This is a genomic window from Asticcacaulis sp. AC466 (assembly GCF_000495815.1).
In the GTDB taxonomy this organism is placed as follows: domain Bacteria; phylum Pseudomonadota; class Alphaproteobacteria; order Caulobacterales; family Caulobacteraceae; genus Asticcacaulis.
In genome coordinates this window covers 1-50,846 of the sequence record NZ_AWGE01000026.1, presented here as the reverse complement: position 1 = coordinate 50,846, position 50,846 = coordinate 1, and the positions used below count along the sequence as shown (strand labels likewise).

General features: G+C 59.3%; 61 protein-coding genes and 2 tRNA genes. 36 read left to right on the top strand and 27 right to left on the bottom strand.

All coding sequences use genetic code 11. The features are described 5' to 3' along the window. On the bottom strand, nucleotides 1-874 hold an 874-nt coding region (locus tag AEAC466_RS42550; RefSeq protein WP_023460121.1), incomplete at its 3' end, for an outer membrane protein. A gap of 407 nt (nucleotides 875-1,281) precedes the next feature. Between AEAC466_RS42550 and AEAC466_RS42545 the strand changes: the two genes are divergently transcribed. Further along, nucleotides 1,282-1,371 (top strand) — tRNA-Ser (locus tag AEAC466_RS42545). Nucleotides 1,372-1,619: 248 nt separating this feature from the next. Here the strand turns inward: AEAC466_RS42545 and AEAC466_RS42540 are convergent. The 3 genes from AEAC466_RS42540 to AEAC466_RS42530 are packed head-to-tail and all read right to left on the bottom strand — an operon-like array spanning nucleotide 1,620 to nucleotide 5,906. Continuing rightward, entirely contained in the window at nucleotides 1,620-2,855 is a 1,236-nt protein-coding gene (locus tag AEAC466_RS42540) for a hypothetical protein (RefSeq protein ID WP_200863999.1), read from the bottom strand. A 39-nt stretch (nucleotides 2,856-2,894) separates the two neighbouring features. Further along, complete coding sequence (locus AEAC466_RS42535) at nucleotides 2,895-5,267, bottom strand: bifunctional diguanylate cyclase/phosphodiesterase (RefSeq protein ID WP_023460119.1); 2,373 nt, start codon at nucleotides 5,265-5,267, stop codon at nucleotides 2,895-2,897. 21 nt (nucleotides 5,268-5,288) lie between these two features. Continuing rightward, nucleotides 5,289-5,906 carry a hypothetical protein gene (locus AEAC466_RS42530; protein ID WP_023460118.1) on the bottom strand — a complete coding sequence of 206 codons (618 nt, stop codon included), beginning with the start codon at nucleotides 5,904-5,906 and terminating at the stop codon, nucleotides 5,289-5,291. Between the two features lie 165 nt (nucleotides 5,907-6,071). On the opposite strand from AEAC466_RS42530, the gene AEAC466_RS42525 reads away from it, so the two are divergent. Genes AEAC466_RS42525 through ybaK form a run of 3 tightly spaced genes read left to right on the top strand, consistent with a single transcriptional unit; the run spans nucleotide 6,072 to nucleotide 7,923 of the window. After that, nucleotides 6,072-6,374, top strand: coding sequence for an antibiotic biosynthesis monooxygenase family protein (locus tag AEAC466_RS42525; protein WP_023460117.1), 303 nt, complete (start codon nucleotides 6,072-6,074; stop codon nucleotides 6,372-6,374). Nucleotides 6,375-6,433: 59 nt separating this feature from the next. After that, nucleotides 6,434-7,450: a threonine aldolase family protein gene (locus AEAC466_RS42520; protein ID WP_023460116.1), complete on the top strand. Its 1,017-nt coding sequence runs from the start codon at nucleotides 6,434-6,436 to the stop codon at nucleotides 7,448-7,450. Continuing rightward, nucleotides 7,450-7,923 (top strand): Cys-tRNA(Pro) deacylase, encoded by a 474-nt coding sequence (gene ybaK / locus AEAC466_RS42515; RefSeq protein ID WP_023460115.1) that lies wholly within the window; start codon nucleotides 7,450-7,452, stop codon nucleotides 7,921-7,923. Before AEAC466_RS42520 ends, ybaK begins: the two co-directional genes overlap by 1 nt. Nucleotides 7,924-8,019: 96 nt before the next feature. Here ybaK and AEAC466_RS42510 read toward each other — a convergent pair whose 3' ends face one another. Together AEAC466_RS42510 and AEAC466_RS42505 are read right to left on the bottom strand one after the other, a co-directional pair. Next, the gene (locus tag AEAC466_RS42510) at nucleotides 8,020-8,784 is read right to left on the bottom strand and encodes a molybdopterin-dependent oxidoreductase (protein WP_023460114.1); all 765 of its coding nucleotides are present in this window, start codon (nucleotides 8,782-8,784) and stop codon (nucleotides 8,020-8,022) included. A 1-nt stretch (nucleotide 8,785) separates the two neighbouring features. Continuing rightward, nucleotides 8,786-9,409 carry a cytochrome b/b6 domain-containing protein gene (locus tag AEAC466_RS42505; RefSeq protein ID WP_023460113.1) on the bottom strand — a complete coding sequence of 208 codons (624 nt, stop codon included), beginning with the start codon at nucleotides 9,407-9,409 and terminating at the stop codon, nucleotides 8,786-8,788. Between the two features lie 127 nt (nucleotides 9,410-9,536). Between AEAC466_RS42505 and AEAC466_RS42500 the strand changes: the two genes are divergently transcribed. Next, nucleotides 9,537-9,989, top strand: a complete 453-nt coding sequence (locus tag AEAC466_RS42500; RefSeq protein WP_023460112.1) for a DUF4442 domain-containing protein — start codon at nucleotides 9,537-9,539, stop codon at nucleotides 9,987-9,989. On the opposite strand, the gene AEAC466_RS45155 is transcribed toward AEAC466_RS42500, so the two are convergent. From AEAC466_RS45155 to AEAC466_RS42490, 3 genes are read right to left on the bottom strand one after another with little or no spacing between them, the layout of a single operon-like run. After that, complete coding sequence (locus AEAC466_RS45155; protein ID WP_023460111.1) at nucleotides 9,986-10,117, bottom strand: hypothetical protein; 132 nt, start codon at nucleotides 10,115-10,117, stop codon at nucleotides 9,986-9,988. The two genes, AEAC466_RS42500 and AEAC466_RS45155, sit on opposite strands and share 4 nt — an antisense overlap. Nucleotides 10,118-10,135: 18 nt before the next feature. Continuing rightward, a complete protein-coding gene (locus tag AEAC466_RS42495; protein WP_023460110.1) occupies nucleotides 10,136-10,765 on the bottom strand; it encodes a glutathione S-transferase N-terminal domain-containing protein in 630 nt (209 codons plus the stop codon). Between the two features lie 59 nt (nucleotides 10,766-10,824). Further along, entirely contained in the window at nucleotides 10,825-11,289 is a 465-nt protein-coding gene (locus tag AEAC466_RS42490; protein ID WP_023460109.1) for a DUF2269 family protein, read from the bottom strand. Between the two features lie 35 nt (nucleotides 11,290-11,324). On the opposite strand from AEAC466_RS42490, the gene AEAC466_RS42485 reads away from it, so the two are divergent. Genes AEAC466_RS42485 through AEAC466_RS42475 form a run of 3 tightly spaced genes read left to right on the top strand, consistent with a single transcriptional unit; the run spans nucleotide 11,325 to nucleotide 13,475 of the window. After that, nucleotides 11,325-11,735 (top strand): DCC1-like thiol-disulfide oxidoreductase family protein, encoded by a 411-nt coding sequence (locus AEAC466_RS42485; protein ID WP_023460108.1) that lies wholly within the window; start codon nucleotides 11,325-11,327, stop codon nucleotides 11,733-11,735. Then, nucleotides 11,732-12,394 carry a DUF4166 domain-containing protein gene (locus tag AEAC466_RS42480; RefSeq protein ID WP_023460107.1) on the top strand — a complete coding sequence of 221 codons (663 nt, stop codon included), beginning with the start codon at nucleotides 11,732-11,734 and terminating at the stop codon, nucleotides 12,392-12,394. The genes AEAC466_RS42485 and AEAC466_RS42480 overlap by 4 nt, the downstream gene beginning before the upstream one ends. Further along, the gene (locus AEAC466_RS42475) at nucleotides 12,387-13,475 is read left to right on the top strand and encodes a saccharopine dehydrogenase family protein (protein WP_023460106.1); all 1,089 of its coding nucleotides are present in this window, start codon (nucleotides 12,387-12,389) and stop codon (nucleotides 13,473-13,475) included. Before AEAC466_RS42480 ends, AEAC466_RS42475 begins: the two co-directional genes overlap by 8 nt. Here the strand turns inward: AEAC466_RS42475 and AEAC466_RS42470 are convergent. Continuing rightward, the gene (locus AEAC466_RS42470; protein WP_023460105.1) at nucleotides 13,460-13,981 is read right to left on the bottom strand and encodes a DUF1993 domain-containing protein; all 522 of its coding nucleotides are present in this window, start codon (nucleotides 13,979-13,981) and stop codon (nucleotides 13,460-13,462) included. The genes AEAC466_RS42475 and AEAC466_RS42470 overlap by 16 nt on opposite strands. Nucleotides 13,982-14,029: 48 nt before the next feature. Continuing rightward, entirely contained in the window at nucleotides 14,030-14,830 is an 801-nt protein-coding gene (locus tag AEAC466_RS42465; protein ID WP_023460104.1) for a hypothetical protein, read from the bottom strand. A 200-nt stretch (nucleotides 14,831-15,030) separates the two neighbouring features. Between AEAC466_RS42465 and AEAC466_RS42460 the strand changes: the two genes are divergently transcribed. The 8 genes from AEAC466_RS42460 to AEAC466_RS42425 all read left to right on the top strand — a co-directional run bounded on the left by AEAC466_RS42460 (nucleotide 15,031) and on the right by AEAC466_RS42425 (nucleotide 22,041). Next, nucleotides 15,031-15,612: a YceI family protein gene (locus tag AEAC466_RS42460; protein ID WP_023460103.1), complete on the top strand. Its 582-nt coding sequence runs from the start codon at nucleotides 15,031-15,033 to the stop codon at nucleotides 15,610-15,612. A gap of 20 nt (nucleotides 15,613-15,632) precedes the next feature. Continuing rightward, nucleotides 15,633-16,193, top strand: coding sequence for a YceI family protein (locus AEAC466_RS42455; RefSeq protein ID WP_023460102.1), 561 nt, complete (start codon nucleotides 15,633-15,635; stop codon nucleotides 16,191-16,193). Nucleotides 16,194-16,383: 190 nt separating this feature from the next. After that, nucleotides 16,384-17,190, top strand: coding sequence for a DODA-type extradiol aromatic ring-opening family dioxygenase (locus AEAC466_RS42450; RefSeq protein ID WP_023460101.1), 807 nt, complete (start codon nucleotides 16,384-16,386; stop codon nucleotides 17,188-17,190). 140 nt (nucleotides 17,191-17,330) lie between these two features. After that, nucleotides 17,331-18,017, top strand: coding sequence for a glutathione S-transferase family protein (locus AEAC466_RS42445; RefSeq protein ID WP_023460100.1), 687 nt, complete (start codon nucleotides 17,331-17,333; stop codon nucleotides 18,015-18,017). A 219-nt stretch (nucleotides 18,018-18,236) separates the two neighbouring features. Beyond that, complete coding sequence (locus AEAC466_RS42440) at nucleotides 18,237-19,451, top strand: multidrug effflux MFS transporter (protein WP_023460099.1); 1,215 nt, start codon at nucleotides 18,237-18,239, stop codon at nucleotides 19,449-19,451. A 78-nt stretch (nucleotides 19,452-19,529) separates the two neighbouring features. After that, nucleotides 19,530-19,886, top strand: coding sequence for a PadR family transcriptional regulator (locus AEAC466_RS42435; RefSeq protein WP_023460098.1), 357 nt, complete (start codon nucleotides 19,530-19,532; stop codon nucleotides 19,884-19,886). Further along, complete coding sequence (locus tag AEAC466_RS42430; protein ID WP_023460097.1) at nucleotides 19,886-20,458, top strand: HAAS signaling domain-containing protein; 573 nt, start codon at nucleotides 19,886-19,888, stop codon at nucleotides 20,456-20,458. The genes AEAC466_RS42435 and AEAC466_RS42430 overlap by 1 nt, the downstream gene beginning before the upstream one ends. A 197-nt stretch (nucleotides 20,459-20,655) precedes the next feature. Continuing rightward, complete coding sequence (locus AEAC466_RS42425; RefSeq protein ID WP_031239578.1) at nucleotides 20,656-22,041, top strand: alpha/beta hydrolase family protein; 1,386 nt, start codon at nucleotides 20,656-20,658, stop codon at nucleotides 22,039-22,041. Nucleotides 22,042-22,047: 6 nt separating this feature from the next. Here AEAC466_RS42425 and AEAC466_RS42420 read toward each other — a convergent pair whose 3' ends face one another. From AEAC466_RS42420 to AEAC466_RS42400, 6 genes are all read right to left on the bottom strand, one after another. Next, nucleotides 22,048-22,524 carry a metallopeptidase family protein gene (locus tag AEAC466_RS42420; RefSeq protein WP_052025205.1) on the bottom strand — a complete coding sequence of 159 codons (477 nt, stop codon included), beginning with the start codon at nucleotides 22,522-22,524 and terminating at the stop codon, nucleotides 22,048-22,050. Next, entirely contained in the window at nucleotides 22,478-23,293 is an 816-nt protein-coding gene (locus AEAC466_RS42415) for an enoyl-ACP reductase FabI (protein ID WP_023460094.1), read from the bottom strand. The genes AEAC466_RS42420 and AEAC466_RS42415 overlap by 47 nt, the downstream gene beginning before the upstream one ends. Nucleotides 23,294-23,352: 59 nt before the next feature. Beyond that, nucleotides 23,353-24,576 carry a beta-ketoacyl-ACP synthase I gene (fabB, locus tag AEAC466_RS42410; protein WP_031239577.1) on the bottom strand — a complete coding sequence of 408 codons (1,224 nt, stop codon included), beginning with the start codon at nucleotides 24,574-24,576 and terminating at the stop codon, nucleotides 23,353-23,355. A 60-nt stretch (nucleotides 24,577-24,636) separates the two neighbouring features. Continuing rightward, a complete protein-coding gene (gene fabA / locus AEAC466_RS42405) occupies nucleotides 24,637-25,155 on the bottom strand; it encodes a 3-hydroxyacyl-[acyl-carrier-protein] dehydratase FabA (protein WP_031239575.1) in 519 nt (172 codons plus the stop codon). A 141-nt stretch (nucleotides 25,156-25,296) separates the two neighbouring features. After that, on the bottom strand, nucleotides 25,297-25,440 hold the full coding sequence (locus AEAC466_RS44680; protein WP_023460091.1) for a hypothetical protein: 144 nt from the start codon (nucleotides 25,438-25,440) through the stop codon (nucleotides 25,297-25,299). A 134-nt stretch (nucleotides 25,441-25,574) separates the two neighbouring features. Then, entirely contained in the window at nucleotides 25,575-26,132 is a 558-nt protein-coding gene (locus AEAC466_RS42400) for an SH3 domain-containing protein (RefSeq protein WP_235074368.1), read from the bottom strand. A gap of 302 nt (nucleotides 26,133-26,434) precedes the next feature. Here AEAC466_RS42400 and AEAC466_RS42395 point away from each other — a divergent pair, with 302 nt between their 5' ends. From AEAC466_RS42395 to AEAC466_RS44015, 3 genes are all read left to right on the top strand, one after another. Continuing rightward, nucleotides 26,435-27,421, top strand: coding sequence for a 2-hydroxyacid dehydrogenase (locus tag AEAC466_RS42395; RefSeq protein WP_023460089.1), 987 nt, complete (start codon nucleotides 26,435-26,437; stop codon nucleotides 27,419-27,421). A gap of 123 nt (nucleotides 27,422-27,544) precedes the next feature. Beyond that, a tRNA-Gly gene (locus tag AEAC466_RS42390) sits at nucleotides 27,545-27,619 on the top strand. Nucleotides 27,620-27,891: 272 nt separating this feature from the next. Continuing rightward, the gene (locus tag AEAC466_RS44015; protein ID WP_023460088.1) at nucleotides 27,892-28,737 is read left to right on the top strand and encodes a MerR family transcriptional regulator; all 846 of its coding nucleotides are present in this window, start codon (nucleotides 27,892-27,894) and stop codon (nucleotides 28,735-28,737) included. A 166-nt stretch (nucleotides 28,738-28,903) separates the two neighbouring features. On the opposite strand, the gene AEAC466_RS42385 is transcribed toward AEAC466_RS44015, so the two are convergent. Then, nucleotides 28,904-30,493 carry a methyl-accepting chemotaxis protein gene (locus AEAC466_RS42385; protein WP_162148981.1) on the bottom strand — a complete coding sequence of 530 codons (1,590 nt, stop codon included), beginning with the start codon at nucleotides 30,491-30,493 and terminating at the stop codon, nucleotides 28,904-28,906. A 516-nt stretch (nucleotides 30,494-31,009) separates the two neighbouring features. On the opposite strand from AEAC466_RS42385, the gene AEAC466_RS42380 reads away from it, so the two are divergent. Together AEAC466_RS42380 and AEAC466_RS42375 are read left to right on the top strand one after the other, a co-directional pair. Beyond that, nucleotides 31,010-32,065, top strand: a complete 1,056-nt coding sequence (locus AEAC466_RS42380; RefSeq protein ID WP_023460086.1) for a serine hydrolase domain-containing protein — start codon at nucleotides 31,010-31,012, stop codon at nucleotides 32,063-32,065. Nucleotides 32,066-32,279: 214 nt separating this feature from the next. Continuing rightward, nucleotides 32,280-34,901: a PAS domain S-box protein gene (locus AEAC466_RS42375; protein ID WP_023460085.1), complete on the top strand. Its 2,622-nt coding sequence runs from the start codon at nucleotides 32,280-32,282 to the stop codon at nucleotides 34,899-34,901. 22 nt (nucleotides 34,902-34,923) lie between these two features. On the opposite strand, the gene AEAC466_RS42370 is transcribed toward AEAC466_RS42375, so the two are convergent. Continuing rightward, nucleotides 34,924-35,130 carry a hypothetical protein gene (locus AEAC466_RS42370; protein WP_023460084.1) on the bottom strand — a complete coding sequence of 69 codons (207 nt, stop codon included), beginning with the start codon at nucleotides 35,128-35,130 and terminating at the stop codon, nucleotides 34,924-34,926. Nucleotides 35,131-35,284: 154 nt separating this feature from the next. Here AEAC466_RS42370 and AEAC466_RS42365 point away from each other — a divergent pair, with 154 nt between their 5' ends. Then, entirely contained in the window at nucleotides 35,285-35,869 is a 585-nt protein-coding gene (locus tag AEAC466_RS42365) for a Smr/MutS family protein (protein WP_023460083.1), read from the top strand. 29 nt (nucleotides 35,870-35,898) lie between these two features. Here the strand turns inward: AEAC466_RS42365 and AEAC466_RS42360 are convergent, their stop codons facing one another. Beyond that, on the bottom strand, nucleotides 35,899-36,894 hold the full coding sequence (locus AEAC466_RS42360; RefSeq protein ID WP_023460082.1) for an adenosine kinase: 996 nt from the start codon (nucleotides 36,892-36,894) through the stop codon (nucleotides 35,899-35,901). A gap of 63 nt (nucleotides 36,895-36,957) precedes the next feature. Here AEAC466_RS42360 and AEAC466_RS42355 point away from each other — a divergent pair, with 63 nt between their 5' ends. From AEAC466_RS42355 to AEAC466_RS42345, 3 genes are all read left to right on the top strand, one after another. Further along, nucleotides 36,958-37,899 (top strand): ATP-grasp domain-containing protein, encoded by a 942-nt coding sequence (locus AEAC466_RS42355; RefSeq protein ID WP_031239567.1) that lies wholly within the window; start codon nucleotides 36,958-36,960, stop codon nucleotides 37,897-37,899. Continuing rightward, complete coding sequence (locus AEAC466_RS42350; RefSeq protein ID WP_023460080.1) at nucleotides 37,868-38,401, top strand: GNAT family N-acetyltransferase; 534 nt, start codon at nucleotides 37,868-37,870, stop codon at nucleotides 38,399-38,401. Before AEAC466_RS42355 ends, AEAC466_RS42350 begins: the two co-directional genes overlap by 32 nt. Nucleotides 38,402-38,483: 82 nt before the next feature. After that, nucleotides 38,484-39,461: an acyl-CoA desaturase gene (locus AEAC466_RS42345; protein ID WP_052025204.1), complete on the top strand. Its 978-nt coding sequence runs from the start codon at nucleotides 38,484-38,486 to the stop codon at nucleotides 39,459-39,461. Nucleotides 39,462-39,463: 2 nt separating this feature from the next. On the opposite strand, the gene nth is transcribed toward AEAC466_RS42345, so the two are convergent. Further along, complete coding sequence (gene nth / locus AEAC466_RS42340) at nucleotides 39,464-40,117, bottom strand: endonuclease III (protein WP_023460078.1); 654 nt, start codon at nucleotides 40,115-40,117, stop codon at nucleotides 39,464-39,466. Next, on the bottom strand, nucleotides 40,110-40,451 hold the full coding sequence (locus AEAC466_RS42335) for a hypothetical protein (protein ID WP_023460077.1): 342 nt from the start codon (nucleotides 40,449-40,451) through the stop codon (nucleotides 40,110-40,112). The genes nth and AEAC466_RS42335 overlap by 8 nt, the downstream gene beginning before the upstream one ends. A 111-nt stretch (nucleotides 40,452-40,562) precedes the next feature. On the opposite strand from AEAC466_RS42335, the gene AEAC466_RS42330 reads away from it, so the two are divergent. From AEAC466_RS42330 to AEAC466_RS42310, 5 genes are all read left to right on the top strand, one after another. Further along, nucleotides 40,563-41,024, top strand: coding sequence for a low molecular weight protein-tyrosine-phosphatase (locus tag AEAC466_RS42330; RefSeq protein ID WP_023460076.1), 462 nt, complete (start codon nucleotides 40,563-40,565; stop codon nucleotides 41,022-41,024). A 70-nt stretch (nucleotides 41,025-41,094) separates the two neighbouring features. Continuing rightward, nucleotides 41,095-41,406, top strand: coding sequence for a DUF3144 domain-containing protein (locus AEAC466_RS42325; RefSeq protein ID WP_023460075.1), 312 nt, complete (start codon nucleotides 41,095-41,097; stop codon nucleotides 41,404-41,406). Between the two features lie 60 nt (nucleotides 41,407-41,466). Next, nucleotides 41,467-41,766, top strand: a complete 300-nt coding sequence (locus AEAC466_RS42320; protein ID WP_023460074.1) for a DUF3144 domain-containing protein — start codon at nucleotides 41,467-41,469, stop codon at nucleotides 41,764-41,766. Nucleotides 41,767-41,769: 3 nt separating this feature from the next. Then, nucleotides 41,770-42,045: a DUF3144 domain-containing protein gene (locus tag AEAC466_RS42315; RefSeq protein ID WP_023460073.1), complete on the top strand. Its 276-nt coding sequence runs from the start codon at nucleotides 41,770-41,772 to the stop codon at nucleotides 42,043-42,045. Nucleotides 42,046-42,049: 4 nt separating this feature from the next. Beyond that, entirely contained in the window at nucleotides 42,050-42,328 is a 279-nt protein-coding gene (locus AEAC466_RS42310; RefSeq protein ID WP_023460072.1) for a DUF3144 domain-containing protein, read from the top strand. Nucleotides 42,329-42,374: 46 nt separating this feature from the next. Here the strand turns inward: AEAC466_RS42310 and hslU are convergent, their stop codons facing one another. Genes hslU through hslV form a run of 3 tightly spaced genes read right to left on the bottom strand, consistent with a single transcriptional unit; the run spans nucleotide 42,375 to nucleotide 44,799 of the window. Then, a complete protein-coding gene (gene hslU, locus AEAC466_RS42305) occupies nucleotides 42,375-43,688 on the bottom strand; it encodes an ATP-dependent protease ATPase subunit HslU (RefSeq protein ID WP_023460071.1) in 1,314 nt (437 codons plus the stop codon). Further along, nucleotides 43,689-44,198, bottom strand: coding sequence for a GNAT family N-acetyltransferase (locus AEAC466_RS42300; protein WP_023460070.1), 510 nt, complete (start codon nucleotides 44,196-44,198; stop codon nucleotides 43,689-43,691). Nucleotides 44,199-44,247: 49 nt separating this feature from the next. Further along, on the bottom strand, nucleotides 44,248-44,799 hold the full coding sequence (gene hslV / locus AEAC466_RS42295; RefSeq protein ID WP_023460069.1) for an ATP-dependent protease subunit HslV: 552 nt from the start codon (nucleotides 44,797-44,799) through the stop codon (nucleotides 44,248-44,250). Between the two features lie 61 nt (nucleotides 44,800-44,860). On the opposite strand from hslV, the gene AEAC466_RS42290 reads away from it, so the two are divergent. Together AEAC466_RS42290 and AEAC466_RS42285 are read left to right on the top strand one after the other, a co-directional pair. Continuing rightward, the gene (locus AEAC466_RS42290) at nucleotides 44,861-45,595 is read left to right on the top strand and encodes a HesA/MoeB/ThiF family protein (RefSeq protein ID WP_023460068.1); all 735 of its coding nucleotides are present in this window, start codon (nucleotides 44,861-44,863) and stop codon (nucleotides 45,593-45,595) included. Between the two features lie 105 nt (nucleotides 45,596-45,700). Next, entirely contained in the window at nucleotides 45,701-46,369 is a 669-nt protein-coding gene (locus AEAC466_RS42285; protein ID WP_023460067.1) for a YitT family protein, read from the top strand. Between the two features lie 5 nt (nucleotides 46,370-46,374). On the opposite strand, the gene AEAC466_RS42280 is transcribed toward AEAC466_RS42285, so the two are convergent. Together AEAC466_RS42280 and AEAC466_RS42275 are read right to left on the bottom strand one after the other, a co-directional pair. Further along, the gene (locus tag AEAC466_RS42280) at nucleotides 46,375-46,650 is read right to left on the bottom strand and encodes a DUF3175 domain-containing protein (RefSeq protein ID WP_023460066.1); all 276 of its coding nucleotides are present in this window, start codon (nucleotides 46,648-46,650) and stop codon (nucleotides 46,375-46,377) included. 105 nt (nucleotides 46,651-46,755) lie between these two features. Next, a complete protein-coding gene (locus tag AEAC466_RS42275; protein WP_023460065.1) occupies nucleotides 46,756-47,223 on the bottom strand; it encodes a hypothetical protein in 468 nt (155 codons plus the stop codon). Between the two features lie 127 nt (nucleotides 47,224-47,350). On the opposite strand from AEAC466_RS42275, the gene rlmN reads away from it, so the two are divergent. The 4 genes from rlmN to AEAC466_RS42255 all read left to right on the top strand — a co-directional run bounded on the left by rlmN (nucleotide 47,351) and on the right by AEAC466_RS42255 (nucleotide 50,767). Next, nucleotides 47,351-48,589, top strand: coding sequence for a 23S rRNA (adenine(2503)-C(2))-methyltransferase RlmN (gene rlmN, locus AEAC466_RS42270; protein WP_023460064.1), 1,239 nt, complete (start codon nucleotides 47,351-47,353; stop codon nucleotides 48,587-48,589). A gap of 145 nt (nucleotides 48,590-48,734) precedes the next feature. Continuing rightward, nucleotides 48,735-49,193 (top strand): DUF350 domain-containing protein, encoded by a 459-nt coding sequence (locus tag AEAC466_RS42265; RefSeq protein ID WP_023460063.1) that lies wholly within the window; start codon nucleotides 48,735-48,737, stop codon nucleotides 49,191-49,193. 81 nt (nucleotides 49,194-49,274) lie between these two features. After that, complete coding sequence (locus AEAC466_RS42260) at nucleotides 49,275-50,096, top strand: hypothetical protein (protein ID WP_023460062.1); 822 nt, start codon at nucleotides 49,275-49,277, stop codon at nucleotides 50,094-50,096. Nucleotides 50,097-50,131: 35 nt separating this feature from the next. After that, nucleotides 50,132-50,767, top strand: a complete 636-nt coding sequence (locus AEAC466_RS42255; protein WP_023460061.1) for a DNA-3-methyladenine glycosylase family protein — start codon at nucleotides 50,132-50,134, stop codon at nucleotides 50,765-50,767. Nucleotides 50,768-50,846: the final 79 nt, after the last annotated feature.

Here is a 50,846-nt window from a genome sequence, read left to right as displayed (position 1 = left end):
GAGGCGGAGGCGCCACAACCGGCGGCGGGGGAGGCGGCGGCGGCGGCGGGGGAGGCGGCGGCGGAGCCGCTTCTTCGCCGAACGACCAACGCAGGCCAACGGTCAGGGTTTGATCGCTGAACTTACCCGAGAAGGTGCCAGGCTGTTGCCAGCCAGCGGTCGTCGCAGCAGCCGAAAGCGGCGCGATGCCACCGTTGAAGGTCGCCTTGCCAGCGTCCAGATAACGGTAGGTGACGTCGAGGCTCAGACGATCCGACAGTTCCCAGGCCATACCGGCCAGCAGTTGGTAAGCCGGGACCGTGTCCTTGCCAACCATGCTCAGATCGGCAACGCCATCACGAGGGCTGGTCGACAGTTGGCCGAGCATCTTCGCCTTCACGCTGTCGAGACCGACGCCCGCACCGATGAACGGATGGAAGGTCGATTCCGGCAGGATGTCATAGTACAGGTTGACCATGAGCGTCGTTTGTTCGAACGAACCCTTGGGGGAGCCGCAAGCATCGCCAGCGGCGCGGATTACGCCGGTGGTGCAGATGCCGCTGTCGACCAGAGCGGTCGAACCCGGATAGGTGCGCGGGAAGCCGCGAGCGCTGCTGATGTCACCCGGGCGGTAGCCGCCTTCGAGTTCCACACGCCAGTTCGGGCTGTAACGGTAGCCGAGACGGGCAAAACCAGCCCAGTCGTCATCCGTGGAGACATTGTAAACGTAAGGACCGCCGTCCGGCATGTTGCCTGACGAACGTGCCTTGTAATCCGACTTCCAGTTATAACCGAGGTCAAGCGCCCCGTACCAACCCGTAGGTTGTTCTGCAGCAGCGGCACCCGCTACCGCCATCGCGGCGAGAGCAGCGCCCGCCAACAATTTGAGTTTCATGTTATTGCCCTCTCATGGCCATCCAACGAACAGCCGATCATCTCGGCTGAAACCTTAGTACTCAGCTTCATAACTTTCCGAACTCGTTTTGCATAGCACCCAAATGCGTATTTGAGCGAATTATGCGCTTTTATAGCGCCTTTCAGGATAACTGACACCTGAAAGACACGCTTAGCCGGAATAAAGCCGTACCTGCCGTATATAGGTCAAACATCACCGTTAAAAAGCTATAGCACCAGGGGGGTGCATTATAAAAATTCCATAAACGTCGGAAAAACACTTGCGGTTTGCCTTCGCTTTCAGTAGAGACACGCCCTCTGATCGACCCCGGCGGCGTAAGCTGTCCAGAATCAGTCACAAAAATTCTTTATAAAATAAGGACTTTGTGCGGTTCCCCCTTTGAATACGGAGAGGTGGCAGAGTGGTCGAATGTACCGCACTCGAAATGCGGCGTGGGTGCAAGCCCACCGTGGGTTCGAATCCCACCCTCTCCGCCATTCATCTTGAATCTTTGATAAGTTAGCAAACTTTTCAAAGATTTGCGGCGTTTTAATCTGCGCAACATCACATAACGCCGCGTTTTAAAAAATAAGCATATAATACCACTTTTGTTGCGTTCGCAATGCGCCGCAATATGCGTGGTAGGCCTCGTATCGTGGTCGCCTCAAAATAGCTGCCCTGTAATCAGATTTCGCCAAAAATCGCATCTGCGACATGTGCGCGCTAATATCGACCTTTGACGGCGCTACAGATGTAGCTTAAGGGCCAACTGAACTTGGGTCTGCGCTTGCTTCGACAGCAAATCGTGCGTCATCCGCGCCGGACGGTCGCTTACGACATGCAAGGCCTCAAGGCCGCAATCCATATGGTCGCTCAACGGTCTCATCCAGGCAAACGTGGCGCTATAGCCGGTTTCACTATTGTCATCGACCGCGCGCCGGGAATAATCCCTTACGCCGAACCAATCGAAGCGTGCGCTTAATCGGCCGCCGCTTGTCAGTCGTCGCGACCACAACATATAGGCCGACTCGAAGTCCACATCGACCACGTGGCGCCCCTGCCCGACTGGCCAGCCCGTCGCGGTATGGCCGGCCATGTATTGCGTCAGAAGTTCATCTTGCGCATTAAGCCGGTAAGCTGCCCCAACGTTATAAAAGCGCGTCGCCCATCCCCATTGACGGTTGCGCAGGGCCATGGGATCGCCTTGATTGTCATAGACCTCGATGTTGATGGCGAAGGGCGCCGGCGGGCGCCAATCGATGCGCGCATAATAGCCAAGACGCCCGTCAACCTCGACCATCGGCCGGCTTTGCGCGGCCTGATTCGTCTTGAACAATTGATACCAGCCCTGCTTTTGGCCATCCGGCAGGGGCAGGCCCGTATTGTCGGCGGACGATATGTCGTGAAGGCTCCAGCCACGCCAGCTGAGAATCGTCCCCGCCGTATCGTCGCGTGTAAAGCCACCAAGCGTCAGCCCCACACCCTGTCCCCAGATATTGGCCTGGCCACTGATTTCGACGCCGCGCACCAGCACTTCCTCGCCGATCCAGCTGTTGATAGCTGAGGGCGTCAGGGTGCGCGGGACGGTCCAGCCTGTGCCGTCATGCTCCATGGATATCGGCGGAAACATTTGGCCGGCACGCAGGCTGTAGCGAAAATCCGAGCGTGGAACCGGCCGCCACTGGACATAGGCTTCTTCCACGCCAACCGGCACAGCCGCATCCGAAACGCCTTGAAGCAGGGCGTAGCCCGACACGGTGTCGGTCAGTTGCGGCTTCCACAAAACAGCCACCTGAGCAATGTCCGCCGCAGCTTCCCCACCATGACGTAGCTTGCCAAATCCACCATCGAGCCAGCCTCTCTCTCCGTCGGCATATGCCAGACGCAGGTCGGCCCATGCCGTATAGGTTGCCGGATCGAACAGCTGCGTCTCAGCCCGGGCCGACGCCGACGCGGCCACCATGCCCACCAGAAGGAGCACCAGTCCGCCTCGCCTATATCCCGGCCATGCCGCCATTTTTCAGGAAGCGGCCTTTCGATTGCGATAGGTTGGCATCTTTGTCTTGGCCTCGCCGACACCTATGAAGTCGTTGAGGAACAGCACCAGTTCGCCGAAGGGCATGGGCTTGGCGATTCCATAGCCCTGCGCGATATCGCAGCCCATGGATTGCAGCAGGGTGAACGACGCAGCGGTTTCCACGCCTTCTGCCGTCACCTTCATACCCAGACCGTGAGCCAGATCGATTGTGGAACGTACCAGCAAGGCATCCCGCTGACCGCTCTCGATTTCCATAATGAACGACCGGTCGATCTTCAACTCATTGGCCGGAATCTGCTTGAGATAGGCCAGCGACGACAGGCCCGTGCCGAAATCGTCAATCGATATTTCCAGCCCGCGGCTACGGAAGGTATTGATGGCTTCCAGGCCGATCTTCGGATCTTCGATAACCGCCGTTTCGGTGATTTCCAGGCAGATCTGGCCGACCGCCTGATCGCACAGGCTGAGCGCCATGGCGTTATAGGCTTCGTCCGACAGCAGTCGGCCGGAATAGTTAATGCTGATATCGAGATCGAACCCGGCCGACTTCAGCCGTCCCTGGTCCGCCAGACAGGTTTGCAGCACCTGTGTGGTCAGGTCGCGGATGGCACCGGTTTCCTCGGCAATGGCGACAAAGCGTTGCGGCGAAACGAACCCTCGCTCCGGGTGGTTCCACCGCACCAGGGCCTCGACGGCGGTAACGCGACCTTCGCGATAGCTGAATTTCGGCTGGTACCAGACCTGCAACGCCTTGCTCGCCAGGGCGGCATACAACTGGTCGGTCAACAGCAGCGTGTCAGCCAGTTCGGAATATGTGCGCGGATCAAAAAGGGCGATCTTGGCCTTGCCCGCACGCGCCTGATCCAGCGCGATCAGGGCGCGCTCGATCATTTCATCCGGCGCCGGACGGGAATTGACGATATGGTAGACACCCAGAGATACCATGACGTCCAGGCTCTGATCGTCCGTCACCTTGATACGTTTATCGAGACGCGCGGCGATGGCACGAGCCAGGGGCAGGGCCTGGGCGGCTTCGCATGGGGACAGGCACAGGCCCAGCGTATCGGCCGACAGACGAGCAATATAGGCATTGGAGAAGATGCGGGCCAGAATATCCTGAAGGCGCGACACCAGGGTATGGGCATAGGACACGCCCCACACGGCGCGGATGTGCGTATAGCGGTCGATCCCGATACAGACCACAACGACGCCGTTTTCCGTGCCCTTGTCGCGCACATTGGCGATATGGTCCTCGAACGCGGAGCGATTGGGCAGGTCGGTCGCCACGTCTGTTTTGGCCAGTCGCGTAATGTCGCGCTCACGATCTTCGATCGACACGGCCATGTCGTTGAACGCAGAGGCCAGGTCGGCCATTTCATCATGCGTGGTGATCTTGACCTGGCCCGGACGGCCATCGCGCAAGGCGAACGCCGCATCTTTCAAAGCCAGGATCGGCCGCGTCAAACTCCGCGCCAGATATAGCGAGCACATCACCACGCACATCAAACCGAACAGACCGATGCCCAGGAGCACGGTCAGCAGGGGCTGATAGGATTTCAAGGCGGCGTTCAACGGATAACTCAGCAACAGAACGCTTTTCTGATGGCCGTCGAGATTGGGCAATGAGGTCGCCACAGCAATCATGGTGCCGTGGCCACTCTTGATCATGCTGGCCGCGTTGGTGTGAAGGCTCTGGTCGATGAAGAAGCTCAGGGTAGAGGGCTTATAATCATTGACCTGCTCCTGCGGCCCAAGCCAAAGGCCGCCACGTGCCTGCGTCAGGATTGATGCCTTGATCGGGATGGACGACAGGCCCTGCAGATTCTGCATTTCTGCGTCATCCAGCCGTTGCGCGAAGACAACCCAGCCCTGACGGTCGGGCGCCATGACCGGCGCGGCCACGGCCTGATAAGGGTGGCTATCGACAGCGACGATGCCGTTGATGGCGTTGAATTCATTCTTGGCCGCCAAAGCACCAGCCAGCGCCCGCCCCAGGTCGCCTTTTTCGCCCACAACAGGCTGGCCGTCAGGCCCGATAATCAAACCCGTTTCAATATTCAGGCGCGATTGCAGATTGGTGAATGCCGATTCGACCGTTGCCGTGTCCTTGGTCGCCAGGGCGGATTTGAAGCCGAAATCCCGCGACAGCAACACCGCGTTGGTCTGGAGCGAGTCCGACTTCAGCGTCCAGATACGGTTGAACACGCTGGCCGATGCCTGAAGCTCCTTCTGGACGGAACTGCGGGCATAGGATACCACCGCCATGTAGCAGGCAAGCGCGATCATCAGCAGGGCTACCGAGAAAAGCCCGCCGAACATCACAGATAACTTGGTGCTCAGGCGTTTGAAGATCATGACGGTTCCAGTGACGCTTCCTCAGTACTGACCGGCGGTTGGCGCCGGAAGATGCACCTTGACGCTAAAGGCCTGGCTGCCCGACGTCTTGGCTATAGATCGTGCGATCTGATGGTCGGGCGCGTCCATATTGGGGTGCCAGACGGCCAGGCTTCCGGCTGTGTCTGGTAGTTTCAGCATGACGCGGCCAGCGCCATCGGTCGTGGCATAATAAGGGGTGGAGACGACACGAATATAGGCCGCCATCGAATCGTGGATATTGCAGCCGAGCGCCACCGTGCCTGGCTGCGTAAAGGTCATGGAGCGGCTCTTACCCTTGCCGTAGAGCGGAAACTGAAACTTGGCGATCGGCGAAAATGAATAGACGTGATGGTTCACACGGTCTTCGTTCGGAAACGCCACGGTGGTGCCCGCCGGCACCGCCAGAACATAGGGCACGAACTGGACATTCTTCTGCGCCATGACGAACGCCTTGCTCTTTTCCGCCGCCGGCATTGAGGCACCGCTATCGGGTGTAAAGGTCACCACCGCATTTGGCACCGGCTTTCCTGCCGTATCGGTCACAATGGTCGCCAGATCGCCAGCAGCCGCAGAAGTCGCGGTGAGAAGAAGTGAAAAGATGAGCAGCGATGGTTTCATACGCTCTGCATATCACAACAGTTATAAAACTCAGTTAAACCGAAAATTCGCGCATTTTATTTCTGAAATACATCCTTAAGAGCGCATTCAATCGTTAAGAACAGCTTATCCTGACACAGTTTGGCCAAGGTCATGCCAGTATCGCCGCAAAGGAGATGGCCCCCGATGAGCATATTGAGAGTAAATGAATTCAAAGCCCTGCCTGGCAGGTTCGAGGATTTGGTGAAAGCCTTCGAGGCGGTCGTGCGTCAAATTCGCACAGTAGACGGCTGCGAACGCTGCGAATTACTTCTGAAGATCGCCGATGGGCTGGATGCTGATGACACGCTGATCGTTCTGGAGGTGTGGACCAGCATCTCGGCACATAAACAGGCGGCTTCGGCGGTCGATCCCAACGACTTCAATCGCATCATGGCATTGTTAAGCACCCGCCCGGTCGGCCAGTATTACGAGGCCGTCGCCGAATAGGCTTTTCAGCCGGGACCATGGCCCTTATAGGAAGGCTGTTCCGACCTTGAGAGACTTCCATGGCCAATTTCGCCAGCGACAACACCGCCCCCGTTCACCCGAAGGTTTTGCAGGCGCTGAACGATGTCAATGCCGGTAACGCGCCCGCCTATGGCAATGACGTGGTTACAGAACAGCTGCAACAGACCTTTCGGACTGTGTTCAAGGCGCCCGACGCCCGCGTATTTCCGGTCTTCAATGGATCGGCCTGCAATGGACTGGCTCTGGCGCGGATGATCCGTCCCTACGAATCCATCCTGTGTCACCAGCAGGCGCACATCAATAACGACGAATGCGGCCTGCCTGAATTTTTCACGGGCGGCAAGATCGTGGGACTGTCAGGTGATCACGCCAAGCTCAGTGTCGCCAGCATCGGCAGCCTGGTCGAACAAACGCTGGAACACGCGCCGCACACCTCCCGCCCCCGGGTCATCAGCCTGACGCAATCCACCGAACTGGGCACCGTCTATTCACTCAGTGAACTTGCCGACCTCTCGGCCTTCGCGCGGGCACATGGCCTCTACATCCATATGGACGGGGCACGAATTGCCAACGCCGTAGCGTCGCTGAATTGCGATCCGGCCAAGGTGGTGGCGGGGGTGGACATCCTGTCCTTTGGCGGCACCAAGAATGGCGCCATGCTGGCCGAAGCCGCCGTCATCCTCAATCCGGCGCTGGCCGAAGATTTTGCCTATGTCCATAAGCGCGCCGGTCAGTTGCCGTCCAAGGCACGCTATGTTTCGGCACAGTTGCAGGCCCTGCTCGACGACGATTTGTGGATCACGCTCGGCCGCCACGCCAATGCCATGGCCATGGCATTGCGGGACGGACTGATCGACCGCGCGGGGGTTGGCCTGCTGCATCCGGTCGAAGCCAATGAACTGTTCGTCACCCTGCCCAAGGTCACCGCCGATCGGCTGTTCGCCCGAGGTCACCGCTTCTATCCCTGGCCGAACGCCGGGGCGGACGCCTATCGCCTGGTTACCAGCTTCGCCACCACCGACGATGAGGTGGCGGCTTTTCTCGCGGATTGCTGATGTCCAAAACCACACCCGGCACATTGCTGCTGTCCAAGGCGGGTATCGCCTTCGACCTTCATCCCTATGATTACGATCCGGACGCGCCGCGCGTCGGCTTGCAGGCGGCCGAGGCCCTGGGCATCGATGCGTCGCAAACCTTAAAGACCTTGATGGCGGAAGTCGATGGCAAGCCGGTCTGTGTCGTCGTGCCGTCGGATTGCGAGGTCAGCATGAAGAAGATGGCCGCGGCCTTTCACGGAAAGTCCGGCCAGATGATGAAGGTGCCCGACGCCGAACGCCTGACCGGTTACAAGGTCGGCGGCATTTCGCCCTTCGGCCAGCGCAAATCCACGCCCACGGTGATTGACGAAACGGCCCAGCTTTACGATGTCGTCTATATCAATGCCGGACAACGCGGGCTTTTGCTCAGCATTGCGCCGGACGACGCGGCCCGGTTTCTCAGCGCACCGTTCGCGGACCTGACAGCCTAGAGCATTCGTCGGCTCAGTTGAGCCGCCTCATGGCTGTCATTTTTTGTAACGCCTCATGTTTTCCGAAAAATGGGGTCCACTTTTCGGCATGAGGCTCTAGCTGCCGCCGAACCAGTTGTAACCGAGATCTTCCCAGTATCCGCCGGGATAGACATTGGTGACGAAGATTTCGACGATGTGCTTGGGGTTCTTATAGCCCAGCTTCGTCGGCATGCGCAGCTTCATGGGAAAGCCATATTTCGCCGGCAGTAACTGACCGTCGAAAGTGAAGGCCAGAAGCGTCTGGCTATGCAGGGCGGTCGGCATGTCGATCGATGTGAAATAACCGTCTGCGCATTTGAAGCCGACATATTTGCAGGTCGTATCGGCCCCTACCCGCTTGAGGAACTCGGAAAACACCACCCCGCCCCAGCGGCCAATGGCGCTCCAGCCCTCGACGCAAATGTGACGAGTGATCTGCTCGGTATAGGGCAAGGCGTGAAGATGTTGCAGGTCCCACGGCCGGCGGTCGGCAATCTTTCCCGACAGCTCCAGCCGGAATTTTTCACCATCGACGACCGGGGCCTTGTCGACGCTGTAAAAGGCGTTGAACGGAAACGGATGCTTGATATCGGCCTCGGTATAGGTCGGCGCCAGGGCGTTGGGGTTGAAGATCACCCTTTGCGCGCCATCGTTGAACCGCGACAGGGCCTTGAGGATTTCGTTGACCGATCCGTAGTGGTTGAGCGCTATGCCGGTCGCCAGCGACAGACCGCCCAGGGTCAGGACATTGCCGAGCAGGCGCCGCTTGGCCGGGTCCTTCAGCAGGTGGTTGGCTTCCTTGAGGATCGCCTCTTCGTCGTTCTTGATATCTGGCGTCATGTCAGCGGCCCCACAGCATGGCTTTGATCGTCTTCGGCACCAGTACGGCCATGACGACATGGATGACAATAAAGGCGACAATGCCGCACATGGCGTAGAAATGGATATAGCGGGCCGCTTCGTAACCGCCCAGCAGGACCCGCAGCCAGCCGAACTGCACCGACTTCCACAGCACAAGGCCCGACGCGATAAGCACCACCAGGTCGATCATGGCGAACAGATAGGCCAGCTTCTGAATGGTATTGTATTGGCGAATATCGGCGTGGCTAAGCCGGCCCCTGAGGAAGGCCTTGATGTCCGCCAACAGGCCCGATGGCGTCACCGGCAGGAACTGCTTTCCACGCCGGGTGAGCAGAAACAAAAGGATATAGAATACGGCGCTGGCGAACAGGACCCATATGGCGGCGAAATGCCATTGGATCGCGCCGCCCAGCCAGCCGCCGATCGTCCATTTGTTGGGGAACAGGGCTTCGCCGGTAAACGGTACACGCAGATGCATGAACCGCGTGGCGTTATAGATGCGCCAGCCACTTAGGATCAACACGATCACGGCCGCCGCATTCGCCCAGTGAATCAGCCGCAGCCACAAGGGGTGGATACTGCTTTTGTCCCCATTTTCACTCATGCCTTGCCTCCGTCTGTCGACCTTAACATCAATACGCTCCGAAACCCAGTTTGGTGACATAGCTGCGGAAATATTGACTTTCGCCTGCGCCCATGTTGACGTTGACGGAAAGAAAAGGAGCGTATGCATGGCCGATCCCAATCGTTTCAAGATGATCAACTGGTATCCGCCGATGATTGGCGCCGGCATCCGGGTCATAGACACCACCGCCGACTTTACGTCGATCACCGTCGAAATGAAGCTGCGCTGGTGGAACCGCAATATCGTGGGCACGCAATTCGGCGGTTCGCTCTACATGATGTGCGACCCGTTCTTTATGGCGATTTTGATGATGAATCTGGGCAAGGACTACATTGTCTGGGACAAGGCCGCGTCGATCCAGTTCCTTAAGCCCGGCCGCCGGCATGTCCGCGCCGTGTTTCACATTCCCCAGGATGAGATAGCCCGCATCAAGGCTCAGGCCGACAACAACGGCAAGTGCGAACCGGAGTTTGATGTCGATGTCCTTGACACCGAAGGCACCCGCATCGCGCGGGTGCATAAGGTTCTTTACGTCCGCAGGAAGCCAGACAAGGCCTAAGCCTTGGCTGCGGCTTCCGCCTGCTTCTTCTTGGCCGCCAGCATTTTGTCGACCTGCGCCTGGGCGAGCGCCTTGCGTTGCTCGGCCAGTTCGTTCGGCGTCAGCAGGCGATGTTTGGCTTTGTTCATTTCGGTATCTTTCTTAAATTAAGGCAGAAGCATACCACGCTGCACCGCCTCACGGCGACCGACTTCTTCCAGCCAGCTCTTAATAAAGGGCCGTGCCTGGATTAGAGGCTCTATATGATCCTTAACGCGCACACGATATTGCGCAAGCCAGGGATAGATGGCCATGTCGGCGATGGAATAGGCGTCTCCGCCGACATGCGGCGATTCGGACAGACGCTTTTCCAGCACATTGAATAGACGCTCCGTTTCCTTGAGGTAGCGCTCAACACCCAATGGCGTTGGTTCCGGCGCCGACAAGGCCCACCAGCCCAGTTGCCCCATCATCGGCCCCAAGCCGCCCATCTGCCACATCAGCCATTGAATGACGGTATAGCGTTCATGGGGAATAGTGGGCAGGAAGCGGCCGAAGCGTTCGGCCAGATAGATCAGTATGGCGCCTGATTCGAACAGGCTGAGCGGACCGCCATCGGCACCTTCATCAACAATGGCCGGTATCTTGTTATTGGGCGCTATTGCCAGAAATTCCGGCGCGAACTGCGCGTTCTTGCTGATATCCACCGGATGCAGAACGTAGGGCACGCCCAGTTCCTCCAGCATGATGGAAATCTTGCGGCCGTTGGGCGTGCCCCATGTGTGCAGGTGAATCATGGCGTGTCCTCTCATGTGATCGCTTGACCCTAGATAGGCCTTACCCGTCGCCATGCAAGTCAGGACGGCGTGAAGACCATCAGCCAGAAGATCACCACGACGGCGGGAAAGGCCAATGACCCCAGGATAAGCCACCAGCGATTCAGCACCCAGTAGATTTTCGGCAGGGGCGCGCCACTGGCCAAGGCTTCGGCAGCCAGGCGCTTCATGCGGATCTGCATCCACACGACCGGCACCCAGCAAGCGCCGGCAAACACATAGAGCCCCATTGCCGCCACAAGCCACGGCGCGGTTAGCGGATATCCGGCCATATGAACCAGGGCCAGGCCGGTCAGGGGCTGGATAATCACCGCCGGCGTCGTAAAGCACCAGTCGGCCATCACCACCGTTCGCGTGGCGAAGACGATGGCGCGCAGGTCGCGGGAAAAATTGGCCATCAGCATGAAAAAGGCTGTGCCTACACCCGTGCCGAACAGGACGGTCGATGACAGAATATGCAGCCATTTGACGCACAGATACAGCATGTCCGGCCGCCCCTTTCGTGATACCCTTTGCCCCAATGGACACTATAGACGCCACGCCTTCACCGCAACCGCAACGCAACATCTGGCTCGTCTATGATGGAGATTGTCCCTTTTGTTCCGCCGCGGCGAATGTCGTCCAGGTCAGGCGCGCCGTCGGCGACCTGCATATCTTAAATGCCCGCGACGCATTCGGACAGCCTTTGATGGCGGAGATCGCCGCCGCCAAGCTGGACTTGAATCAAGGCGTCGTGGTGAAATTCGAGAACCGGCTTTATCACGGGCCCGACGCGATCCACCTGCTGGCCATGATCGGTTCCGGCAATGACTGGCTGAACCGGCTGAACGTCAGTCTGTTTCGCAACAGGACGACGGCCGTCCTGGCCTACCCTGTCCTGAAATCGCTCCGCAACCTGGCTCTGGCCTTAGGCGGGAAGCGGCCCATATGACCGATGCCAACCCGACATTCGCCGCCGTCTTCGCCGACCAATGGGACAGATTGCCGCCGGCTATGAAGCTGCACTACGCCAACCGTCCGTTCTCGAACGATCGTGTCACGGTGGCGGGGACACTGACGATAGAAATGGGGGCGATGATGCGCCTCTTGGCCCCGCTGATGGCTGCGCTGGGACTTTTCACGCCACGGGACGGCAAGGATATTCCGTGCACGGTGCATTTTCTCAGCGAGCCCGGATCGAACGCCTTCATCTTCGAACGCTGGTTTCACTTCCCCGGCCGAGCGCCCTACAAATTCCGCTCCCGGCTGGTGCCGCAGGAAAACCGTGAGGTTATCGAATATATGGCGAGCGGCGTCGGATGGCGCTGCGTCTATGAATATGACGCGGATACAGTGCGCCTACTGCACCGCGGCTATGTCTGGCGTTTGTTCGGCCGCGATATTCCCCTGTCCGGACTGGGTACATTTTTGATGGGGCGTGGCGACGCCCTTGAGCAGGCAACCGGAGCGGCCAGCTTCCGTATGCGCATGACATTGTCCGGCGGGCTGTTCGGCCGGGCCATGGCTTACAGCTATGCGGGCGACTTCACTGTTAGCGAAATGGCCCTAATCGACACGGCCCTGAACGACATGGTTCTGACCGATGCGTGACATCCTTATTCTCGGCGGATATGGCAATTTCGGCAAGCGCATCGCCACAGCCCTTGACCGTCACGGCCTGCCCGTCCTGATCGCCGGCCGCGACCGGCATAAGGCCGAAGCCCTGTGCCGTGAGCTGCCCCATGCGCGTCCGCTCGCCGTCGATATCGACGAAAACCTGGTGGAGGTTCTGGCCGCTGAACGGCCTTCGGTTGTCATCCACACCTGCGGTCCGTTTCAAGGCGCCGACTACGGCGTGGCGCGCGCCTGCATCGCCGCCGGGGCGCACTATATCGATCTGGCCGACGGCCGCGATTTCGTCCGCGATTTCGGCCAGTTGGATGCCGAGGCCCGTGCCGCGGGCATAACGGCGATAAGCGGCGCCAGCACCGTGCCCGGTTTGTCGTCGGCTGTGCTCGATCATTTCAGGCAGCAATTCGCCCGCATCGATGAGATGGATTTCGGCATATCCCCCGGTCAGAAGGCGGAACGCGGCCTGGCGACCACCCGCGCCATACTGAGCTATGTCGGCAAACCCTTGCGTCCCTTCGCCGGCCACCCGCGCGCCTATGGCTGGCAGGACGCGCACCGCCAAACCTATCCCGTCATGGGCCGGCGTTGGCTCAGCACCTGTGATATTCCCGATCTCGATCTGTTGCCACCGGTCTACGGCCTGAAATCGATCCGCTTCGGCGCGGGCCTGGAACTGGGCTTTATGCATCTAGGCCTGGGGCTGATGTCCGTCCTGGTGCGCGCAGGCCTTCCGATCGATCTGCCGCGTTTCGCCAAGCCCCTGCTGGCGGTGAGCGACGCGTTCAATATCATGGGCAGCGACATCGGCGGCATGCATGTCATCCTCAGGGGCGTAGGCCTGGACGGCGCACCGCTGACGCGCCGCTGGTTCATTGTCGCCAAATCGGGAGACGGTCCGCAAATCCCGTGCGTACCCGCAATTCTTCTGGCCCGGCGTTTATACGAAAACGGCCCCGGCATATCTGCCGGAGCCTTTCCGTGCGTCGGTCTGATCACGCTTGAAGACTACCTAAACGAACTCAGGCGCTTCGATATCAGCGTGCATCAGCCGCCGAGATAATCTGGCTTGCCAAGCGGAACGCCGGAATGGCGCAGGATGGCGTAGGCCGTGGTGTAGTGGAAAAAGAAATTGGGCAGACCGAAACCGGTCAGGTAGGCCAGGCCGGTAAATTCCATGGTCCGTTGCGGGAACTTCAGCACCAGTTCACGCGTCTCCGACCCCGAGAAACCGGCTTCCGGAACCGATTTGACGAAATCGATGGTCTTTTGCAGGCGTTCATGCAATTCCGCGAAGGTCTTTTCGTCGTCGGCATAGCTCGGGTTTTCGACATTGCCGAGGCGCGCAGCGATACCCTTGGCATTGTCGCTGACCAACTGGATCTGCTTCGAGAAGGGCAGCATATCGAGCGCCAGGCGGGCATTGAGCACCGTTTCTTCCTTGACGTTCTTTTCGCCGGCCCAGGCCTCGGCCTTGCCCAGGATGGTCTTCAGATTGGTCAGCGCGCGCAGCACGATAGGCACGCTGGCCTGATACATGTTGATGGCCTCATTCGCGGTTTCGGGCATCAGATCCTCTTTCGGTTAGGTGAGACCCCGCATATGGGGAGCGGCCCGCTACTTGGAAGACCTGTTCTGCCTGATATATTCCAGCTCGCCTTCGGCGATCTCATTGCCCGGTTCCGCAACCAGCGAGTCGCTGTAGGCTTTTTCCGCTTCGTCCCAGCGATGCAGTTCGACCAGCACATAACCACGTTTGCGCAGCGCGCCAGCCTTCAACACATCCGGCAGGTCAGCGTTACGCGCCATGTAGGCGTCGAGTTGCGTCAGCGCCTCTTCGCTACGCCCAAGTTCGGCCAGGGTCAGGGTGTCTTCCATGATCAGGGCGTGATTGTCCGGATCGTTTTTCAGGCCCTTGACATAGACCTCATGCGCCGCCGCGAAATCTTGGTTTTCATAATCGGTCCAGCCTATGATGAAGGCCAGAAGAGGGTACGGCAATGGCGGCCGCTGCTCGACCTTGCTGCCTTTCAATGGCGACTGCGGTGACATCAGGTAGGCGGACAGGGCCAGGAACTTCGTGACATCCTCGGTATAGACAACGACCGTATCGCCGCATTTTTCCGTCGCCGCCGGCACGTCCGGCGCATGAGCCAGTGCCGCCTTCAGGGCTGGCATCATCTCATTGAGCTTTGCGATATCGTGTGCCTCGATCAGGTCGAGGGCTTTGGACGCCAACGCCTGATCGGCGTTTTCCTGCGCCGCATCGTGCGTACGGCAGTCGACGATATGAAATCCGCCTAACAGATCGGCTGGCGCGGCCTGAGCCGTCCCACCGCTCCCTATGCCCGGGACCGCAACGGCCAACGCCCCGAACAATGCCCCCAACACCGGCACGAAAACGTGTTTCGAAATCATAGTCATCCCCCTGTAATATTCCGCCGCCTTAGTATAGGCCGATATAGACCACAGTTTCGCACCCTCGGCAATCGGCGCGGGATGCCGTGCCAAAGGCACACAAGCCCGGAGAAAATTGTAACGCCCCTCTTGAAAGGGCAAACAGTAACTATTATTGTTACGCTTCCAATTTACGACTCACTCTAACGGGAGACCTCCCCATGTTGTTCAAGTCCTTCGTATCCGCTTCGGCGGTCGCTCTGGCGCTGTTCGCCTCGGCACCGTCCTTCGCCGCCGATGTTTACAAGCTGGAGCCCACCCATACGTCGGTGACGTTCCAATGGACGCACTTCGGCTTCTCGCATCCGTCCGGCAAGTTCATGAACGCCGTCGGTCAGGTCACGCTTGACGAAGCCAACCCGGCCAAGAGCTCGGTCGAGGTTTCCTTCGCCATCGATGGCATGAACACCGGCGTCCCGGCGCTCGACACCCACCTGAAGGGTCCGGAATTCTTCGACGCCGCGAAGTATCCGACCGCCACCTTCAAGTCGACCAAGGTCGAACCGACCGGCGCCGATACCGCCAAGGTGACCGGCGACCTGACCATCCATGGCGTGACCAAGCCCGTCACCCTGACCGTCAAGCTCAACAAGAAGGCGCCGCATCCGATGATGAAAAAGGATGACGCGGGCTTCAGCGCCACCGGCCAGATCAAGCGTTCCGATTTTGGCATCGGCGCCTATGTTCCGAACGTCTCCGACGAAATCGACCTCTTCATCGAAGCCGAATCGATCAAGCAATAAGACGCTGAATGGGGGTTCGAATGCTCAGATACGCCGCTCTGTTACTCTGCCTGTTGGCCACGCCGGCGATGGCGGGCGGCCCGCTGACATTCGAACCCGACCATACGTCGGTCACTTTTCAATATCCCCATTTCGGCCTGTCGCATCCGTCGGGTAAGATCATGGGGGCCAGCGGCACCTTGGCGCTCGATGAAAACGATCTGACAAAAAGCGCGGTTGACATCACCCTGGATATGGCAACCCTGACAACCGCCCTGCCCCCGTTCGACCAGATGCTTAAAGGCGACGACTATTTCGATGTCGTCAAATTTCCAAAGGCCAGCTTCAAAAGCACGAAGGTTGAACCCACCGGCCCGACCACTGCCAATATGACCGGCGACCTGACCATACATGGCGTGACCCAAGCGGTCGTGCTGGCCGTGGTGTTCAACAAGAAGGCCTTCAATCCGGCGCTTTTCAAGACCGGTTACGGCTTTTCCGCCACCGGCCACATCAGCCGCCGGGCGTTCGGCATGAGCAAGTTCGAACCGATCGTCGGTGACGATATCGATCTGTTCATCGAAGCCGAAGCCTATCCCTAGAGCCTCATGCCGAAAAAGTGGACCCCACTTTTCGGAAAAACATGAGGCGTTACAAAAATGAGAGCTATGAGGCAGCTCAACTCAGCCGACAAATGCTCTAAGACTCTGTTTGCGCCCCGTTTCTCCGCTTGTTCCGGTTAGCCGACCGGGCCAGATGACGCGGGAAGCGGTGCCAGAAAGTATTTCCCCAATGACCCGCGCTTCTCGCACGCCTACCGTTTATATCCCCCACGGCGGCGGCCCCTGCTTCTTCATGGAATGGAACCCCGCCGACATGTGGGACAAGATGGGCGCCTATCTGAAGCGCCTGCCGCAGGACGTCGGCGAAAAGCCTAAGGCCCTGTTGATCGTTTCCGCCCATTGGGAGGCGGCCGACTTTACCATCCAGACCAAGCCGGCGCCGGGGATGTTGTTCGACTATTACGGATTCCCGCCACATACCTATGAACTGAACTACCCGGCGCGCGGGTCAGAGGCGGTGGCGCGGCGCGTGCAGACCTTGGCCGCCGAGGCCGGGATCGCGGTGGCCAGCGACGCCGATCGCGATTTCGATCACGGCGTCTTCATTCCCATGCTGATGGCCTGGCCCGACGCCGATATTCCCACCCTGCAACTCTCCCTGAAAAAAGGTTTGAGCCCGCAAGAGCACATGGCGCTCGGCAAGGCGCTGGCGCCGTTGCGCGACGAAGGCGTCCTGATCATCGGGTCCGGCATGAGCTTCCACAGCATTCCGCGCCTGATGGGACGCGGGTCGGGCAGCGGTCCGGCATCGCACGCCTTCGACGACTGGCTGAGCGCTACGGTGGCGGGAGATGTGCAAGGGCTGACCCGGTGGGCCACAGCCCCCAACGCCCATGATTGCCATCCGCGTGAAGAACACCTGCTGCCGCTTATGGTCGTGGCGGGGGCTGGCGATGGTGACGCAGGCCGCCGCACCTATCACGAGGACAGTTTGGGACCGACGGGCATCGCCATCAGCGCCTTTCAGTTCGGTTGATTGGCCAGTTCGGTTGATTGGCGAAAACTCGCCGGTCATTGGCGGTAAAACCTACTGGCAAACTTACAGGCTCTAAGACATTAAAGTCGCACAAGATTGCGACGGCGGGTCGCAAGGCTGTAAACGGAAAGGACATCGCCATGTACGAACTGCATATCGGCAATAAGAACTATTCCTCCTGGTCGCTTCGGCCCTGGGTATTGTTGACCGCGCTCGATATTCCCTTCACAGAGCACCAGCATTATTTCCAGACCGACAACAGCGCCTTCAAGGCGTTTTCGCCGTCGGCCCTCGTGCCATGCCTGGTCGATGGCAAGACGACGATCTGGGATTCTTTGGCCATTGCCGAGCATGTCGCCGAAGATCACCCAGAAGTCTGGCCCCAACAATCGCGCGAGGCGCGCAGCTTCGCGCGATCGGCCGCCGCGGAAATGCACTCGGGCTTTTCGGCCCTGCGCAACCTGTGCTCAATGAGCGTCGGCGTACGCATCAAGATGCACGATACGCCGCCCGCCCTGATCCGCGATCTGGCGCGCGTCGACGATATCTGGCGCTACGGCCTGGCCAATTTCGGCGGTCCGTTCCTGGCCGGCGGCGCTTTTACCAATGTCGACGCCTTTTACGCACCGGTCGTTTTCCGCATCCAGACCTATGGCATAGGCTTTGATCTGAGCAAGGAAGCGCGCGCCTATGTCGATCACATGCTGGCCCAGCCCGCCATGCAAAAATGGTACGAAGGCGCTCTGGCCGAAACTGCGCGCGACGAACCGCACGAAGTCGAGATCGCCCAGTCGGGCCAGGTAATCGCCGACCATCGCGCCAAATAGCCTGTCCGCAAAAGGTGCGTAAATTCAGCTCCCGGGACGACAGAAGACTCGGGAGCCAAATCAAGTTGCACGCCTCTGGCGGTCGCGTCGGCCGGAACCGTCGAAAAGGCGTGGCCGGACAGCAGACGGGCTAATCTGCTCTGTTCGGATGATATGATCGCGAGAGGGGCACCACAATTTACCCTCGCACTTGCGAAATATTGCGCCTATATCGGCCACATGTCCCAAACCGTCGAAACCCGTAAGCCGCACTTTGTCGAATTCGTCGCCCTGATCGCCTCATTGATGGCGCTGGGCGCGCTCGGCATCGATTCCATGCTGCCCGCCCTGCCGGTCATCGGTCAGGATCTCGGCGTCACCGTGCATAATCACCTGCAATGGATCGTTTCGATCTATTTCCTCGGCATGGGCTTTGGGCAACTTTTCTTCGGCGTCATGTCCGACTGGCTGGGACGCAAACGCGTGCTGATCGGCGGCGTTATCCTGTACGTCGTGTTTGGCCTGATCGCCGCCTTCAGCCAGAATTTCACCTTCCTGCTGATATTGCGCCTGTGCCAGGGGCTGGCCGTCGCCACCACGGGCGTCGTCACGCGATCGATCATTCGCGACCTCTATTCTGGCTCGCAGATGGCCAAGGTCATGTCGATCAGCTTCGTCGTGTTTCTTCTGGTGCCGATTCTGGCGCCAAGCCTGGGCCAGGTCGTGCTGCTGGTCTGGCCGTGGCGCGCCATCTTCATCATCATGGCCGCCATGGGGACGCTTACGGCGATCTGGGCCTGGATACGTCTGCCCGAAACCATGAACCCGGCGGACCGTCATCGACCGGATATTTCCCATATCCGCCGCGTCGCCTTCTTCGTCATTACCGAGCCCAGTTCGATCTTCTATTCGTTCGCCATCACCTTCCTGATTGGCGGCCTTCTGGCCTATGTCGCCCTGATGCCGCAGATCTTTTCCGATGTCTTCCATAAGCCGCATCTGATGGCCATCATCTTCGCGGTCTGCGCCGCCACCATGGGGGCGGCATCGGCGCTGAATGCCTCGCTCGTGGTCAAGCTGGGCGTCAAGCGCATCTCGCACAGCGCGCTGACGGGCTACATCGTCGTGACCGCGATCCATCTGGCCTGGGCCGCCGCCGGCAAGGAGACCCTTGTCAGCTTCACTATATTGCAGGCTCTGACGATGGGCCTGATGTCGTTGTCGACCTCCAACTTCTCGGCCGTGGCCATGGAAAAGGTCGGCCATGTCGCCGGCACCGCTGCATCGTTGCAAGGCGTGATCACCACAGTCGGCGCCGCCGTCGTTTCCGGCCTGATCGGCCAGGGCTGGACCGGACATATCGCCTGGCTGCCCGGCGCGGCGCTCGCTTGCGGCCTCATCGCCATCAGCCTGATCGCCATTGCCGAAAAGGGCCGGCTCTACCGGAACAGCTGAACAAAAGATTCCATTTGCCAGCCACGCCGTTCCGTCATATACCTTGCATGACAAAGTAACTGGTCATGAAAGGCTAATGTGCCGCCCGCCACCGACAAGATGCCCGAAAGCCGCCGCACCCAGATGTACAAGGGCGTGCTCGAACTCGCCCTCATGCGCCTGTTGCAGGAGGGTGCGCAATACGGCCTGAAAATTCTCGACGGTCTGCGTGAGGAAGCGGGACTGGAGCTGTCGGAAGGCACGCTCTACCCGCTGCTGCACCGGCTGGAGAAGTCCGGACTGATCAAGTCGGAATGGCGCCATGAGGCCGAGGCCAGCCATCCGCGCAAATATTACGGCCTGACAGCGGCCGGCGCGACTGAACTCAAGGCGCAGGGCGATATCTGGCTGGAAATGACCGAACGGCTCAATGCCTTTCTGAAGAGGGGAAACTGATGGGTGCACAGGACGCCGCCGACATCGAAACCTGGCTGAGCTATCTCGAACAGGTGCTGGCTCCCCTGCCCGCCGCCGAGCGCGAAGATATCGTCATCGAAGCGCGGGCCCACCTGGAAGAGCGCGTAGCCGCAGGCTTGAGTGCGACCTCTGCCCTGGCCGGATTCGGCAAGGCCGAACAATATGCCCGTGCCTTTCTCGATGAACACGCCCTGACCCAGGCCCTGGACAGCCGTCGCGCGCTCACCATGGCCAGAACCCTTTTCCAGGTTGCCGGGCAAAGCCTGATCGCCACCCTGGGCCTTGTCGGATTTCTGGTATTTGGCGCCACTACCCTGGGCGCGCTTGCCTGCATCCTGCTCAAAATCGCCAGGCCGGAACTGGTGGGCCTGTGGATCGGCCCCGACATGTTCGTGCTGGGCATCGCCACCACGCGTCCCGCCGCTTCCGAAATGCTGGGCAACTGGATCTATGTGGTTCTGGCGGCGCTGGTGTTTATCGACGCCATACTGGCGCGTCTTAGCCTGGTGCTCGCGCTCAAGGGCCTGAAAGGCCGGTCTGAGCGAGAGTAATTCACAGGAGAAAATGCACCGGTCTGTTTTGAGGCTGACGGCGGATCGATACCCATGCCAAACAATACCCGCCGAAGCGTTGACGGGTGTTGCCGAACTGACCGCCTGAAGCGATTCAGGCGGTCTTTTTCAATTTACCGAATGACAACCCAGATGATTGGGAGATATGCTAAACTACCGCTATGGGGGAGATTTACATGAAGACGTCGTTGGCTTTGCTTGGGGGCGCAGTGGCCCTGCTGCTATCGGGACCAGCCCTCGCCGAAGAGGCCGCCGGCGACTGGGGCGGCATACTGGGCGGGCAGTTGCATGTCATCGTCCACATCAAGAAAGACGGCGCGGCCTATAGCGGCACGCTCGAAAGCCCGGACCAGGGCGCGGTCGTCATTCCCATCGATACGGTCACCACTACACCCGACCATCTCGCCTTTTCCATTGCCGCCATCCACGGCAGCTATGACGGCAAGTGGGACGATGCCCAGAAGACCTGGACCGGCACCTGGACCCAGGGCCAGGCCATGCCACTCGCCCTCAAGCGCCTCGACCCGGCCGCCAAGCCGCCCCCCATCGCGCGGCCGCAGGAACAGGCCATATCTGCCGGACCCAATCCCTATACCGCCAGCGACGTGAGCTTCGACAGCCGCGCGGCCGGCGTCAAGCTGGCCGGGACATTCAGCGTACCGAACGGCAAGGGGCCCTTTCCGGCCGTGGTGCTGATCGCCGGTTCCGGGCCGCACACCCGTGACGAAGACGTCTTCAATCACAAGATTTTCGTCGTCCTGGCCGATGCGCTCAATCGTGCGGGCATCGCCGTGCTGCGTTACGACAAGCGCGGCATCGGCCAGTCAAGCGGCGACTACAAGGCGGCGACCACCACAGACTTCACCACCGACGCCACGGCTGCCGTCGAATGGCTGAAAAGCCGTCCCGAGGTGAACAAAAACCGCATCGGTCTTATCGGTCATAGCGAAGGCGGGCTCATCGCGCCAGCTGTCGCAGTGGCCGATCCGTCCGTTGCCTTCGTGGTGCTGATGGCAGGCCCCGGCCTGCCCGGCGATACCCTGCTTCTCATGCAGCAGGCGGCCATTGCCCGCGCTTCCGGTGAACCAGAAGCGGCAATCGCCACCGGCCAGGCCATGAACAAGCAAGCCTTCGACATGATCAAAGCGTCTTCGAGCCTCGAAGATGCGCAAGGCAAGGCCAAAACGCTGGCGGCCAGCCTTGTCGCCAACGGCCAGATGACCCAGGCCCAGGCCGATGCCGCCGTGGCGCAACTGACTTCACCATGGTTCTATGAATTCCTCCGCTCCGATCCGCGCCCGACCCTGCGCAAGGTCAAGGTGCCGGTCCTGGCCATCAACGGCGCGCTGGATCTTCAGGTGCCGCCCAAGGCAGATCTGGAGGAAATCCGTCAGGCGCTGAAGGACAATGGCGACGTAACGGTCACCGAATTGCCCGGCCTCAATCACCTGTTCCAGACGGCGAAAACCGGCGCCCCCTCGGAATACGGCCAGATCGAGGAAACCGTATCGCCCGTCGCCTTGAAGGTCATTACCGACTGGGTGTCGGCGCACGCCAAATAAAGGCGCTCACCCCTTTTTCAATTCCGTTTCCAGCCATTCCATGTCGTCGTCCGACAGGCCGAAATGATGACCGGCTTCATGGATAAGGACATGGCTGACCAGGTCTTCCAGCGTCACGCCGGCGCTTTTGAGTCTGCCCGCTTCGTCATATTCGACGGAGGCAATCCATTCATCGAGGATCGGGCGGCGAAACAGGTGGATCATGGCCGGCAGGTCGCCCGTGACGGCTTCCAGTTCCGCCGGACGGCCAGTGTAAAGTCCCGTCAGCTCAAACGGATCCTCGATCCCCAATTCGCCGAGCATCTCTTCGGACGGGAAATCTTCCACAATCAGGACCACATCGCGCAGATAGCCCGCAAACGGATCGGGCAGCCGTTTGAGGGCTGCCCGGGCAATCGTTTCGATGTCGTCGAGGGTGGGTGCCAGACCGTGCACCTTAGCCCTCTTGCTCTTCCGACAAGCCCATGATGTGGAAACCGGCATCGACGTGGACAACTTCGCCCGTGGTCGAGAAGCCGAGATCGGAGGCCAGCCACAGGGCAGCGCCCGCGACGCCTTCCATCGAGGTCGCTTCCTTCATCGCCGAAAACTGACCCGACTTGGCATGAAGCCCGCGGCCGCCGGAAATACCGGCCAGCGACAGGGTACGCATGGCACCGGCCGAAATGGCGTTGGCGCGGATGCCCTTGGGGCCCAGATCGCGGGCGATATAGCGCGTAGACGCTTCAAGCGCGGCCTTGGCGACACCCATGGTGTTGTAGTTCGGAATGACGCGTTCGGACCCGAGATAGGTCAGGGTGACCAGAGACCCGCCGTTGGGCATCAATTCGGCGGCACGGCGCGCTGTATCGACAAAGGAGAAGGCGGAGATATTCATGGCCAGCAGGAAGCCTTCGCGCGTCGTGTTTTCAACGAACGAGCCTTGCAGCTCGTTCTTGTTGGCGAAGGCGATGGAATGGATGACGAAATCGATTTCGCCATAGATGTCCTTCAGCTTGGCGAAGGCGTCATCCATCGATGCGTCGGACGACACATCGCATTCGATCAGGTGCTTCACGCCGATCGAGGCCGCCAGAGGCTCGACGCGGCGCAGCAGTGATTCGCCCATATAGGAAAAGGCGATATCCGCGCCCTGGGCCGCCAGTTGGCAGGCAATGCCCCAGGCGATGGACTTGTCATTGGCGACGCCCATGACCAGACCCTTCTTGCCCTTCATCAGGTCGCCCTTGGGGAAGTTCCATTCGTCGGACATGCGATTATCTCTCTTGTTGCGGTTGGGTTTGAACCACGGAACTGGCCGGGCAAACCGTCTTAAAGGTCTTCTTGCGACAGAATGATCGAGCCGTTCGTGCCGCCGAAGCCGAACGAATTCGACATGATGGTGCCGATGGGACCGTCATGGCGCTTACGCAGGATAGGCATGCCGTCAAACGCCGGGTCGAGGTTTTCGATATTGGCGCTTTCCGCCGCGAAATTGTTCTGCATCATCAACAGGCAATAGATGGCTTCCTGCGCCCCCGCCGCGCCGAGCGAATGCCCGGTCAATGACTTGGTCGATGAGATCATCGGCATGTTGGCGCCGAAGACATCGCGCACCGCACCCATTTCCTTTTCATCCCCGACCGGTGTGGAGGTGCCGTGCGGGTTAAGGTAGTCGATCTTGCGCCCGCCGGCTTCGGCCAGGGCGATCTTCATGCAGCGCGCAGCCCCTTCACCCGACGGGGCGACCATGTCGTAACCGTCGGAATTGGCGGCGTAACCGACCACTTCGGCAATGATGTTGGCACCGCGCGCCCGGGCACGCTCATATTCTTCGAGAACGACCATACCGGCGCCACCGGCGATGACGAAACCATCGCGATCGCGATCATAGGCGCGCGAAGCAACCGCCGGGCGATCGTTGAAATTGGACGACATGGCGCCCATGGCATCGAACATGTCGCTGAGCGTCCAGTCGAGTTCTTCGGTCCCACCGGCGAACATGACATCCTGCTTACCCAGCATGATCTGTTCCGCCGCCGCGCCGATGCAGTGCACGGAGGTGGCGCAGGCCGAACTGATCGAATAGTTGATGCCGCGAATTTCGAACCAGGTGGCCAGGACGGCCGACGGTCCGGACGACATGGCCTTGGGCACAGCGAATGGCCCGATACGTTTCGGCGATGTCTTTTCGCGGGTGATGTCGGCGGCCGCGACGATGGCGCTGGTCGACGGGCCACCGGCGCCGAAGATAATGCCGGTGCGCTCGTTAGAAATATCGCCCTTTTCAAGACCGGAAGACGTGATCGCCTGTTCCATGGCGATGTGGCCATAGGCCAGGCCAGGCGACAGGAAGCGCGCCGCGCGGCGGTCGATCAGGGCCTGCCAGTCATCGACCTTCGGCGCGGCGTGAACCTGGCATTTGAAGCCCAGGCGCGCATAGTCTTCCGCAAAAATAACCCCCGAGCGCGCTTCTTTCAGCGACTGCGTCACTTCGTCGACACCCATGCCGATGGAAGAGACAATCCCCAGTCCTGTAATTACGACTCTACGCATGCAAACGTCCTATCTTCTGCCGCCCTGTGGCATTTAATCGTCGCCCCATTGAGCAGGGTCTTAACCGAGTTCCTTGGCGTCGAACAAGCCGACACGCAGGCCCATAGCCTGATAAATAGGCTTGCCGTCTGCTTCAACAACCCCGTCACCAATGCCCATGATCAGTTTGCCGGACATGACCCGCTTCATATCGATCTTGTACACGACTTTTTTGACATTCGGTGTCACCTGGCCGGTGAACTTGACTTCGCCGACGCCCAGGGCGCGGCCACGGCCGGGATTGCCCTTCCAGCCCAGGAAAAAGCCGACAAGCTGCCACATGGCGTCAAGGCCCAGGCATCCCGGCATGACCGGATCGCCGATGAAATGGCAAGCAAAGAACCAAAGCTCCGGATTGATATCCAGTTCCGCTTCGATATAGCCCTTGCCGAACGCGCCGCCCGTATCGGCAATCTGAGCGATACGGTCGAACATCAGCATCGGTGGCGCCGGAAGCTGGGCGTTGCCAGGACCGAACATCTCGCCGCGGCCACAGGCCAGCAGGTCTTCATATGAGAAAGATGAGGGGCGTTCGGTCATCAAATGGCTCCGCAGCATCTGCAACGTATCGTTTCATACGTTTCTGATGCGTGTAACATTAAAAAACGATGCGTTACATTATGCGGCGCGTCGGCTCAACCCTTTTGAGGGATTTATGCGGAGTTTTGCTACGGAAACCGATCAGCCGACCAGACGCAGACGCAGACGGTGCGCGTTCATCATGGCGCGGAACCGGGTTTGACGGAAAAAAGCCGTCAGACCATAGGCCAATTCCATGGCCAGGCAGGCGAGGCGGTATTCCACCTGGATTTTAAAATGACTCATCGGTGGCGCTCCGGCAACCTGAACAGATAGGTTACTATCGCGCGAACTGATTAAGGGCTTGGCCACCAAAGACGGTTAAGGAAGGCTTGCAGCGCCTTAATCTACGGACAACTGATCATTTAGGGGCAAAGGGGTCATTTCGGCGCAAAAGGATCTGGCCGTTTGCAAACCGCCGCCGTCTGCGTCCCCCACAGCTCGGATTCGGGCGCCCAGCCGGTCTGGCCGTCGGCGGAAATCCGGCACCACCCCTTCTTGCATTTATCGAGAGACGCCAGGGATCGGGGCCGCAAGGTGGCCCTCACATCGCTGTCGGCGGACGGGGATTTGCGAATGGCCACCTTCTGCCCGACCGGGCTCATGACCGTCTTCTGGGCCTGGATCATGCTGCGCGCCACCCAGGCCACGCCGCCATCGGGATCGCAGACAAGCCGCCAGTCGCGCGTTTCGGAAATGATCTGCACCGGCAATGTCGCCTGACGATAGGTCCAGACAATGCGGTTATCCTTGCTGGGCCCATTGCGCGCGTAGACCTCATTCTTGCGCAGCATGGCCCAGCGCGGCAGGGGTAATCCGGTCGGCGTGTCGTAGGTCGTGTCTTCGGCATGGGCCGGCACGACGCCTGTCGCCAGGCCCGCCACCACCAGCCAAAAAGCGGCCGCGAACGCCGGCAGGACTTGAAAAACGCGGCGCAACGCGTTTATGTCAAAAGCCCAGGGACGGACCGCGGCAAAAGAAACAGCTTTAGACTGACGCATAACGAACATGGGACTTTTGCAAATGACGGGAAGCCGTCATCATGGCCCGCAAGGGTTCAGATTTGGTTAACGGAATGCTAATGCACGCCGAATGCGGGCAACCGTCTCAGGCCGGAAAGCGCTACCTCTTTCACGCGCTTTTCGGGTAATATGCGGCGCAAATAGCCCCGCGATGACCGGCCGCTTCGGGAAAGAGCGGTAGGGGATCGACGATAACGCTTAACGAATTAAAGGCTTAAATGAACACGCAAAAACTCAAGGTCGTCCTTACCGTCAAATTGCCAGACGCGGTCGAAACGCGGATGCGTGAATTGTTCAACACCACTCTGTGGCTCTTCATGACGCCCATGCCGCCCGACCGGGTGCTGGAAGTCGCACGCGATACCGACGTGCTGGTCACATCGATCAACGACCGCATCGATGCCGACTTCTTCGCCAATTGCGGCGACCGTCTCAAGATGATCGCCAATTTCGGCGTCGGCCACGACCATATCGATATCGCCGCCGCCACCGAAAAAGGCATCATGGTCACCAATACGCCCGGCGTCCTGACCGAAGATACCGCCGAAATGACCATGGGCCTCATCCTGGCCGTGTCGCGCCGCTTCGTCGAAGGCGCCGAACTGGTGCAGAATGGCGAATTTTCAGCCTGGTCCCCTACCTTCATGCTCGGCCGCCGGATATTCGGCAAACGGCTCGGCATCATCGGCATGGGCCGCATCGGTCAGGCCCTGGCCCGCCGCGCCAAGGCGTTCGGCATGAGCGTGCACTATCACAACCGCAAACCGGTTTCGGCGCGCATCTCCGACGAACTGGGCGCCACCTATTGGGACGATCTCGACCAGATGCTGTCGCGCATGGACGTGGTGTCGATCAACGCCCCCGGCGGCACCGGCACCCAACACATGCTCAATGCCGACCGCCTGGCGCGTCTTCAGCCCCATGCCATTCTGGTCAATACGGCGCGCGGCCAGATCGTCGATGAACAGGCCCTGGCCGCCATGCTGCGCAATAATCGCATCGCCGGTGTCGGCCTGGACGTCTATGAGCGCGAACCGGCCATCAATCCGGAACTCATCGGCCTGCCCAATGCCATCCTGCTGCCGCACATGGCCTCAAGCACCATCGAGGCCCGCCAGGACATGGGCGATCGCGTCATCCTGAACATCAAGACGCATCAGGACGGTCACCGCCCGCCCGACCGCGTTATCCCCGCCATGCTGTAGGCGTGGTTTGGACGGATAAAAAAGTTTTTCACAGGATTTCGCAATTAGGCCCTTGCAATGTTTTCGGCCTTCCGTCTATAAGGCCGACCTCGCGGTGAGGCACACACCTCTCCAACGGATAATGCGGGCGTAGCTCAGCGGTAGAGCGCCACCTTGCCAAGGTGGATGTCGAGAGTTCGATCCTCTTCGCCCGCTCCAATCCTTCTTTAGGATTGCTTTTGTTGGTTTTTTGAAACCATCTTGTAACGGATAAGAGGCACCCTTTCGGGTGCTTTTTTCGTTTCTGCCCCTTGGCGTAAAGGGCTCGCACATTTTCAGCACTCCAACGATGGTTGCCGCCGCTCATTTGACAAAGGTGGAGATCATTTTGCACGCTTCGCGAAATCAATATGATCCGGCGCAAAATAAACACTTGAACCGTCCCTTGGGACCGCCCTTACACACAAGAGGGTTCAAAGGAGAATCTGGACATGAAGGCAAAAAGCGAGCGCTGGTTCGGGCCGAATGAAATAGCGAAAAGGCTTGGTTTAAGCACCAAGGCACTTCGAGTCTATGAACGTGAAGGTCTATTACATCCCCATCGCACGGAAGCTGGCTGGCGTGTCTATGGACCGGCGCATGTGGAGCGCTTGCACTTAATTCTTGTCCTACGTGACCTTGGCCTGTCCCTGAAAGGTATCAAAGCTCTAATCGAGGGCCGCCAAGCCGATCTTCAGACAGTGCTTGTAGTTCAGCAGGAGTCTCTTGAGGCCCAGCGTAAAAAGATTGATCGCGCGATCGACCTGCTGGTCACTGCCCGCAATCGGTTAAATAACGGGCAAACACTCTCTTTGGACGACTTCATCAATCTGACGCGGGACGCCCGCATGGACCAAAGACCTTCGCCGGTTATCCTTAAAGCCGACTTCGAAACAGCACTTAGAGATCAGTTTCCAAACATTGCCAATGAAGCCTTAGCCCATATTAATCAGGCCGTAGCGGACGGCCGAATGCCAACTAAAAACTACGCGGGCTCAAAGTTAGATACATCAAATGGCGACTTCACGACAGTGTTCGAAGACATGATAAAAGAGGCTTCGATATTGATGGCGGAAGGCGACGAAACATCTGACAGGGCCAAGGCACTTGCCCGGGACTGGAACGCCCAAAGCATTGGTCTTAAACCCGCAGAAAAGTCCGTAAGCGAAGCTATTCAAACTGCATTTTGGGGCACTGTTAACGATCCAAAGTCCCCCAAGAGCCCGATTTTTGATCCAGAAATCTTTCGCTTCGTGGCAACAGTTATAAAGGGGATGAAGGAAAGGGGAGAAATATAATTGCACAAACCGACGCATCGACTGACATTTGCGAAGTGCCCGCTCATTGGTCCAATCCCGCAGCCTCAGGGTCGTCCCCCCGAAGCCTTATCCGTCAGACACACATCCGACGACAAAACGCTTCACGGGGACTTATGGCTATCTCAGCGCGAAACAGGCCGAACGCCTATGCCGCCCTTACCCTCTCAAGGAACTTGTTGACCTCGGCATTGAGATTTTCCGCCAACTGACCCAATTCCTTAGCTGCACCAAGTGATTGCTCTGCCGCTGCGCCTGTTTCGGTAGAGCCCTGAAGGACGCCCGCCATACGTTGGGATACTTCGCCAGAGGCATTGGCCACATCCGACGTGGAACGTCCGATTTCCTGAACGGTCGCCATCTGCTCTTCCACCGCCGCCGCAATCGCCGTGGAAATATCCGAAATCTCGCCAATCGTTCGGGTAATTTCGGAAATGGCGGTGACCGTATCATTGGTGGCGTTCTGAACGCCCGTGATTTGCGCCACAATGTCGTTGGTCGCATCGGCAGTTTGCGATGCCAAGCTCTTGACCTCAGTGGCGACAACCGCAAAGCCCTTGCCCGCATCACCTGCGCGCGCGGCTTCAATCGTGGCATTGAGCGCCAGAAGATTGGTTTGCGAAGCGATATTCTGGATCAGCGCCACTACATTGCCTATGCTTGTCGCCGCTTCGGAGAGTTGCTTGACAATAACGCCGGTTTTCACGGCCATCTCCTCGGCAGACTTAGCAACCTTTGCCGACTGTGCCGCCTGATTGGCGATCTCGGCTATGGACGCACTCATCTCCTCCGTAGCCGACGCAACGGTCTGAACGTTCATGGCGCTTTCTTCTGCAGTCTGTGTGACGGCACGCGACTGCTCTGTCGTTTGACTTGCCGTTTGGGTCAGGGTTTGAGACGTCGCTTCAAGTTCCGTAGATGCTGACGCCACAGCGCTCACCATCTTGGCTACGCTGGCTTCAAAACCATCGGCAAGATTGAACATGGCTTGGCGTTGGTCGCCTTCGGCCTGTTTCTTCAACGCCTCGCCATCGGCCCGTAGTTTTTCGGCCTCCGCAAGGCCTTCCTTGAAGATGCCAAGGGTCTTAGCCATCAACCCGATCTCGTCGCCGCGGTTTTGTCCGTCAATCTGTTGAGCCAGATTGCCGTTGGCTATTGCGTTCATTTGAGCCGTCAACCGGCCGAGCATCTTAGAAATGTCGCCAAACGCCACGAAGGCTGCGAAGGCTGTAATGGCCAATGTAATGAGGATGGACATTATGAGAACGTTGTTCTGAGCCTGATCAAGAGATTTTGTCATAGCCGCAATCTCATCCGCATTCTGCTTGGCTTTTTTATCTATTAAGCCCTTAAAATCTGTCCAGAATTCCAACACCTTTTCGGTTTCGTCTGCCAAAATTGGTTCAAGTGCCGCAGACTCGTTTTTCAAACCGAGTGGGCTAACCGTATGTTTCGCGGTGTCGTAAAGACCTTCAAAGCGCTGCTTGAAAGGCGCCAATTCCGCCTCATATTCAGGCGCGAGCGATAGCGTCTGGGTGTACCGCGTTGAGAAAAGTTCGTTCGCCCTGTCCATATCCTTGATCATTTGATCGCAAGTTGGATTTGGGCAGGGTTGCGCGGCAAGTCCGTTTTCGGCGGCCAACAAAACGTAAGGATTTTGGTTTAGACGCGCCATGTTCGTTAAGGCGGGAGCAAGCCGATCCGTGATTCGCGCATATTTCTCCTGCGCCGCATCCATGGACGCATTTTGCCAGATCGTCGTGCCAATGCTGGACAAGCCGAACACGACGATAATGCCAAGTATTTTGTAGCCGATTTTGATGTCAGATAATTTCATGTCAGCCCCCCCAACTAACTCATTGATGAGACAGCATCGAGTGATTTGGTTAACACTTAAATAACTTTGTTCTCCAAATTTGTCGCATTTATTAAATGCTGATTACCAATACGACTGAATTGAACCAGGTTGAAATCTACCCCTAAACAAGTATTAATGTAATAATTTCAATCAATTATGACTACTTAAATTGGTCTTTCGTCCACGAAGGTTGCGGGCAAGACGCCGTTCGCCGGGCAGACCTACGCCATTAATTTTGTTTAACTTGATTATCGCGCGCCCCTGACGCAGTTCTGAAAGCGCTTACACGGCATCGCGTTGATCGGAAACCTGGACGGCAGACCGAGGCGCGAACCGCCCAACACCAGGAGGCACGCTTTGAAGACAGTCTCATCCGCAGTCCCTTCACCTCATCGGATGTCACGTCGTGCCTGCCTGGGCGGGTTGGCAGCGGCCGCCGCGCTCACGCCCGCCTCGATATGGGCGGCCTCCACCAACGTCATCGATCGGCTGTCTCTGGACGGTGCGCCCGGGCTTGCCGCCGGCGTTGTCCGCAAGGGGCAGGTCAAGGCCACCGGTGGCAAAGGCATCGCCACCCTGGGCTCTAAAACGGCCCCTGATCGCAACACGATTTTTGAAATTGGCTCCCTGACGAAGACCTTCACGGCCTGCCTTATCTTCCAGCTTCAGGAAGAGGGGCGCCTGAGCATCGAGGCGCCGATAGGCACTTACGTAACCGACCTGCCCAAAGCCTGGCAGGGATTGCCCCTGTCGCAACTGCTCAGCCATACGGCCGGGCTGCCCAACTATCTCAATGGCGAAAATTTCCGCGCGATCATGCCGCAGGACCTTAAGCCAAGACAGCTTATTGCCATGGTCGCTGATCAGCCGCTCGTCTTCACGCCGGGGGAACGGCATGAATACAGCAATACGGGCTTTATTCTGTTGGGTATGGCCGCAGAAGCCATAACCGGCACGGACTATTGGGACACCTTGCAGACCCGGTTTTTCGGCCCGGCCGGCATGACATCGACAGGACCGCGAAACCGCGTGAAAACGGGCACCCGGCTGGCGTCCGGGCATTTCTGGGACGGTACGGCTTACGACACGGCACCACCGCGCGCCGCACCGGGATCGACGTGGGCGGCGGGCGGCTTGCTGTCGTCCGTGGCCGATATCGACCGCTGGTCCATCGCTCTCGATGAGGGGCGTATCCTGACCCCGGCCCTGCGTCAGAAGATGTGGCGGCCCGCCACCTTGAACAACGGCAGTCCGGCGGGATGGGGATACGGCTGGCAGGTAGAGCTTATCGACGGCCGAACCATCGTCTCCCACGGCGGCAGCACGGCCGGTTTTTCGTGCTGGTACCGGCGCGATCTGTCACAGACCCTTTCGACCATCGTCATGACCAATCAGAACGGCCTGGCCGACCCGAAAGCTATGACCGAGGCTCTGCTGACCTATAAATTGTAATCCCCCCGACCTAAACGGCCCTTGCGCAAGCCGGGAACCGGGCGCCGCCGCTCGGCCAAAGACATCAAAACGGGTCTATGCCTTAAGCAATTGTGATGTAAGATAAATCCCGCACCGTCATGTCAGGTATATTTCTTGCTGGTTTGATGGCCGCGGGCTGAGTCTGTCACAAAATGACGCGCCGCCCGCAGAGATTAAGGTGGGATTTCTCGGTATGTTATTGCAAAATGAGCATGATCTGATCGCCCTTCTCGGGGTTGCCGCATTCATTTTGCTCGCGCTCGCCATCGGCGGCGGGGTCATCGCCTCGCTGAAATCCTTTCAGGTCCGCCAATTCCAGGACCTTCTTTTCAAGGCGGAACGCAAGATCGACACCCTGGAACGGCGGATGTTCAACGTTTTGAACGCCGTCCCCGTGGCCCTGGTCGAAACCGATGTGACCGGAAAATTCACCTTCGCCAACCGGGCGGCGCACCAGCTTCTCGGCCGCAAGGATTCCGAACTGATCGGCCTGCGCTTCCATTCCGCTACCTGGGGCATTTCCTATCCGGACGGGCGCGTCATCCCCGCCGATCTAATGCCGATTGCCCGAACCCTGCGCGGCCAGACCGTCAAGGGGTTCCAGCATATGCTGACCAACCACGGCAGCCACGAAAAGGTTCTGGTCAGCGTGACCTCCATGCCGATCATGAACGGTGCGGGCGAAGTGATCGGCTCGACCTCGGCCATGGTCGAAATAGAAAGCTCAACCGGCGAAGGCGTTGACGATCTGAACGGCCTGTGGCGCGGGCATTGGTTCGCCGCCGCGACGGTCCCCTTCTGGGGGCTCGACACCAAGGGACAGATTTTGGACGTCAATAATGCGGCGCTCGACATCTTCGACCTGAAGCGCGAACAGGCGCTCGGTCAGAACTGGACCCAGTTCTTCGTCGAGGACGGCGATTTCCAAAAGGCGCTCGATTATCTCGGTGAGATTCAGGACGATCAGTCCCCGCACAATCAGGCATCGGCGCAACTGACCCTTAGGGTAACGAACGGCGACCGTCAGCCATCAATCGTGACGGCGTGGGTCGTGCGCACCCATGAAGGCGGAGAGCGCGGTCTGACCGTCATGGCCTTGCCGGCAAGCCAGGCCGCCGAGATGGGATCTGTGCCGATTTCGCACATGGCGCCTTCCGTCGCCGCGCTCGACGAAGACGACGCCCAGGAACTTTCCGACCATCGTCTGGCCGAAGAAGCCCGCGCCGCCCTTGGCATCGGGACCTGGCAATATGACGCGGACGCCGACACCATTGTCGAAGATGAGGGCATGATGGCCCTGATCGGCCGGGAATATGTCGGAGGCCCGACCTTGATTTCCGATGCGGATCAGGCGGCGGCCGATCAGGCCTTCAGCCAGCTTATGAGCGGGGAAACCGATCATCTGGCACTCGATCTGCGCGTCCGTCGCAAGGATGGAACGGAACGCTGGATCGCCCTGGAAGGCCAGGCCCGACCTTTGCCCGGTGGCGGGAAGCAGATTTACGGTGTTGCTTTCGATTGCACGGCCTGGAAGGGCGAAAAACAGATCGAGACGGTCGTTCAGACAACCGGGATCACCGAAGCGGATCTTGAGGTCGCCGTCGAAAAGGCGCGCGTCGAGGCGCTTTCGGACGGATTGATCGAAGGATTGGCCAGAGGACGGGCCGAGGCCCTGACCGAGGCCATGGCAGACGCCCGCGAAGCCGCCGACCGGGAACGGGAACGCGCGGTTGAAGCGGCTCTGGCTGAGGCAAACGTCAAGGCCAAGGCCGAGCTTGACGCCGCGGTCGCTGCCGCCCGCATGGATGCCGTATCCAGCGATGTCTACGGATGGCAATCGCCGCCGGTAAGCCAGCCCCTGCCCGACCCGGTAATTGTCCATACGCCAGACCCGGTCGTCATGGCGGAAAATGACGCCCTGAAGGGGCAACTGGACGCCCTGCGCAACGACTATGAACAGGCGGAGATCCGTCGCGACGAACTGCAACGGCAGCTTGACGAAATTATCTTCGCCAAACCCATTGCGGTCGAACCGGTTGAAGACCCGCGGATTGCCGAGTTGCAGGCGGAACTTGATGCCGCGAAAGCCGCCCAGACAGACCTTCAAGCGCAGCTGACATCCCTGTCGAATGCCCCAGCGCCGGAGCCCGATTTCAGCCAGCATGAAAAGCGCATAGACAGGCTGAGCGCGGATTTGAAGACGGCTCAGGACGCGCTGGCAAGCCTCGCCACGCGCTACAAGGCTCTAGCCGAGACACCGCCGCCCGAACCCGACTATAGCGCCCACGATGCCCGTATTGCGCAGGCCGAAGCCGAACTGGCCGCCTTGCGTCAGGCGCATGAGGCCTTGGTCAATGCCCCGCCGCCGCCGCCCGATACCAGCGCCTGGGAGGCCCGTCTGGCCGCCGTGCAGTTCGAAGTCGTCAAATGGCAGGCCGCGTATCAGGATGCTCAGGCAAAACTGATGGCTACCCCGGCCGTCGATACGACCGCTCTGGAAAAGCGCCTGGACGAGTTGCAGGCCATGCTCGACCAATCTCAGGCGCAGCAGGCCAATATGCAGGCGCGCGTCACTCAACTGGACTCCGCCCTCAGCAACGCGCAACGGTTTGAGACCGTCGGTCGCCTGACCAGCGATGTGGCGCAAGACTTCGCCCAGATGTTGAACGTAATCAACGGGGCGCTGGAAGTGATGGCCAAGCAGCCAGAGACGCCGGAAAACATCAAACGTCTATCCGAAGCCGCCCTTACGGCGGGCAAGCGTGGCGAACGCCTGACGCGCCAATTGCAGGCGTTTCAGTCAGAAGAGTTCTGACGTCCAGCGCGGCTCGTTCGGGCTAATTGACCAAGTGTGACGCCAAACTGATGACGGCGAACCAAAAAACGCCGCAGACAGCGGTTACGCCCGCTATCGTCCAGGCGAAGGGGTATTTTTGCGGCCGATAGGCCGAGATTTTGCGCGAAAAGATATAATATGCCGGGTGATCGAAACCGCCTTCGACATAGTCTTTCGCTGCATTATGAAAATTGAAGGTAGTGGCCATGTTTCCAACCTTTCTGCCTTTATCATTCTACCGGCCTCCATCATGCCGTCGTTTCACATAAAAAGGAAAGATGGGTCTTCGGCGCGAAAATAAGGACGGCGTTTGGCACGCATTTCGGTAGCCATCGGCCGTAAACCTGAATTAAACTGGTTCCATGGCGCGCTTCGGTTTCAAGACAGAGGATTTACGGCTGTGGGCGCTGGTGACGGCGACCGTCCGCCCGCACACGACCGCCAAACCCAAAAAGCAGGCCAAGCCACCGCAGCCAGAAACCGAAACCATTACGGTCGCCGACATGCCCGGGGAAATGACCGCCGAACGGCCGAGGCCGGTTCCTCTGACGCCGTTTAAGCTGGGGCAAGCCGTCAAACCCGCCGCCGGGTTCAAGATCACACGCGCCGCCGACCAGGCACCCGATCCGATTGAGCCAAAGCGCAAACGCCGCATCAGCCGCGAACGCGATCCGATCGAGGCGCGGCTCGACCTGCATGGGCTCACTGCCTTCGCCGCCGAGGCGCGCCTGAAAGCCTTTGTGCAACAGGCCTACGCCAATGACTACCGCGCCGTTCTGGTCATTACGGGCAAGGGCATGGCGGAAAACGGCATATTGAAGCGCTACGCACCGGAATGGCTGGCCGATCCGGCGCTATCGCATATCGTCGCCGGCATTTCCCAGGCCCATGCCCGCCATGGCGGGTCCGGCGCGCTCTATGTCGCGCTCAAGCGTCGAATAAATTAACCCCCAGGCCGACGCAACGTAAAGCGGGACTAGATCAGCCCACGCTCGGTCGCCAATTGCTTGAGCGAGACCTGAGCGCGCGGGCCGATATGACCGATGACGTGGGCGGCGGCCAACGAACCCAGTTCGGCGCAGGTGGTGACATGCAGGCCTTGCGTCAGGCCGAACAGAACGCCGGCGGCATACTGGTCGCCCGCGCCGGTCGTATCGACGACCTGAGGGCAAGGGGCCGCCTTGATGACATGGGTATCTTCCATCTTGGCCACCACAGACCCTTCGGCGCTGCGCGTCACGAACGCCAGGTCGGTCTTGCCGCGCAGATATCGCAGGGCCTTGTAGAAATCATCCGTCTCGAACATGGCCAGCAATTCGGTTTCATTGGCGAAGACCAGGTCGATATGGCGGTCGATAAAGGCCAGCAGGTCATCGCGCCAGCGGTTGACCACAAAGCCATCCGACAGGGTGATCGCCGTCTTGCGACCGGCAGAGCGGGCGACTTCGGCAGCCTTGGCGAAGGTTTCGCGCCCGGACGGGCTGTCGAAGAGATAGCCTTCCAGATAGGTGATCTGAGACGCCTTGATGACCTCTTCCTCGATATCTTTCGGGCTGATCAGGGCCGCTGCGCCCAGGAAGGTGGCCATGGTGCGCTGACCGTCCGGCGTCACATTGATCAGGCAGCGCGCCGTTGGCGTGGGATCGTCATGCAGAACGGGCGTCTGGAAATGGACATTCATCTTCTTGAGGTCGTGCGCGAAGAATTCACCGAGCGCATCATGCGCGACCTTGCCGACATAGGCGCATTTGGCGCCAAACGAAGCCGCGCCCGAAATGGTGTTGCCGGCGGACCCGCCCGACGCCATCTCCGTATCCTGCATCGCGCCCGACAGGCTGAGCGCCCGGTGCGCATCGATCAACGTCATGGCGCCCTTGTGCAGATCATGCTTGGTCAGGAAAGCCTCATCCGTCTGAGCGAGAACATCGACGATGGCGTGGCCGACAGCGGTGATGTCATAGGAGGTCGTCATATTTGTTCTCGTAAGTCTAGGGTACGGGTTGAATGGCGTAACCTAATGATCAATAACGGCTCTATGAGCAAGCGTATTTTAATCCTGACCCCGAATCCCGACCATCCTTCGCACCATGGCCGCTGGCCTTATGTGCTTGACGGATACCGCGAAGCCCTGGCCGGTATTGACGCCGAAATCTTCGACCAGCCCTGGTCCGACCCCGTGACGGAGGACTACGACCTCATCGTCCCGCTTGTCGCGTGGGGCTACCACAATGCGCCGGATGATTTCCGCGCCGCCATGACGCGGCTGGCCGGGCGGCGCGTTTTCAATCCGCCGGAAATCGTCAACTGGAATGTCGACAAACGGTATCTGCGCGATCTGGCCGATGCCGGGGTGCGGATCATTCCGACCGTGTTCGTCGACCAGGTGACGGATGAGGCGGTCGCCCGCGCGCGCCTCGACTTCGGGCAACAGGCCCTGGTGTTGAAGCCCGTCGTGTCGGCCGGCGCCAAGAATACCCTGATCTGGGAAGGCGACAGCCTGTCCGCCTTCACCGGCGGCGCGCCGGATGTGGAGGACCGCAAGGCCATGCCGCCGGAAGATGCTGCCATGATCCAGCCCTTCATGCCAGCGATCCGCAGCGAAGGCGAATGGTCCCTGCTCTATTTCGCCGGTGAATTTTCGCACGCCGTGTTGAAGACGCCCAAGAGCGGTGACTTCCGCTCGCAGCCGGACTATGACGCCAATCTACGTGTTCTCGACGCGCCAGCCGCAGCGCGCGCGCTGGCCGATGCGGCTATTGACTTCATCGGCCGTGACCGCCTGCTTTATGCCCGTATCGACATGGTACGCGCCAGCGACGATGGCTTCTGCCTGATGGAAATGGAACTGATCGAGCCCGACCTGTACCTGACCTATGATCCGGAAGCGGCCATGCGCTTCAAGGACGCGTTTGAAACCGCCCTGCATGTCTGCGGCTGTTCTGGACATGACCACGCACACGGCCACCATGATCATTGAAACCGACCGCCTGATTCTCAAGCCCCTGGCTGTGACCGACTATGAGGCGCAATGCGCCCTGTGGAACCAGGAACCTGTCTTTCGTCATATCACCGGCAAACCGATGGCCCATGATGAGGTGTGGCTGCGCCTGCTGCGCGATATCGGCCACTGGCAGGTTTTCGGCCACGGCAACTGGTCGGTCAAGCTCAAGACGACCGAGCAGCATATCGGCGTCATCGGCCTCTTCGACTACAGGCGCGACATCACCCCCGCCTTCGACGCGTTCGAGGCCGGATGGGTATTCGATCCGGCCTTTCACGGTCAGGGTCTGGCGTCCGAAGCGCTTCATGCCACTCTCGTGTTCGGTGACGAAAAGCTGAAGCTGCCCAAGACCCTCTGCATGATCAGTCCGGAAAACGAAGCTTCGTTGCGACTGGCCGAACGGCATGGCTATGTCCGCGTCCGCCATGGCCTGTTTCACGATCATCCCGTATTGATCCTGGAACGGCCGCACGCCTGAAACCTGCCGTTTATACCCGCTTGACGAATATAATATCTCATGTTTAGTTATTTAGATAATTAGCTAAATGAATGGATTTGTCATGCGTTTTGAAAATATCGATCGCGTCGATGGCGCAGAGGCAGATCCGGTGTCGGGAACGGTTGTTTATGCCCCCGTCAAATCCCTCTTCCTGCTGACGATGTATGGCGCAACCATCTACGGCTTCGTGCGTTATCTGCGTATCGACGCGGTATTGCTGTTCACGGTCAAGACAATGGTTGTCCTACTGCTGGGCCACAGCGTCGGCATGCACCGCCGGCTCATCCACAAAAGCTTCGAATGCCCGCTGTGGCTGGAACGCACCCTTGTCTATTTCGGCGTGCTGGTCGGCCTGGGCGGCCCCTTCGCCATGATCCGAACCCATGACTTTCGCGACTGGGCGCAAAGGCAAGGCCGTTGCCACGACTATTTCGCCCATCGGCGGACGCCGGTCATCGACGCCGTCTGGCAGATGCATTGCGACCTTCGTCTGGCGAAACCACCCCGGTTGACGATTGAACCAGAAGTCGCAAATGACGCCTTCTATCGCTTCATCGACCGGCATTGGATCGCGGTTCATCTGCCGTGGGCCTTGGCCTTCTATTTTATTGGCGGCTGGGCCTGGGTCATCTGGGGCGTCTGCACGCAAATCGCCACGACGGTTACCGGCCATTGGCTGATCGGCTATTTCGCCCATCAGGCCCATGATGATAACTGGCAGGTCACTGGCGCCGGCGTGCAAGGCCGCAATGTGCCGCTGGTCGGTTGGCTCACCATGGGGGAAGGCTGGCACAACAACCATCATGCCTTTCCCGGCTCGGCGCGGATGGGGCTTTATACCGGTCAGAGCGATCCCGGCTATCGGTTCATAAAGATGCTGGAGGCAATGGGATTGGCATGGAAGGTGCGCACCGCGCGCGATCTGGCCCACCGCCCGCAATTACAATGGACATCGGGTGCGCAACCGCACTTCAAACCGGACATAAAACCCTGCCCGACCCTGCACTGGATCGGCCGGCGCTTACGCTTTCGGATCTAGCTCTAAAGCAGGGGCAGCGTCTCGACCCCGATCTTGGGGCACAGGTCGCGCACGATACAGATGTCGCACTTGGGCTTGCGCGCCACGCAAACATAGCGGCCATGCAGGATCAGCCAGTGATGCGCCCGCGTCAGCCAATGTTTTGGGATGATCGCCATCAGTTGCGACTCGACCTTGTCCGGCGTATTGGCTGCGGCATCGACCAGCCCCAGCCGGTGCGACACGCGGTAGACATGGGTATCGACCGCGATGGCCGGCTCGATGTCCATTTCATTCAGCACGACACTGGCCGTCTTGTTGCCGACCCCCGGCAGACTCAATAGCGCCGCGCGAGTCATCGGCACCTGACCGTCATATTGCTCGATCAGAATGCGCGACATCTCGATCAGATTTTTCGCCTTGTTGCGATAGAGGCCGATCGTGCTGATCATGTCCATGATCCGCGCTTCGCCAAGCGCCAACATGTCCGCCGGATTATCGGCCATCTTGAACAGCGGTGCCGTCGCTTTGTTGACCGCCACGTCGGTTGTCTGCGCCGACAAGGCTACCGCCGACAACAGGGTAAAGGCATTGCTATAGTTCAGTTCGGTGCGCGGATCGGGCTTATCCGCTTCAAACCGTTCGAACAGTTTCTTGATCAGGGCAGGCTTAGCCAAGGGCTTCTTCGGCCATGACCGCCTCCCAGCTCAGCCACTTCTGCGCGACGGCGGCCTTCAGGTCGATATCTTCGGCACGCGCCATGAGCAGAAGAAAGGCAAACACATCGGCCATCTCCTTGGCGACCTCGGCCTTGGCCCCTTCGACCGGTCGGCGCGAGCGTCCCGTCAGGGCCAGATAGCTTTGGGTCAGTTCGCCCGCCTCTTCCTGAAGCTTCAGCATATACCAGTCCCGATCGGGTTTGATGTCATGAACCCGGCGATAACGGCCCAAGACGGCTTCGAGACGGTCGGTCAGGGTATCGAGATCGGGAAAGGGTGTTTCGGTCATCATGGACAGTCTCCATGGCTTTTTGAGATTTACGCCGATGCTATGGGGCGATTCTATAGGCCCGCAAGATAAAAGCCGCTTGCCGACCGCGATCGGGCCTCATAAACAGGGCGCATGACCGCCATTCTGTTCGTCTGCCTTGGTAATATCTGCCGTTCCCCCCTTGCCGAAGGCGTGTTCCGTGCCCAGGCGGAAGCCGCCGGTGTGGCAAACCGGTTCATTATCGATTCCGCCGGCTGCGGCGGCTGGCATGCCGGTGAACAACCCGATACGCGCGCCATCCAGACGGCGGCCCGCCACGGTATCGATATTTCCGGCCAGCGCGCCCGCCAGATTCAGACCGACGATTTCGATCGTTTTGACCTGATCCTCGGACTGGATCGCGACAATGTCCGCCACCTCACCGCTATGCGACCCGACACGGCGCGCGCCAAGGTCGCCCTGTACCTGGATGAAGCACTGGGCGTGGCCAAGAATGTGCCCGATCCCTATTATGGCGGGTCTTCCGACTTCGAAGCGGTCTATGCCCTGTGCGAAAAGGCGAGCACCGCTTTGCTAAAGCAACTGCTGGGTTAAACAGGCTGGCCTAAGCCGAAATTTCAATGCATGGTATGGTTTCATTTCTGACTTTCCAGTGAGCCATGCCATGTTGAACATTCCTGACGACCGCTTTGCCGCCCGTGCCGATGAGCACATCAACCTGGCGAATAGCCATTTGCAGGAGGCTGGCTCCGATCGCGTGGTTGCGTCCCTGGTTGATGCCGCTACGCGTTTTTATGTTGGAATGTGGGCCAACCATAATGTTGGCAGCGCCGAAGAAATGATCGCGCGTCGTGAGGAAGCGATCGAATCCTTCGCCGTTCAAAGCCGCCGCATGCTGGAGCGGCACCTGGACGAATACACGCGAAACTACGACGCCTATACGGCGACCGGAAACCTCAGCACCGGATCACGCTGAGCCCTAAACTCTTTCTATGTTCGCCCGTTTCAGCGGGCGCAGATCAACAACAGGTAATTCATGTCCGACACGCCCAATGTTCCTGATCCCAGTTTCTTCGAACGAACCAACGCACTGATCAATGTGGCCAATAACCAATGCAGCGGCGTCTCCGCCGATCAGGTCAGCCACTCCTTCACCAATGCCTCGACGCGCTTCAATGTCTGGCTTTGGTCGATCACCTCGAAGGATGTCGAGGACCTGAAAGCGCGCCGTGAACAGGCGCTGGACCTTTTGCTGCAGGAAACCCATGACGCCTTTGCGCGCCATTTCGATGAATATGTCGCCAACTACGACGCCTATGTGAACGCGAACCGCTAATCGATGGACGATCAATTCAATAACCGCGCCGATTCGCACATCCGCCTGTCGCACCAGCAGGCGACGCTGTTCGGGGAACAAAAGACGGCGGAGTCCATGCTTTATGGCGCCGCCTGGTATGCAGCCTGGCTGACGGCAAAGACCGCCGGCTCGAAAGATGAACTGGCGGCGCGCGCCGCCGCCGAAACCGAACGGTTGACCGAGGCCTTTCGCGCGGCTGCCGAAGCCGCCATGGCCGATGTCGTCACCCGCTTCGATGACCTGAACAAGAAAGCCTGATCCCATGGCAAACAAAGAAGAACTCGACTTCACCGGGCGCGCCAAGGCCCATATCGACCTGTGCAATGCGCAAAGCGCCCATGCCCACAGCGAAGACGTCGCCCTGTCGGCCATGTACGCGGCGGCGCGCTACACGGCCTTTCTGTGCCTGGGCGCGAACACGTCCGGCGAGCAGATGGCCGGACGCCGCGAAGAAGCCCTGGCCATTTTTGATGACCAGTTCCGTCAGATGTTCCTCGATTGCTACGACGAATTCGCGCGGGATTTCGACAGATCTAAATAGGACCAGATCCAAATAGACCCACTCCAAATAGAATTGGGCGAAATCGCTACAGGATATAACGACTGAGATCAGCGTCGCCGGCAATTTCGCCGAGGCGCTTTTTCACATAGTCCGCATCTATGGTTACGGTCTGGCCGGACATGTCCGACGCCGTGAAGCTGAGGTCCTCCATCACCTTTTCAATGACGGTGTGCAGCCGACGCGCGCCGATATTTTCGACCTTGGCGTTGACCGTCGCAGCCGCCTCGGCCATGGCGGCGATAGCGCCGTCATCGACGTGCAGGGTGACGCCTTCGGTCGCCATCAGGGCCTGGTTCTGTTTGATCAGATTGGCTTCCGGCTCCGACAGAATGCGGCGGAAATCCTCCTGGGTCAGGGCCTTTAGCTCAACACGGATGGGCAGGCGGCCTTGCAGTTCCGGCAACAGGTCGGAGGGTTTGGCAACGTGGAAGGCACCCGATGCGATAAACAGGATATGATCGGTCTTCACCGGTCCATACTTGGTCGAAACCGTCGTGCCTTCGATGAGCGGCAGGAGATCGCGCTGCACACCTTCGCGCGACACATCGGCCCCACCGCGTTCCGATCGCGAGGCAACCTTGTCGATTTCGTCGAGGAAGACAATGCCTTCGTTTTCCGCCAGTTGCAAAGCCTCGGCGGCCACGGCATCCTGATCGAGCAGCTTGTCGGACTCTTCGGCGACCAATGACGGGATAGCGGCCTTGACCGTGGTCTTGACCGTCTTCTTGCGACCGCCCATGGCCTTTGACAACATGTCACCGAGATTGAAGGCGCCGGGTTGTTGGCCTGGAATTTCCATCATGCCCATCGGTGTGCCGGTTTCGGTCATCGAAATTTCGATGTCCTTGTCGTCCAGCTCATTGTTGCGCAATTTCTTGCGGAAGCTTTCACGAGTTGCGGGGGCGGCGGTTTCACCGACCAGCGCGTCAATCAGACGTTCCTCGGCGGCGGCCTCGGCCTTGGCGCGAACGCCGGCGCGGTTCTTGTCCTTGATCATCAGCATGGCAGCTTCGACCAGGTCGCGCACGATCTGATCGACGTCGCGGCCGACATAGCCGACTTCGGTAAACTTGGTCGCCTCGACCTTGATGAACGGGGCCTGGGCCAACTTGGCCAGGCGGCGCGCGATCTCGGTCTTACCCACGCCCGTGGGCCCGATCATCAGGATATTCTTCGGCGTGATCTCGTCACGGATGTCATCGGCCGTCGCCTTGCGGCGCCAGCGGTTACGCAGAGCAACCGCGACCGCCTTCTTGGCATCGGCATGGCCGATGATATAGCGGTCGAGTTCCGAGACGATTTCCCGGGGCGAGAAAACATTGGGAGAAAAAGAGGTCATTTATGCATCATAGGTTGGAGTTTTGGACATAAGCGTGACCTGGCCCCAACGGGGGCTGTCGTGCTCAGCGTAAATGGTGAAACCGGCGTTCTGATAGGCCTTGATGGCGTGGGCATTGGCGGCATCCGGATCGATCAGGAGCTTAGGCACGCCCCGGGCCAGCAGGTCGTCCGAGAACTGGCGCAGGATACGCGCTCCCAGCCCCTGGCCGGTCAGGCTGACATCGCCGATGAACATATCTACCCCCATGGCGCCGGTCGGCTGATCGGCAAAATAGAAGCCATCATAAGCGTAGTTCGGATCGTAAAACTGAATATAGCCGATCGGCTTGCGGTTATATTCGACAATGAAAGCTGCGCCGTAATCCGCACCGATGAAGCCGAGAGCATCTTCCAACTCGTCTTCCGGCCCGGAGCCATCCTGCGTCCACCACGGCTGGACATGGGGCGACGACATCCAGATCAGCAGCAGACCGGCATCGCGTTCATGCAAGGGACGAAAGGTAATCACGACATCCCTCCGAACACAAGGTCACCGGTCATAGGATAGGCTATGCGCATCAGGACTCGAGCATTTCGATCGTCAGATGGTCATTGGTATAGACGCATATGGATGACGCGATCTTCATGGCCTTGCGCGCGATGACTTCCGCATCCGGCTCGTATTCGAGCAGGGCCCGGGCCGCCGACAGGGCGTAGACACCGCCGGAGCCGATAGCGGCAACGCCGTCTTCCGGTTCCAGCACGTCACCGACGCCGGTAATGGTCAGGACGGTGTTCTTGTCCGCCACCAGAAGCATGGCCTCAAGGCGACGCAGGTAGCGGTCGGTCCGCCAGTCCTTGGCCAGATCGACACAGGCGCGGGCCAGTTGATCGGGATAAAGCTCAAGCTTGGCCTCAAGCCGCTCAAGCAGGGTGAAGGCATCGGCCGTCGCACCGGCAAAACCGGTGATGACCTTGCCGCCGGACAAGGTGCGCACCTTACGCGCGCCGCCCTTGACGATGGTCGGCCCCATGGAGACCTGGCCGTCGCCGGCGATGACGGTCTTGTTGTTCTTGCGCACGGCGACGATGGTGGTGCCGTGCCAGTTCGGGAAGTTTGAGTCTGTCATGAGGCGTTAATTGGCGCTTTTCCCCTTGCAGTTCAAGTGCGCCCGGCGCATTTGACGCACTATGCTCACAGACGATGAAATCGACCGCTACGCCCGTCACCTGGTCTTGAAGGAGATTGGCGGTCAGGGCCAGATGAAGCTCAAGGCCGCCCGGGTGGCCCTTGTCGGCATGGGCGGCATCGGCTCGCCGGCGGCGCTGTATTTGGCAGCTGCGGGGGTTGGCGCGCTCGGCCTGATCGATGACGACCATGTGTCCATAAGCAACCTGCAACGCCAGGTGCTGTTTCAGACGCGCGACATAGGCGCCGCCAAGGCCGAAGTGGCCGCAACGCATCTGGCAGGCCTCAATCCCCATTGCGACTGCCATATCCATCGCCTGCGCCTGACGCCGGACAACGCCGTCGATATACTCCAGGACTACGACATCGTGCTCGACGGCTGCGATAATTTCGAGACGCGGCTATTGGTCAATCGCGTATGCCACGATTTGAAAAAGCCGCTGGTGTCCGCGGCCCTCGGACGCTTCAGCGGGCAGTTGGCGACCTTCGACGGGCGTCCCTGCTATCAATGCCTGGTGCCAGATATTCCACCAGACGCGGACACCTGCGAGCGCGTCGGCGTGGTCGGCGCTCTGGCCGGCATTATCGGCACCATGGCGGCACTTGAGACCATAAAGCTGATTACCGGGGCCGGCGATACGCTGCGGGGGCAATTGCTGATATTTGACGGGCTTGGCATGACGTCACGGACGGTGAAGCTGGCTGCCGATCCGGCCTGCCCCGTGTGCGGGGGTTAGCTATTTCGTGTTTACAAAAATTGTGTCATAAGAAACCATAATTACAAAATGGCAGGGATGAGGCGCATGGGCCGGGCATAGACCGCTTTCGGAACGGAATGCCGCATGACCACTGCCAAGGCTATCGACAAGGGGACGGGCAAGACGCCCGATAAGGACGGCGCGGATGCCCTCTATCCGACGGTCAAACATACCCTGATTGAAGATATCTATGCCTTCGCCATCGGCTGCGCCTTTATCGCGCTGGGCATTGTTATGCTGAAATCGGCCGGATTGACGACGGGCGGTGTGGCGGGTATCGCCCTGCTCGTTTCCTATATCGCGCCGCTGCCGGTCGGCCTGCTGTTCATCCTGATCAATATTCCCTTCTTCCTGTTCGCCTGGCCGGCCATGGGCAAGCGCTTCATGATCAAGACGGTTGCGGTCAATCTGGCCATCATGGCTGGGGCCAATTTCGCCCACTACGCCTTCAAATTTGAAACGGTGCATCCGCTGTTCGCTGCCCTGTTCGGTGGCACGATTATCGGCATGGGCATTTTGGCCCTGGCGCGTCATGGCGCCGGTGCCGGCGGTACGGGGGTGCTGGCGCTTTATCTGCAAAAGACGAAGAATATCAATGCCGGCAAGACGCAGATGGCGTGCGACGCCCTCATTATGGCGGCGTCGATCCTGATCCTAAGCCCGCAGCATCTGCTCTATTCGGTGATTTCTGCCGTCGCCATGAGCGGCGTCCTGGTCGGGTTTCACAAACCGGAACGCTATCTGGGCCGTTAGCCGCCTTATGCACGTCCGAACGCGGCACGCAGCTCATCCTTGGCTTTTTCAAGCACTGCCTTCTGGCTTTCCGGAAGGGTCTTGCCTGCCCGGTTAATATAGAAGGTCAGCATCGACATGGCTGAACGGTATGGGCTAGACTTGCGGCGATGGCTTTTTTCCGCCGACGCTTTAAGCGATTTCGCGATCGCTTTGGGATCGTGCGACTCAAAGATATGCGGCTTGGTATCCAGCGCGTTGGAATGTTCGGTGACGTCCTGGGACCATTTCTTTTCCGGCATGACGATGTCTCCACGTGAAGCGTCACACCGTGAAGAATTTTGCGTGAAAATGAAATGCGCCCGCATATGCCGACGCATCAAGGTCCAGTTAATCACCCTATTCGACTAACCGCCCAACCCCGTCAGTGCGCCCAATAGTTTTCTTTGATCGACATATTGCAGCATGTCGCCGATGGCGGACTGGACATTGGCGTCACCCAGCAGGCCTTGGAGGGCCTTCTGACCCAAGGCAGTGAACGAAGCCTGGATCGCCGCCTCTCCGTCGCTTTGAAGGGCTGTGCGGGTTTCGGTGGTACAATCTGTCGTCAACAGTCGGGTAAAGAGGTCGCCCCCGGCCTTGTTGATCGAGATATATTGCGACGCAGAGATAGCGCTCATGTCGGCCACTTTTGGATGGCGCGCCATGATGGCGAACGCCCAGCGCACCAATGTGACCTGATCGTCGGCCGAAGCGGACCGGACCAGGCAGGCCGACAGAGCCTGGGTCGCGGGTCCGGTGGCCGCATTGGCGGCGGCCGGAAGCGCCGTTGCGGTGACTGCACTGATCAGGAAAATTTTGAGGAAATGCTTCATGACGGGACCTTCCAGGACATATGACGACCAGGATGACCGAGCAATGTGGCACCGATTAGACATTTGCGGCCATTTCCTGTATAGCCTCGCGCAATCCCTGCAATCTGACCTTTGAAAGCCGCATATCTTGGCCCATACGCTTGACTTGTCCGTGAAATCCTCAGTTGTCACCCAGGCTGCTGCGCTGTTGGTGAACATCACCGGATTGACGCGGGCTGGCCTGATTGAGGCCTTGACCGAGTCCGGCGTGGTCGAACCGCGCAAGGCCAAGATGCGCGCCACGCAAATCTGGCGCTGGGTGCATCATTACGGCTTTACCGATTTCGACCTGATGACCGACATCGCCAAGGATCAGCGCGCGCTCCTCAAGGAAAAATTCTCGCTGGCCCGGCCGGAAATCGTCGAACGCCAGATCAGCCAGGACGGCACGCGCAAATATCTCATCCGCATGGCGCCGGGGATCGAGGTCGAAAGCGTTTACATACCGTCGGTCGGACGCGCGGGCGCCCTGTGTGTATCGTCCCAGGTCGGCTGCACCCTCAACTGCTCCTTCTGCCACACCGGTACGCAAAAGCTGGTGCGCAACCTGACGACGGCGGAAATCGTCGCCCAGGTCCAGGTGGCCAGGGACGATCTGGGCGAATGGCCGTCGCCGAAGGAAGACCGTCAGTTGTCGAACATCGTCTTCATGGGCATGGGCGAACCGCTCTACAACCTTGACCAGGTCGCCGACGCCATCGACATCATTTCCGACGGCGAAGGCATCGCCATTTCGCGCCGCCGCATCACCGTATCGACCTCGGGCGTTGTGCCGGAACTGGAAGCGCTCGGCAACCGCACCCAGGCCATGTTGGCCATCTCCCTGCACGCCACCAATGATGAATTGCGCGACGTGCTGGTCCCGCTCAACAAGAAATACCCGATCGAACAGCTTATGGCCGGCATCCGCGCCTATCCGGGCCTGTCCAATGCCCGCCGCGTCACGTTCGAATATGTCATGCTGAAAGGCGTGAACGATACCCCGGCCGAAGCCCGCGCGCTTATCCGCCTGCTCAAGGGCATTCCGGCCAAGATCAACCTGATCCCGTTCAATCCGTGGCCAGGCAGCGACTATCTATGCTCGGACTGGCGGACTATCGAAGCCTTCGCCGCCATCCTGAACAAGGCCGGCTATGCCTCGCCCATTCGCACGCCGCGCGGCCGCGATATCCTGGCGGCGTGCGGGCAGTTGAAATCGGAAAGCGAAAAGAAACGCGCCTCGGTTGTGCGTCGTGAACAACGCGACGAAGCTGCGTCAAATCGGGACACGGGTGTTGCCGAAGGCGGCCTGCCCTTTGCCTATCTGGCCGGCGACATGCTGGATTAACCTATTGTCTGCATTCAACAAACAGCCTGTCATATAAAATTTGTCCACAGGCCGTCCGCATGGGCTTGATCTTGCAGGGAAGTTACCTCATTAGTATGCGCGCCCGTTACAATAGTGACGGTCAGCGCAATAGAGGGGACCGCGCATGATGCCCGACAATTTTAACCTTAACTTCCTGTCGCCCGACGTCTTGCGGCCGGAAATGCAGGCCTTCGCGACGGGCTTTCCCATTACCCTGCTACATGCCGGCGTCACGCTTTTGATGCTGCTGATCGGCGCCACTGTTTATTCGCTGCTGACGCCGTACAAGGAAATCAATCAGATCCGCGACGGCAATTCGGCCGCTGCCGTTGCCTTTGGCGGCGTTATCATCGGTCTCGCCATTCCGCTGGCTGCCTCCATGGCGGCCTCGACCTCGCTGCGTGAGATTGCCCTGTGGGGCGGCGCCACCATCATCCTGCAACTGTTTGTTTTCCGGCTGGTCGATTTCCTGCTGGCAGGCCTGCCCAACCGCATCAATGAAGGCGAAGTCTCCGCCGCTGTGCTGTTGGTTTCGGCCAAGCTGGCCGCCGCCCTCATCCTTGCCGCTTCCGTCGCCGCCTAGAGCGTTTGCGATCATGTGGAATCGAAAAGGTCTTTATTATTCTGTTTTTGAACGCGTTTTAACCCGCTTTGGTATTACGGTATGAAACTGGACTGGCTCCTCTATGCCGCGGCCCTTACGACCATAGTGGTCGTAACCGGCAATTGGCATGAAACGTCCAATTCGCCGCCCGCCCCGCCACCACCGGGGATCGGCGAGATGGCTCTGTTCGCCAACTTCACGCCCTTTACCATTTCGTCTATCATCAACCTGCCCGTGGACGATCAGAAGATCATGACCGGCACGGCCTTTTCCATCTCGAAAAGCGGGGCATGGATCGTCGCCAAGGACAGCGTCGGGGAGTGCACCCACCCCTTCCTCAATATCGGCGGCAATCTGGCCGTGCCGTTCAAGACCCGCCCCGCCCCCGGTCATGATAATTTCCTGGTCGCCGTAACCAGTGGCGGTGGACGACCGCTAAGCCTAGTCGATGTAGCCAATGTCAAACCCGGCATGCGCGGCTTCATGATCGGTTATCCGGGCGGCAGCGTTGGTGAGGCCACGGGCCGTCTGATCGGGCGCACGACCCTGGAACGCTCCAAGCGCTTCCAGCACAACCAAGCCGTTCTGGCTTGGGCCAAAGCTGGTCAGACCGAAGGCCTGAAAAGCGATCTGAACCAATTGCAGGGCGGGCCGGCGGTCGATGACAATTCGCACGTGGTCGGCATCACCTTGCGGGAAAACCCGCGCCGGGGCCGCATCTACACCACCGTGCCGGAAACGGTGTCCGCCATTGCCTCGACCGTGGACCGCAAACCGGATTATGATGCCGAGAACACGCTGACCAAGCGCAACTACGGCATTGTTTCGGATACCTTGCGCCGCGAATACCGCGTGGCCCAGGTCGGCTGCATCATATCCTGACGTAATCGCGCAGCCATCTGTGCTAAATGCCAGACATGACCGCAAATCCGCTCGATCCCGTTCACCTCGCCCATCTGGCGCAATGCGATGCGCGCCTAAAGCCCCTCACCGACGCCTTTTCGCATATCCAGTATCGTATACGGCCCGGCGGCTTTCCTGCTCTGCTCGGCCTGATTGTCGAGCAGCAATTGTCAGTGAAGGCGGCAGACACCATCTTCGCCCGCCTGCGCGACGGCGTTGGCGACTTGACGCCGCAAAACCTGCTGGCCCACGATGAGGATCGGTTGCGTGGCTATGGTCTGTCGCGCCCCAAGATCGCCTATGCCCGCGCCCTGGCCGACGCCTTTCACAGCGGCGGATTCGATACCGGCACCCTTGCGGCGCTGAGTATCGAGGACGCTGCCGAACGTCTGATCGCATTGAAGGGAATCGGGCGCTGGACCGCTGAGGTCTACCTGATGTTTTCGGAGGGACGTCTCGATCTGTTTCCCGTCGGCGACGTTGCCCTGCGTGAAGCCGTGGGCTGGCTGGACAACCTGACGGAGCGCCCCAACGAAGCCTATTGCGCCGATCGGGCGCGCGACTGGTCGCCCTATCGCTCGGTTGCCGCCCATCTCCTTTGGGCCTGGTATGGCGCGGTCAAGCGGGGCGAAATGTCCCGGCAGATGTAGAGCGCATTTCGGATCAAAAAGTGCATCAAAACAAAAACCTAGAGCATTTGTCCGATCCAACATGATCGGGAAATGCTCT

Excerpts from the sequence above, each read along its gene's own strand:
- AEAC466_RS42365 (WP_023460083.1), top strand. The coding sequence starts at position 35,285 with ATGGCGCGCTTCGGTTTCAAGACAGAGGATTTACGGCTGTGGGCGCTG.
- AEAC466_RS42275 (WP_023460065.1), bottom strand. The coding sequence starts at position 47,223 with ATGAAGCATTTCCTCAAAATTTTCCTGATCAGTGCAGTCACCGCAACG.
- AEAC466_RS42380 (WP_023460086.1), top strand. The coding sequence starts at position 31,010 with ATGTCACGTCGTGCCTGCCTGGGCGGGTTGGCAGCGGCCGCCGCGCTC.
- AEAC466_RS42395 (WP_023460089.1), top strand. The coding sequence starts at position 26,435 with ATGAACACGCAAAAACTCAAGGTCGTCCTTACCGTCAAATTGCCAGAC.
- AEAC466_RS45155 (WP_023460111.1), bottom strand. The coding sequence starts at position 10,117 with ATGAACAAAGCCAAACATCGCCTGCTGACGCCGAACGAACTGGCCGAG.
- AEAC466_RS42475 (WP_023460106.1), top strand. The coding sequence starts at position 12,387 with ATGCGTGACATCCTTATTCTCGGCGGATATGGCAATTTCGGCAAGCGC.
- AEAC466_RS42345 (WP_052025204.1), top strand. The coding sequence starts at position 38,484 with ATGCGTTTTGAAAATATCGATCGCGTCGATGGCGCAGAGGCAGATCCG.
- AEAC466_RS42290 (WP_023460068.1), top strand. The coding sequence starts at position 44,861 with ATGCTCACAGACGATGAAATCGACCGCTACGCCCGTCACCTGGTCTTG.
- AEAC466_RS42375 (WP_023460085.1), top strand. The coding sequence starts at position 32,280 with ATGTTATTGCAAAATGAGCATGATCTGATCGCCCTTCTCGGGGTTGCC.
- AEAC466_RS42360 (WP_023460082.1), bottom strand. The coding sequence starts at position 36,894 with ATGACGACCTCCTATGACATCACCGCTGTCGGCCACGCCATCGTCGAT.
- hslV (WP_023460069.1), bottom strand. The coding sequence starts at position 44,799 with ATGACAGACTCAAACTTCCCGAACTGGCACGGCACCACCATCGTCGCC.
- AEAC466_RS44015 (WP_023460088.1), top strand. The coding sequence starts at position 27,892 with ATGAAGGCAAAAAGCGAGCGCTGGTTCGGGCCGAATGAAATAGCGAAA.
- AEAC466_RS42465 (WP_023460104.1), bottom strand. The coding sequence starts at position 14,830 with ATGATTTCGAAACACGTTTTCGTGCCGGTGTTGGGGGCATTGTTCGGG.
- AEAC466_RS44680 (WP_023460091.1), bottom strand. The coding sequence starts at position 25,440 with ATGAGTCATTTTAAAATCCAGGTGGAATACCGCCTCGCCTGCCTGGCC.
- AEAC466_RS42535 (WP_023460119.1), bottom strand. The coding sequence starts at position 5,267 with ATGATCTTCAAACGCCTGAGCACCAAGTTATCTGTGATGTTCGGCGGG.
- AEAC466_RS42350 (WP_023460080.1), top strand. The coding sequence starts at position 37,868 with ATGACCACGCACACGGCCACCATGATCATTGAAACCGACCGCCTGATT.
- AEAC466_RS42355 (WP_031239567.1), top strand. The coding sequence starts at position 36,958 with ATGAGCAAGCGTATTTTAATCCTGACCCCGAATCCCGACCATCCTTCG.
- AEAC466_RS42490 (WP_023460109.1), bottom strand. The coding sequence starts at position 11,289 with ATGCTGTATCTGTGCGTCAAATGGCTGCATATTCTGTCATCGACCGTC.
- fabA (WP_031239575.1), bottom strand. The coding sequence starts at position 25,155 with ATGACCGAACGCCCCTCATCTTTCTCATATGAAGACCTGCTGGCCTGT.
- AEAC466_RS42280 (WP_023460066.1), bottom strand. The coding sequence starts at position 46,650 with ATGCCGGAAAAGAAATGGTCCCAGGACGTCACCGAACATTCCAACGCG.
- AEAC466_RS42325 (WP_023460075.1), top strand. The coding sequence starts at position 41,095 with ATGTTGAACATTCCTGACGACCGCTTTGCCGCCCGTGCCGATGAGCAC.
- AEAC466_RS42450 (WP_023460101.1), top strand. The coding sequence starts at position 16,384 with ATGACCCGCGCTTCTCGCACGCCTACCGTTTATATCCCCCACGGCGGC.
- AEAC466_RS42425 (WP_031239578.1), top strand. The coding sequence starts at position 20,656 with ATGAAGACGTCGTTGGCTTTGCTTGGGGGCGCAGTGGCCCTGCTGCTA.
- AEAC466_RS42260 (WP_023460062.1), top strand. The coding sequence starts at position 49,275 with ATGAAACTGGACTGGCTCCTCTATGCCGCGGCCCTTACGACCATAGTG.
- AEAC466_RS42385 (WP_162148981.1), bottom strand. The coding sequence starts at position 30,493 with ATGGATGCGGCGCAGGAGAAATATGCGCGAATCACGGATCGGCTTGCT.
- AEAC466_RS42480 (WP_023460107.1), top strand. The coding sequence starts at position 11,732 with ATGACCGATGCCAACCCGACATTCGCCGCCGTCTTCGCCGACCAATGG.
- AEAC466_RS42420 (WP_052025205.1), bottom strand. The coding sequence starts at position 22,524 with ATGCCGGTTTCCACATCATGGGCTTGTCGGAAGAGCAAGAGGGCTAAG.
- AEAC466_RS42255 (WP_023460061.1), top strand. The coding sequence starts at position 50,132 with ATGACCGCAAATCCGCTCGATCCCGTTCACCTCGCCCATCTGGCGCAA.
- AEAC466_RS42510 (WP_023460114.1), bottom strand. The coding sequence starts at position 8,784 with ATGACGCCAGATATCAAGAACGACGAAGAGGCGATCCTCAAGGAAGCC.
- AEAC466_RS42505 (WP_023460113.1), bottom strand. The coding sequence starts at position 9,409 with ATGAGTGAAAATGGGGACAAAAGCAGTATCCACCCCTTGTGGCTGCGG.
- AEAC466_RS42330 (WP_023460076.1), top strand. The coding sequence starts at position 40,563 with ATGACCGCCATTCTGTTCGTCTGCCTTGGTAATATCTGCCGTTCCCCC.
- AEAC466_RS42500 (WP_023460112.1), top strand. The coding sequence starts at position 9,537 with ATGGCCGATCCCAATCGTTTCAAGATGATCAACTGGTATCCGCCGATG.
- ybaK (WP_023460115.1), top strand. The coding sequence starts at position 7,450 with ATGTCCAAAACCACACCCGGCACATTGCTGCTGTCCAAGGCGGGTATC.
- AEAC466_RS42470 (WP_023460105.1), bottom strand. The coding sequence starts at position 13,981 with ATGCCCGAAACCGCGAATGAGGCCATCAACATGTATCAGGCCAGCGTG.
- AEAC466_RS42285 (WP_023460067.1), top strand. The coding sequence starts at position 45,701 with ATGACCACTGCCAAGGCTATCGACAAGGGGACGGGCAAGACGCCCGAT.
- AEAC466_RS42310 (WP_023460072.1), top strand. The coding sequence starts at position 42,050 with ATGGCAAACAAAGAAGAACTCGACTTCACCGGGCGCGCCAAGGCCCAT.
- AEAC466_RS42460 (WP_023460103.1), top strand. The coding sequence starts at position 15,031 with ATGTTGTTCAAGTCCTTCGTATCCGCTTCGGCGGTCGCTCTGGCGCTG.
- AEAC466_RS42520 (WP_023460116.1), top strand. The coding sequence starts at position 6,434 with ATGGCCAATTTCGCCAGCGACAACACCGCCCCCGTTCACCCGAAGGTT.
- hslU (WP_023460071.1), bottom strand. The coding sequence starts at position 43,688 with ATGACCTCTTTTTCTCCCAATGTTTTCTCGCCCCGGGAAATCGTCTCG.
- AEAC466_RS42315 (WP_023460073.1), top strand. The coding sequence starts at position 41,770 with ATGGACGATCAATTCAATAACCGCGCCGATTCGCACATCCGCCTGTCG.
- fabB (WP_031239577.1), bottom strand. The coding sequence starts at position 24,576 with ATGCGTAGAGTCGTAATTACAGGACTGGGGATTGTCTCTTCCATCGGC.
- AEAC466_RS42265 (WP_023460063.1), top strand. The coding sequence starts at position 48,735 with ATGATGCCCGACAATTTTAACCTTAACTTCCTGTCGCCCGACGTCTTG.
- AEAC466_RS42530 (WP_023460118.1), bottom strand. The coding sequence starts at position 5,906 with ATGAAACCATCGCTGCTCATCTTTTCACTTCTTCTCACCGCGACTTCT.
- AEAC466_RS42430 (WP_023460097.1), top strand. The coding sequence starts at position 19,886 with ATGGGTGCACAGGACGCCGCCGACATCGAAACCTGGCTGAGCTATCTC.
- AEAC466_RS42485 (WP_023460108.1), top strand. The coding sequence starts at position 11,325 with ATGGACACTATAGACGCCACGCCTTCACCGCAACCGCAACGCAACATC.
- AEAC466_RS42455 (WP_023460102.1), top strand. The coding sequence starts at position 15,633 with ATGCTCAGATACGCCGCTCTGTTACTCTGCCTGTTGGCCACGCCGGCG.
- AEAC466_RS42495 (WP_023460110.1), bottom strand. The coding sequence starts at position 10,765 with ATGATTCACCTGCACACATGGGGCACGCCCAACGGCCGCAAGATTTCC.
- AEAC466_RS42335 (WP_023460077.1), bottom strand. The coding sequence starts at position 40,451 with ATGATGACCGAAACACCCTTTCCCGATCTCGATACCCTGACCGACCGT.
- AEAC466_RS42525 (WP_023460117.1), top strand. The coding sequence starts at position 6,072 with ATGAGCATATTGAGAGTAAATGAATTCAAAGCCCTGCCTGGCAGGTTC.
- AEAC466_RS42320 (WP_023460074.1), top strand. The coding sequence starts at position 41,467 with ATGTCCGACACGCCCAATGTTCCTGATCCCAGTTTCTTCGAACGAACC.
- AEAC466_RS42370 (WP_023460084.1), bottom strand. The coding sequence starts at position 35,130 with ATGGCCACTACCTTCAATTTTCATAATGCAGCGAAAGACTATGTCGAA.
- AEAC466_RS42445 (WP_023460100.1), top strand. The coding sequence starts at position 17,331 with ATGTACGAACTGCATATCGGCAATAAGAACTATTCCTCCTGGTCGCTT.
- AEAC466_RS42440 (WP_023460099.1), top strand. The coding sequence starts at position 18,237 with ATGTCCCAAACCGTCGAAACCCGTAAGCCGCACTTTGTCGAATTCGTC.
- AEAC466_RS42415 (WP_023460094.1), bottom strand. The coding sequence starts at position 23,293 with ATGTCCGACGAATGGAACTTCCCCAAGGGCGACCTGATGAAGGGCAAG.